The organism is Pseudonocardia lutea (assembly GCF_042658055.1).
Taxonomy (GTDB): Bacteria; Actinomycetota; Actinomycetes; order Mycobacteriales; family Pseudonocardiaceae; genus Pseudonocardia; species Pseudonocardia lutea.
In genome coordinates this window covers 1-43,181 of record NZ_JBHSQK010000030.1, presented here as the reverse complement: position 1 = coordinate 43,181, position 43,181 = coordinate 1, and the positions used below count along the sequence as shown (strand labels likewise).

The window sequence follows — 43,181 nt, the reverse complement described above, 5'->3', positions numbered from 1 at the left end:
CGCTGCGGGCGCTGCGGGCGGGCGCGCCGCGGGTGCGGCGGCCCGGGCCGGCGCCGACGGCGTGGCGGGTCGCGTCGCGGTGGTGACCGACTCGACCGCCGACCTGCCGTCCGCCCTGGCCGGCGGGGTCCGCGTCGTCCCGCTGGAGGTGCGCCTCGGCGACCGGGTGGTGCGCGACGGCGTCGACATCGGGCCCGGCGAGCTCAGCGCGGCGATCGCCGACCGCCGGCTCGACGTCCAGACCTCGCGGCCCACGCCCGAGGCGTTCGCCGAGACCTACCGGGAGCTGCTCGCCGCGGGGGCGTCCGCGGTGGTGTCCGTGCACCTGTCGCGCGAGCTCTCGGGGACCTGGGAGGCGGCCCGCCTCGCGGCCGCGCAGGTCGACCCGGACCGGGTCCGGGTCGTCGACTCCCGGGCGATGGGCATGGGCCTGGGGTTCGCGGTCCTCGCCGCCGACCGCGCCGCCGCGGAGGGCGCGGATCCCGCGGAGGTCGAGGCCGCCGCGGCGGCCGTGGCCAGGCGCTGCCGCGTGATCTTCTGCGTCGACAGCCTCGACCGGCTCCGGCGCGGCGGCCGGATCGGCGCGGCTGCGGCGGTGCTGGGGACGGTCCTGGCCGTCAAGCCGCTCCTGCACCTGGTCGACGGGCGGATCACCGCACTGGAGAAGGTGCGCACCTCGGCCCGCGCGACCCAGCGGCTGGTGGAACACGCGATCACCGCCGCCGGCGACGAGGCCGACCTCGCGGTGCACCACCTCGGCGTTCCCGAGCGGGCGGACGAGCTGGCGGACCGCCTCGCCGAACGGCTCCCCGGGTCACCCCGCCCGGTGGTCTCCGAGATCAGCGCGGTCATCGGCGCCCACGTGGGTAACGGGGCGCTGGGGGTCGTGGTCGTGCCGCGGGGGTAGCGGCGCCCCGGGACCGCGGGGCGGCGCCCTCGCTCGGCTCCCCGGTGTCCGAGCGAGGCCGCGCAGCAGGAGGAGCACCGGCGACCCTCGACCCCGACGGAGCCCCCGCTCATCCTGCCCGGCAGCACCGACGGATCCGGTCGATGTCGGCCGCGGCGGGCCGCGCTGTCCCCACCCCGGCCCGTCCGTCCACAGGCGACGTGCTCGTCCGGGACGCGGGCGTCGGCGGCCCTAGCGTCGCGGGGGTGGCACGGAGCTCCCCTCACACCCGGTCCGCGGCGCGGCTGTCCGCGCTGCTCGGGACACCCGTGGGCCGCCCGTACCACGCGGGCGGGGCGACGGACGACGGGATCCCCGCCGCCCGCCCGCCGGCCGCGATCGGCGCCCGCACACCGCTCCCGACGGTCTTCCGGCCGGCGGTGCCGCCGGGCACGAGGGGCCTCGTCGACGATCCGCCGACGCTCCCCCTACCCGTACCCGCGCGTGCCGCCCGGACCGAGCGGCCGCACCCGAGCGACGCCCCCGGCAACCCGCACTTCGCCGCCGTGCTCGCCGAGAGCGAACCGTGCGCCGCGGACGACCACTCCGCACCCGCCGACGAGCAGCCCGACGAGCAGCCACCCGGCCGCACGCCGGGCACCCGTCCGAGCCGACTCACCCGGGTCGCCGCGCGGTGGGTCCCGGCGGCCTGGCGGGGCGCCCGGCTCGATCCCGGTCGTGCCGGTGCGCTCGCCCTGGTCCTGGTCGCCGCGGTGGCCGCCGTCGTTGCGGCCGTCGGCGTCTGGAGTGCCCGCCCCCGCGCGGAGCAGGTGCCGCCGGTGCTGCCCACGGTCGCGCTGCACGGCGCAGCCGAACCGGGCGCCCCCACCAGCACCGCGGCGGCGCCACCCGCCGCTCACGCCGACCTCGTCGTCAGCGTCTCCGGAAAGGTGCGCGAGCCCGGACTGGTCCGTGTCCCGGACGGCTCCCGCGTCGCCGACGTCCTCGACGCCGCCGGCGGCGCCCTGCCCGGGACCGACCTCGCCGGCCTCAACCTGGCGCGCCGCGTGGCCGACGGGGAGCAGGTGGCGGTCGGCGTCCCGTCCGCGGCCGACGCCGGCGGTGCACCGTCCGGGCCCGCCCCGGCGGGAGGCGGGTCCGGCGGCGCAGCCCCGGGCGGGAAGGTCGACCTCAACCGGGCGACGCTCGAGCAGCTCGACGGGCTCCCCGGCGTCGGCCCCGTCACGGCCCAGCGCATCCTCGACTGGCGCACCCGCAACGGCCGGTTCGCGCGGGTCGACCAGCTCCGCGAGGTGGAGGGCATCGGCGAGCGCCGCTTCACCCAGCTCCGGGAGCTGGTGACGGTATGAGGACGCGCGAGGACCGCCGCGCGATCGCCGAGGAACCCCGGGCCCGGCCGGATCTGCGCCTGGTCCCCGCGGCCCTCGCCGCCTGGGCGGCCGTGCTCTGCGCGGTGCTCGGCGGCCCGCTCGCGGCCCTCGCCGCGTGCACCCTCGCCCTCGTCACCCTGGTCGCCACCGGGCGCCGCCGGCGAGCCGGCCGCGCCCGGTTGGCGCTGCTGGCCGCGTCGGGGTGCGCCCTGGCGGTGGGCCTGCCGGCCGGGCTCCATGCCCTCCAGATCCACGACCATCCGCTGCGGGCCGCCGCCGAGCACGGATCGGCCGCGGTCCTGCGCGTCACGCTGACGGACGATCCACGGCCCCTGCGCGGCCCCGCCTACGGCACGGACTTCGGGGCCGACCGGATGCTGGTCGAGGCCGAGCTGGAGACCGCGACGGTCGGCGCGGGGGAGTGGCGGTCCGGCGGCCGCGTGGTGCTGCTGGCACCGGCGGAGGGCTGGAGCGGGCTGCTCCCCGGGCAGTCGGCCACCGCCGAGGGCCTGCTGCTGCCGGCCCAGCGCGCCGACCTCACCCTCGCGGTCCTCCGGACACGCGGTGCCCCGGCCGCGGTCACCGCGCCGCCCTGGTGGCAGACCGCCGCCGGGGCGCTGCGGGAGGGCCTGCGGCGGGCGACCGACGTGCTGCCGGAGGCCCCCGCGGGGCTGCTGCCCGGCCTCGCGGTCGGCGACACCCGCGGGCAGACGGGCGAGGTGGAGGAGGACTTCCGGGCCGCCGGGCTCACGCACCTCACCGCGGTCTCCGGCGCGAACCTCGCCATCGTGGGCGGCGCCGTGCTCGGCCTCCTCCGCCTGGTCCGCGCGGACCCGCGCCTCTCCGCGGTGCTGGCCGGGGCCGCCGTCGTCGGGTTCGTGGTGCTCGCCCGGCCGTCGCCCAGCGTCGTGCGGGCCGCGGTGATGGGCGGGATCGTGCTGCTGGCGCTCGCCCTCGGCCGAGGTCGTTCGGCGGTGCCGGCCGTGGCGGCGGCGGTGCTGGTGCTGCTCGTGGTCGACCCGGCGCTCGCGGTCGACGTCGGCTTCGCCCTGTCCGTCCTCGCGACCGCCGCACTCGTGCTGGTGGCACCCGGCTGGGCGGCCGCGCTGCAGCGGCGCGGCGTGCCGCAGGGTGCCGCCGAGATGCTCGCGGTGCCGGCGGCGGCCTGCGTGGCGACCGCTCCGGTGATCGCCGGGCTCAGCGGGGGGTTGAGCCTGGTCACGGTCCTGGCGAACCTGCTGGTGGTGCCGGCGGTCGCCCCGGCCACGGTCCTCGGGGTGCTCGCCGCCCTGGTCTCACCGCTCTCGCCCGCCGCCGCGACCGCGTGCGCGTGGCTCGCCGGTCCCGCCGTCGCGTGGCTCGTCCTGGTGGCCGATCGCGCCGCCGCGGTCCCCGGCGCCGTGCTGCCCTGGCCCGCCGGGGTGCGCGGGGCGCTGCTCCTCACGGGTGTGCTCCTCGTGCTGGTGGTGCTGGTCCGCTTCCGCCGCTCCCGGCTCGTCGTCCTGGCCGTCGTGATCGGGTTGGCGCTGGTCCTGGTGCCGACCCGGGTGATCCGGCCCGGCTGGCCGCCTCCGGACTGGGTCGTGGTCGCCTGCGACGTCGGTCAGGGCGACGCCCTGGTCCTGGCCACCGGCGTGCCGGGGCAGGCGGTCCTCGTCGACGCGGGCCCGGACGACGGGCCGACGGACGCCTGCCTGCGGCGCCTCGGCGTCGACGCGCTGGCGCTCGTCGTCGTCACCCACCTGCACGCCGACCACATGGGCGGGCTGGCGGGAGCGCTGCGAGGCCGGGCGGCGGGCGGGGTCGCGCTGGGTCCGGCCCAGGAGCCGGCCGGCGCGCTGCACCGGATCGCACGGCAGGCCGGGGAGGCCGGTGCGCCCGTGCTGGAACTGACCGCGGGCCGGCGCCTCACCTGGCCCGCCCTCACGCTCGACGTCCTGGCCCCCGCCCGGGCGCCGGAGTACGTCGACGGGGAGGACGGCACGGCCGTCAACAACACGTCGGTCGTGCTCCGCGCGACCACCCCGGCAGGGCGGATCCTGCTGACCGGCGACGTCGAGCTCGACGCCCAGGCCGAGCTCCTGCACGGCGGCGCGGACCTGCGGGCGGAGGTGCTCAAGGTGCCGCACCACGGCTCCCGCGCCACGAGCCCGGAGTTCCTGCGGGCCGTCGCGCCGCGGGTCGCGCTGGTCAGCGTGGGCGCGGGCAACTCCTACCGGCACCCGAACCCGGGGCTGCTCGACCTGCTGACGGCGTCGGGGGCCGTCGTGCGGCGCACGGACCTCTCCGGCGACGTGGCCTTCACCCGTGCCGACGAGCTGGTCGCGCGCGGGGACCCGCTCCCGGCCCCGCGCCGCTCCCGGGCGGGCCGCCGTGCGCGTCGCCGGGTCCCGAGGACGACGGCGGGCCCGGAGGAACACGTCCCCCGGGCCCGGCCTTCGTCGTGGCGCGCCGGCTCAGCGCCCCTCGAGCGCCTCGCGGACGGCCTTGCTGGTCGCCGGCACCGTCGCGGTCGGACGGGCGTGGGCGGACACGGCGTCGAGCGTCTTGAGGCCGTCGCCGGTGATCAGCAGGACGGTCTCGGCGTCCGGGTCGATCCTGCCGGCCTCGATCAGCTTCTTCGCGGTCGCGACGGTGACACCGCCCGCGGTCTCGGCGAACACGCCCTCGGTGCGGGCGAGCAGCCGGATGCCCTCGACGACCTCCTCGTCCGTGACGTGCCCGACGGCGCCACCGGTGCGGCGCACGGAGTCGAGGACGTACGGGCCGTCGGCCGGGTTGCCGATCGCCAGCGAGCGGGCGATGGTGTCCGGCCGGACGGGCTGGATGACGTCGTGGCCCTGCTCGAAGGCCGAGGCGACGGGCGAGCAGCCGGTCGCCTGGGCGCCGAAGATCGTGTAGGGCTTCTCCTCGACCAGGCCGAGCCGGACGAACTCGCCGAACCCCTTGTCGACCTTGGTGAGCTGCGAGCCGGAGGCGACGGGGACGACGATCTGGTCGGGCAGGCGCCAGCCGAGCTGCTCGGCGACCTCGTAGCCCAGGGTCTTGGAGCCCTCGGCGTAGTAGGGGCGGACGTTCACGTTCACGAACGCCCACTCCTCGTGCTCCGCGGCGAGCTCGGTGGCGAGCCGGTTCACGTCGTCGTAGTTGCCGTCGACGGCGAGGAGGGTGCCGCCGTAGACCGCCGTCGTGGTGATCTTGGCCTGCTCCAGCGAGGAGGGGATCAGCACGACCGAGTCCCAGCCGGCCCGGGCGGCCGCCGCGGCCACGGCGTTGGCCAGGTTGCCGGTGGAGGGGCAGCAGAGCACGGAGAAGCCCAGCTCACGGGCCGCGGCCAGGGCGACGGCGACGACCCGGTCCTTGAAGGAGTGCGTGGGGTTGCCGGTGTCGTCCTTCACCCACAGCTTGCGGAGCCCGAGCTCCGCGGCGAGCCGGTCCGCCTGGATGAGCCGGGTGAAGCCGGGCTCGGTGTTCGGGAAGGCCTGCACGTTCGCCGGGACCGGGAGGAGGTCCTTGTAGCGCCAGATCGACTTGGGGCCGGCCTCGATGGACTCCCGCGTGACCTTCGGGAAGTCGTAGGCGATCTCGAGCGGGCCGAAGCACTGCGGACACGCGAACTCCGCGGCGAGCGGCGTCCGGTGGCCGCACTCGCGACAGGAGAGCGCAACGGCGGAGCCGAGGTCGAAGGTGGTGCCGGCAGGCGTGTCTGCAGTGAGAGTCATCAGATCTCCTCATCTGTCCCGCTGGCGCGGGCCGGAATTGGCACCTGGTCCGTCGACGTGCAGGCACCGCGGGGTGCACTGCGCGGATCGTCGTTCGACGCCGGTTGCCGGGGCTTCGTCGGGCCGTTCCCTCTGCCCCTCTGGATGAGCCATATGCGGTTGTGCCGTGCCGGCCCCGTGCGCGGAGCGAGCGCGACGCCCGGATCGATCCGGACGCCCTGCACGGTACGGCACGCGGGGCGCCCGGATCCAGCCGGCCGTCGGATGTGGGAGGCGTGTCACGGATCGTCGGTGTCGTGCGCGACGATGGCGCCCGGGCCCGGGCCGCCCGGGCCCCGGTGCACCACGACCCCGCGCGCCGCCCCCCGCGACGCGTGCGAGAGGAGTTCGGCCCATGCCGGCCACGAAGCCGCCCGCCCCCGTGCAGCTCGTCGTGGGCGAGGAGGAGCTGCTGGTCGAGCGCGCCGTGAGCGAGATCCTCCGCGCCGCCCGCGCGGTCGACCCCGAGACCGACATCCGCCGGTTCCGCCCCGCCGAGCTCACCCCCGGCGAGCTGGTCGGGCACCTGAGCCCCTCGCTGTTCGCGGAGGGCCGGATCGTGGTGATCCAGGGGGCGCACGAGGCGGGCAAGGACCTCGCCGCGGCGATCCTGGCGTACGCGGCGGAGCCGGCCGACGGCATCGTGCTGGTCGCCGTGCACGCGGGCGGGGCCCGCGGCAAGCAGCTGGCGGACGACCTGCGCAGGGCCGGCGCGGCCGTGACCAAGTGCGACCGGCTCACCCGTCCCGAGGAGCGCGCCGAGTTCGTGCGGGCCGAGGTGCGGCGGGCCGGCGGCACGATCACCGCCGAGGCCGTGAGCGTGCTGCTCGAGGCGGTCGGCTCGGACCTGCGGGAACTGGCGTCGGCCACGAACCAGTTGGTCTCCGACACCGGCGGGCAGGTCGACGGCCAGGCCGTGCGCCGGTACCACCGCGGCCGCGCCGAGTCGTCGGGCTTCGCGGTGGCGGACAAGGCCGTCGCCGGGGACCGGGCGGGCGCGCTGGAGGCGTTGCGCTGGGCGCTGGTGCTGGGCGTCGCGCCGGTGCTGGTCGCCGACGCCCTGGCCGACGCGGTGCGCACGCTGGCCAAGGTCGGCGCGGCCGGTCGCGGCGACCCGAACCGCCTGGCGGGCAGCCTCGGCATGCCGCCCTGGAAGATCCGCAAGGCGCAGGGGCAGGTGCGGGCGTGGCGGCCCGCCGGCCTCGCGACGGCGATCGCGGCGACCGCGCAGGTCAACGCGGACGTCAAGGGAGCGGCCGCGGACCCCGCCTACGCCCTGGAACGCGCCGTCCTCGCGGTCGTCGAAGCCCGCGGCACCGGCTGACTCGCCGCGGCCGACCCCGACGCCGCCCGAGAACGCGTCGACGGCCCTGCCCCACGGGAAAGGGCAGCGCCGTCGACGGGAGCGCTCGACCGGGTCCGGTGGACGCCGGGAGCACGCGGGCGCGCCGGGCGCGCCCGCGGGATCAGGCGCCGATCTTGGCGACGCGCCGGGCGAGGGCCGACTTGCGGTTCGCGGCCTGGTTCTTGTGGATCACGCCCTTGCCGGCGGCCTTGTCCAGGGCGCGGGCGGCGGCGCGCTGCAGCTCGACGGCCTTCTCGGTCTCGCCGGCCTCGGCGGCCTCGCGGAACTTGCGGATCGCGGTCTTGACCGACGACTTGACCGACTTGTTGCGCTGACGGCGCTTCTCGTTGGTCTTGACCCGCTTGATCTGGGACTTGATGTTCGCCACGCTGGTGTGCCTCGAGTCTTCCTGGTGCTGGTACGTATCGGGGGGCTCAGGCGACCCCGACCGGTTCTCCACCGATGCGAGCGAGCACGCCGAGCACTCGGTCGTCCATGCTACAACCCGGCGCGGACGGCCCTGCACGGGCCCGCGCTCCGCGGGCCACGGAACCGGGATCGCACGGCGCGCGCCCCCACGACCGCCCCAAGACCGCCTCCACGCCGGTCCGGCGACCACGGCCCGCACGCCGCGAACGCGGCCACCCCGCGTGACCGTCTCGTAACGCGGACGTAGCACCGTCCCGTTGGCCCCGGCCAGGGGAAACGGTCAAGATGACCCCGTGAGCCGCGCAGTGGACCGCAGACCCGCAGGAGAGCCGGCACAGGACGACGGGGCCGCGACCACCGGCCCGACCAGCCACGCAGCCACCGGTGCGGCCACCCGGACGACCACCGACGCGAGGACCGACACGGCCGCCGCCACGGCCGCCAGGAACCGGACCGGCGCCACCAGGGCGTCCGGCACCAACGGGTCGGCCATCCCCGCCGCCACGGGCCGTGCCCGCGGCTCGGCCCTGTTCGACGGCTATCTGGAGCCCGGCCGTCCCAACCCGGACGCGTTCGACGAGATGTTCAACGCCGACGGCAGCGTCCGCGCGCCCTACCGGCACCTGCACGACGCGATCGCCCCCACCGCCGCCGCGGACCTGGCCGCCCGCGCGGAGGCGCTCGACCGGGCCTACATGGACCAGGGCATCACGTTCAGCCTGTCCGGCAAGGAACGCCCGTTCCCGCTGGACATCGTGCCGCGGGTGATCGGCGCGAGCGAGTGGAGCCGGCTGCAGCGCGGGATCGTGCAGCGGGTGAAGGCGCTGGAGGCCTTCCTCGCGGACGTCTACAACGACGCGCAGATCGTCCGCGACGGCGTGCTGCCGCGCCGGCTGATCACCAGCTGCGAGCACTTCAAGCGTGCGGCGCACCTGCTCAACCCGCCCAACGGCGTGCGCATCCACGTCGCCGGCATCGACCTGGTCCGCGACCAGGAGGGCACGTTCCGGGTGCTGGAGGACAACCTCCGCAACCCCTCCGGGGTCTCGTACGTGATGGAGAACCGCCGCACCATGGCGCGGGTCTTCCCCGACCTGTTCACCCGCCAGCGGGTGCGTGCGGTGGCCGACTACTCGACCCACCTGCTCCACGCCCTGCGCGCGGCCGCGGCGCCCAACGTCGCCGACCCGACGGTCGTCGTGCTGACCCCGGGCGTCTACAACTCCGCCTACTTCGAGCACTCGCTGCTGGCCCGGCAGATGGGCGTCGAGCTCGTCGAGGGCCGGGACCTGTTCTGCCGCGACAACGTCGTCTACATGCGCACGACCGAGGGCGAGCAGCAGGTCGACGTCGTGTACCGCCGGATCGACGACGACTTCCTCGACCCCCTGCAGTTCACGCCGACGAGCGTGCTGGGCGTCGCGGGGATCATGAACGCCGCCCGCGCGGGCAACGTCGTGATCGCCAACGCGGTGGGCAACGGGGTGGGCGACGACAAGCTCGTCTACACCTACGTCCCGCAGATGATCAAGTACTACCTCGACGAGAAGCCGGTCATCCCGAACGTCGCGACCTTCCGCTGCTGGCTGGACGAGGAGCGCGGGCACGTCCTCGACCGGCTCGACGAGCTGGTGCTCAAGCCGGTCGAGGGCTCGGGCGGGTACGGCATCCTGTTCGGCCCGGACGCCACGGCCAAGGAGCTGCAGAAGGCGCGCAGGGCGATCCGCGACGACCCGCGCGGCTGGATCGCCCAGCCCGTCGTCCAGCTGTCCACCGTGCCGACCAAGGTCGACGACCGGCTCGTGCCCCGGCACGTCGACCTGCGGCCCTTCGCGGTCAACGACGGCGAGGAGGTCTTCGTGCTGCCCGGCGGCCTGACCCGGGTGGCCCTGCCGAAGGGCAGCCTGGTGGTCAACTCCAGCCAGGGCGGCGGCTCGAAGGACACCTGGGTGCTGGCGGCGAGCCGGTCGAGCGAGGCCGAGCGGGAGCTGGGGGAGCGGGGGATCGCCGCCACGGCGCCCACCCGCGGCCCGGCCACCGAGCAGGGGCCCGAACCGGGCCTCGACCAGCAGCAACAGCAGCAGCAACAGCAGCAGCAACAACAACAGCAGCAACAACAGGGCCGGCAGGTGCAGGAGCTCGGCGGGATGCGCCGGGAACAGGTGCCGGGGCGGACGGAGGGACGGGGCTGATGCTCGCCCGCAACGCCGAGTCGCTCTACTGGATCGGCCGCTACGTCGAGCGCGCCGACGACACCGCGCGGATCCTCGACGTCTCGGTCCACCAGCTGCTCGAGGACGCCACGCTCGACGTCGACGTGGTCGCCCGCCGGCTGCTCGGCGTGATGGGCGTCGACCCCGGCACGGACGAGCCGCTCGACGCCTTCTCCCTCACCGAGGTCCTCGGCTACGCCACCGACGTCCCCGGCTCCATCGTCTCCTCGATCTCCAGCGCCCGGGAGAACGCCCGCGGCGCGCGCGAGGTCGTGTCGTCGGAGATGTTCGAGTGCCTCAACGCCACCTGGAACGCGCTGCCCGAGCGGCAGCGGTACGCACGCTGGGTGGGGCCGCACGCCTTCTTCAGCTACATCGAGGACCGGGCGGCGATGTTCTCCGGGCTCGCCGCCTCGACGATGAGCCGGGACGACTCGTGGCGCTTCTACCTGCTCGGCCGCTCGGTGGAGCGGGTCGACATGGTGGTGCGGCTGCTGCTCTCCCGGGTCTCGGACCGGATGAGCTCGCCGGGCTGGCTGTCCGTACTGCGCTCGGCCGGCGCGCAGGACACGTACCTGCGCACCTACCGCGGCGCCGTGGACGCGGTGCGGGTGGCGCAGTTCATGCTGATGGACCGGCTGTTCCCGCGGTCGGTCTTCTCCTCGCTGCGTGAGGCGGAGACCTGCCTGCAGCAGCTGGACCAGCAGCCGACGGCCCGGGTCGGCGCCAAGGCCGAGGCGCTGCGGCTGCTCGGCCGGGCGCGCAGCGAGCTGGAGTTCCTCCGCCCCGAGGAGCTGATCGACGACCTGCCCGCCCAGCTGCTCTCCCTGCAGGAGACGATCCAGAAGGTCGGCGAGGCCGTCTCGCTGCAGTTCTTCCACGCCGCCCCCTGGGTCGCGTGGACCGCGCCGGAGGTGGTCTGACGATGGGCTGGCGCATCCGCGTGGTGCACGAGACGGGCTACAAGTACAGCTCGCCGGTGCACGAGACCTACAACGAGGTGCGGCTGACCCCGCGCAGCGACACCCACCAGAACGTGATCGTCAGCCGCGTCGAGACGGTGCCCGCGACCCGCGCGTACCGCTACGAGGACTACTGGGGCACCCAGGTCACCGCGTTCGACCTGCACGCGCCGCACACGGAGCTGGTGGTCACCGGCACCTCGGTGGTGGAGACCGGGGACGAGGCCGCGCCGGTCCGCGGGGCGAGCTGGGAGGACCTGGCGTCGGAGGCCGTCCGCGACCGGTACACCGAGATGCTCGAGTTCACCGAGTACGTCGGGCGCGACGCCGAGCTGGCCGGGATCGCGAAGGGGCTCAAGCGCGGCAGGGACCCGGTCGACGCCGTGCTCGCCGCCTGCGGGAAGGTCCGCGACGCCATGACCTACCAGGCCGGGACGACGGGCGTGCACACCTCGGCCACCGAGGCCTGGCAGGCGGGCAAGGGGGTCTGTCAGGACTACGCGCACCTCACCCTGGTCCTGTTGCGCGAGATGGGGATCCCGGCCCGGTACGTGTCGGGGTACCTGCTGCCGCGGCAGGAGGTCGCGGTGGGCGAGACGGTGTCCGGGCAGTCGCACGCGTGGATCGAGGCCCGCACCGGCGGCTGGTGGGGCTTCGACCCGACCAACGGCATCCCGATCGGGCACCGGCACGTGTGGGTCGCCGTCGGCCGCGACTACGCCGACGTCTCCCCGCTCAAGGGCATCTACTCCGGCGGGTCCGCCGAGACGCTCGACGTCTCGGTGCACATGACCCGTCTGGCCTGAGACGCACGACCGGCACTCTCGCTCCCCGGAGAGCAGCGAGAGTGCCGGTCGCCGTGGGCTCAGGCGGCCGCGGCGGCCTGCTCGACCTGCTTCTTCCCGCCCACGAGCAGCGAGATCGGCACGGCGACCGTCGCGATCACGGCGGCGCAGAGGAAGGCCGCCCGCGCGCCGGGGACGTCGGCCGCCACGCCCGGGGTGGCCGCGAACACGACCATGAGCGTGACGAACAGCGCCGTGCCGGCGGCGCCCGCGACCTGCTGCAGCGTCGCGAGGATCGCGCTGCCGTGCGAGTCGAGCTCGCCGGGCAGGCGGCCCAGCGCGTCCGTCATGAGCGGGGTGAACATGAAGGACAGCCCGATCACCAGCAGGACGTGCAGCCCGATCAGCATCCCGACCGGGGTCCCGGCACCGATCGTCGTGAAGCCCCACAGCGACAGCGCCAGCACCGCGGTGCCGGGGATGACGAGCGGGCGGGCGCCGAGGCGGTCGTAGAGCCGGCCGACGAACGGGCCGAGCAGACCCATCACCAGGCCGCCGGGCAGCACCGCGAGCCCGGTGACGAACGCCGAGACCTGCAGCACGTCCTGCAGGTACAGCGGCAGCAGGATCAGCACGCCGAACAGCGCCATCATGCCGAGCACGACCAGCACCAGGGACACCACGAACGGCCGGAAGCCGAGCGGGCGCAGGTCGAGCAGGGCGCGCCCCTCGCGCTGCAGCCGCCGCTGCCGGACCACGAAGACGGCGAGCGCGACCAGACCGATCAGCGTGGGCGCCCACGGCGGCAGCAGCGCCTCGCCGCGCGCGGACTCGCCGATGCTGGACAGCCCGAACACCAGCCCGCCGAAGGCCAGCGCCGACAGCACCACCGACGGCCAGTCCAGCGGGATGTCGCGGGTCTCGCCGGTCAGCCGCAGCCAGGTCGCGCCCGCGCCCAGCGCGAGCAGCGCGATCGGCAGGATCACGAGGAACATCCAGCGCCAGCCCAGGGTGGACAGGATCAGGCCGGAGATCGTCGGGCCGATCGCGGGGGCGACGGCGATGACCACCGTGATCGTGCCCATGGTCGCGCCGCGGCGCTCGGCCGGGACGAGCCGGATCACCGTCGTCATCAGCAACGGCACCATCACCGCGGTGCCGAGCGCCTGCACGACGCGCCCGGTCATCAGCACGGCGAAGCCCGGCGCGAGCGCCGAGATCAGCGTGCCCAGGCTGAACAGCGACATCGACACGAGGTAGACCGTGCGCGGGGTGAGCCGCTGCAGCAGGAAACCGGTGATCGGGATGACCACCGACATCGTGAGCAGGAAGCCGGAGGTCAGCCACTGGGCCGTGCCGACACTGATGTCGAGGTCGGTGACCAGGACGGGGAGCGCGACGCTCATGATCGTCTCGTTGAGGATCATGACGAAGGCGGAGCCGACCAGCAGCCAGACGACCGTCGACGCCGACCGGGGCGCCTCGACGGGACTGGGGGGTGCGTCGGGCGCGGTCATGCGGGGGTTCTCCGATCGGGGGACTCGTACGCGGATCTCACGTACGGACAGACGCTATCCGGACGCGAAGGTCATCGGCCACGCGTTTCCCGGTCCGCGAACGGTCACACGTCCGACGGCTCGGAACCGTCGGCGGCTGCTCGTAGGGTGCCCGCATGACCGTCGTCCTGGTGCACGGCAACCCCGAGACCCCCGCGGTGTGGGACCTGCTCGTCCCGCACCTGGCCCGCGGCCCCGTCGTCCGGCTCGCGCCGCCCGGGTTCGGCGCGCCCGTGCCCCCGGGGTTCGGCGGGACCGTGCTCGAGTACCGGGACTGGCTCGTCGGCGAGCTGGAGCGGATCGTCGCCGAGGAGGGCCCGGTCGATCTCGTGGGACACGACTGGGGCGGCGGGCACGTCGTGAACGTGGCGACGGCCCGGCCGGACCTGCTGCGCAGCTGGGTGTCGGACGTCGTCGGCATCTTCGACCGGGACTACGTGTGGCACGAGCTGGCGCAGGCGTGGCAGCAGCCGGGCGTCGGCGAGGAGGCGGTGGCGCGGATGCTGGCCGCCGGCCCGGTCGCGAACGCGGAACGGCTGACCGGGCTCGGCATGGACGCGCGGGTGGCCGAGCGGATCACCGCGGCGTTCGACGAGACGATGGCCGACTCGATCCTGCGGCTCTACCGGTCGGCGGCGCAACCGGTCATGGCGGAGCTGGGCGCGGACCTGGAGGAGGCCGCCGCACGTCCCGGGCTCGCGCTGATGCCGAGCGAGGACCACATGGTCGGCACGGAGGAGCAGCGGCACCGGGCCGCCGCCCGCGCCGGCGCGCGCGTCGAGGTGCTCGAGGGACTCGGGCACTGGTGGATGGCGCAGGACCCCGAGCGCGGCGCGGCCGTGCTCGACCGGTTCTGGGCGGCGGTGTGAGCCCGAGCGCCTACCCCGGCAGCAGGGCGAGCGCCGCGTCGAGCACCTCGGGGACCTCCACCCCGGCCAGCACCGTGGCGTCGTGCCCGCAGGTCCGGCCGAGGTAGGGGTCGCCGCAGACCGCGCAGCGGCTCTCCCAGTCGACGACGACCCGGTGCCGGGCGCGGAACAGCGGGCTGACGTCGACGAGGTTGGCCCGGGTGAACACGCCGACGGTCGGGGTGCCGACCGCCTCCGCGATGTGCCGCGGTCCCGAGTCGTTGCCCACCAGCAGGTCCGCCCGCTCGGCCACGCCCACCAGCCCGTTGAGGTCGAGCGCCCCGACGAGGTCGAGGACCGGCGCGTCGCCCAGTCCCGCCCGGACCCGCTCGGCGAGCTCCAGGTCGCCCTTCCCGCCGACGACCGCGACGCAGGCGCCGCGCCGTTCGGCCAGCGCCCGGCCGACCTGCCCGAGCCGCTCGGGCGGCCACTGCCTGCTGACGTCCGTGGCGCCCGGGTGCAGCACCACGAGCGGGCCGTGCCGCGGCGGGAGGGCGGCGTCGGCCGCGGCGCGGTCGGCGTCCGTCACGGTGAGCCGGGGCCGGAGCGTGACCGGGCGCGCCCCCACGAGGTCGACGACCTCGTGCCAGCGCATCACGTCGTGCTGGAAGGACGTCCACGGGATCGTCCGGGTCAGGGCCGGCGCGTCCGCCGCGCGGCTGCCCGCGGTCACCCGGGCGCCGAAGCGCAGCAGGAGCGGGTTGGCGTTGGCGCCCCCGCCGTGCAGCTGGACGGCGAGGTCGAGCTCCCGCGCCCGCATCGCGGCACAGAACTCCTCGACGACCTCGGGCGGGTCGTCCGGCGGCCCGCCGACCTCGCCGCGGACCCCGGACACCCGCGGCGCCTCCAGCACCTCGTCGACGGGGAAGGGGCGACCGTGCAGCAGCGTGGCGACGGGCGGCGAGGTCACCAGCGTGATCGAGGCGTCCGGGTAGGCGGCGCGCAGGGCCGCGAGCGCGGGCTGGGCGACGAGGGAGTCGCCGAGGCCGTTGGCGCGGAGCACGGCGATCCGCCGCACCCCGGGGAGCAGACCATGATCGGGCACGGGGGAGGGATGCCCGCTGGAGCCCCCCACACACACCTCGCCCGCTCCCCGGCCGGGTGGCCGGGTCCCCGCTCCCGCACCGGCGAGCGTGCTGCGGGCTGTCGCCGGCGGCCCTGGGCTCCTACCGTGAACAGGTGCGCAGCGACGACGTGCGAACCGCGGCCGCCGCCTGCACCGGCCTGCTCGGCGGGGCGCTCGGGCGGGACTGGTCGGCGCGGGCGGGCACGCTGGACATGAGCGTGTCCGAGGTCGTCGCCCACGTCGCCCACGTCCTGCACGTGCACGAAGGCGCCGGCGTGCACGGCCGCGACGAGGGTGGCCGGCGGCCGGTCCGCGTGCACCCGCAGCTCGACGGCGTCGACCTCGGCCGGGCCGCCCGCCAGGTCGACCGCGTAGCCCCGTCCGGCGCCGGGCGGTGCCGGACGGGCCGATCAGGGCGAGCGCGGGCGCGCCGGTCAGGGCGTGAGCGCCGACTCCGCCGCGCGGTCCACCCGGCGGTGGTAGCGCTCGCCGGCCTTGCCGCCGACGACCGCACCGATCAGCGCGACGACGGCGGCGATGAGCAGCGCGATCACGCCGGACAGGGTCAGCGACTCGCCGGAGATCGCGACGCCGGGCACCCGCAGCGCGGCGAACAGGCTGTCCGTGGTGCCGGTGACCGCCGTGGCGATCGACACCGCGAGCGTGACGACCAGGCCCACGGCCCAGACCGCGACGCCGTTGCGGGCGCCGTCGAACCGGGCGAGCCGGCCCGCCACGTACCCACCGGCGTAGTAGGCCAGCAGCATCACCACGACGGCGACGATCCCGCCGGTGATGCCGAGCATCCGCGGGTCCTGGCCGGGTCCGCCGCCCAGGTCCGGGGAGACCCCGGCGAGCCGGACGACCAGCGAGGCGAGCGCCCCGAGCAGCACCGTGAGCCCGACGGCGACGAGCCAGCCGAAGAAGGCCGACCCGACCTTGAGCCCGCCGAACCGCTCGTGCTGGTACTCGTGCGCGGCCGTCAGCGCGCCACGGCTGGAGTAGTGCCGGGCGAGGTCGGCGTCGGGTTCGCGGCGCGCGGGCGCGCTGCGCAGGGTCCGCCGGTCGATCGGGACGGTCACCCCGCGGTCGTCCGGGGCCGCCCCGGACAGGGGCACGGTGCGGGCGCTGCCGAGCCGCGGCTGCACGACGCCCCACGGCGTGCCGTCCGGCCCGTCGACGACGTCCGTGAGCTTCCCGACCGTGTTCCCCGACCGCCCGCGAACGGTGCTGCCGACCCATTCGTGGGGCCCGGCGTGAGCCTGCGGGAACGCCCGCGTCGTGGGGTCGGCGGTGGGATCCGGTCCCGGGCCGGTCGGGGACGGGGCGACGGGGCTGCCCGGCGAGGACGGGGTACCGCTGCTCACGGAGTCCATGGCGGGCGGATACCCGACGGTGGCCCGCCTCACACGTGAGCGGGGCTGCGCGGGCGGTGCACGCGACGTGGGACGATGAACACGACCCCCGTACCGGAATGGATGTCTGAGTGACGACGTACGCCGACCGCACGTTCACCCCGCCGGAGCGCATCCGGAACTTCTGCATCATCGCGCACATCGACCACGGCAAGTCGACGTTGGCCGACCGGATGCTGCAGATCACGGGCGTGGTCGACGAGCGCGCCATGCGCGCCCAGTACCTCGACCGCATGGACATCGAACGCGAGCGCGGGATCACGATCAAGGCGCAGAACGTCCGGCTGCCGTGGACGGTGGACGGCGAGGACCACGTCCTGCACCTGATCGACACCCCGGGGCACGTCGACTTCACCTACGAGGTCTCGCGCGCGCTGGAGGCCTGCGAGGGCGCGATCCTGCTGGTCGACGCCGCGCAGGGGATCGAGGCGCAGACGCTGGCGAACCTCTACCTGGCGCTCGACAAGGACCTCACGATCATCCCGGTCCTCAACAAGATCGACCTGCCGGCGGCGGACCCGGACCGCTACGCCGCGGAGATCGCGCACATCATCGGCTGCGACCCCGGCGACGTGCTGCGGGTCAGCGCCAAGACCGGCCTGGGCGTCGAGGCACTGCTCGACGAGGTCGTGAAGCAGGTGCCGGCGCCGCAGGGCGACGCGGACGCCCCGGCCCGCGCGATGATCTTCGACTCGGTGTACGACACCTACCGCGGCGTCGTCACCTACATCCGGGTCGTCGACGGCAGGATCGTCCCGCGCGAGCGGATCAGGATGATGTCCACCGGCGCCACCCACGAGCTGCTCGAGGTCGGCATCGTGTCGCCCGAGCCGAAGCCGAGCGAGGGCCTCGGCGTCGGTGAGGTGGGGTACCTCATCACGGGTGTGAAGGACGTCCGGCAGTCGAAGGTCGGCGACACCGTCACGAGCCAGCGCCACGGCGCCGCCGAGCCGCTCACCGGCTACCGCGAGCCGCGCCCGATGGTCTACTCGGGCCTCTACCCCGTGGACGGCTCGCAGTACCCGGACCTGCGCGAGGCGCTGGACAAGCTCCAGCTCAACGACGCCGCGCTGACCTACGAGCCGGAGACCTCGGCGGCGCTGGGCTTCGGCTTCCGCTGCGGCTTCCTCGGCCTGCTGCACCTGGAGATCACCCGGGACCGGCTCGAGCGCGAGTACGACCTCGACCTCATCTCCACCGCGCCCAACGTGGTCTACCGGGTGCTGAGGGACGACGGCACGGAGATGACCGTGACGAACCCGTCGGACTGGCCCACGGGCAGGGTCGCCGAGATCCACGAGCCGATCGTCAAGGTCACGATCCTGGCGCCGTCGGAGTTCATCGGCGCGATCATGGAGCTGTGCCAGAGCCGGCGCGGCCAGCTCGGCGGGATGGACTACCTGTCCGAGACGCGCGTCGAGCTGCGGTACACCATGCCGCTCGCGGAGATCATCTTCGACTTCTTCGACGCGCTGAAGTCCCGCACCCGCGGCTACGCCTCGCTGGACTACGAGGAGGCCGGCGAGCAGCAGTCCGACCTGGTGAAGGTGGACATCCTGCTGCAGGGCGAGCCGGTCGACGCCTTCTCCGCGATCGTGCACAAGGACGCGGCGTACTCCTACGGCACCACGATGGCCGCGAAGCTGCGCGAGCTGATCCCACGCCAGCAGTTCGAGGTGCCGATCCAGGCCGCGGTCGGGTCGCGCATCATCGCCCGCGAGACCATCCGCGCGATCCGCAAGGACGTCCTCGCCAAGTGCTACGGCGGTGACATCAGCCGCAAGCGCAAGCTGCTGGAGAAGCAGAAGGAGGGCAAGAAGCGCATGAAGACCATCGGTCGGGTCGACGTGCCGCAGGAGGCCTTCGTGGCGGCGCTGTCCACCGAGTCGAGCGCGGACAAGGCCAAGAAGTAGCCGCCGGACGGGTCGCCGAGCGGGCCGTTCGGCGGACCGGGGGGACGCGGTCGGGCGACCGGTGTCTCCAAGGGGCCGGCATCGCTGCGCGAGCCGGGTACGGGGGCGAGGGAGCCGGGGAGCTCGGGAGTCGCTGGGGGAGCTCTACTCGGGGTCGGGGTTCGCCAGGTCCTCGAGGAGGCGGGCGAGCTGGACGCGTTCCGGGGTCCGCACCGCGCCGAGTGCCGTGCCCACCCGACGCTCGATGCTCCCGCAGACGCGCTCGACGACCTCCCGGCCGCCCGCGGCGAGATGCACCAGCACCCGTCTCCGGTCCACCGGGTCGTTCTGCCGGTAGGCCAGGCCGTCGGCGACCAGACGGTCGACGACGCGGGTGGCGGTGGGGGCCGGGAGCGCGGTGTGCGAGGCGATCTCGCCCATGCTGCGGCCTCCGCCGCGGGCGAGCATCAGCAGGACCCGCCAGCCGTCGCGGCTGACACCGTGCGCCGAGGTGGCCGGGGTGAGCGACGCCGCGACGGCGCGCTCGACCCGGTCGAGGAGCTCGACGAGACCGGGGACGCGCGGCGCCGGGACGGTCATGGTGCGACCGTGCCCCGGCGCCGTGGGACTAAGTGGCTCAGGCACGATGACCGACTGTACTTGCTGCGCGGCCCGATTGCCGCAGTTCGCGAGGAGAAGACCGCGACAGCAACGTTGCCGGTGTCAGTGCGTGAACACGATCTTGCCCGCTGTGTCCCCCTCCAGCATCGCGCGGAAGCCCTCCTCGGCCCGCTCGAGGGGCAGCTCGAGGCCGATCTCGGGGCTGATCCCGGCGTTGGCGACGAAGGTCAGCAGGTCCGCCAGCTCCTGCCGGGTCCCCATGGTGGAGCCGACGACGTTCAGCTGGAGGAAGAAGAGACGCTGCAGGTCGGCGCCCGGGTTGGGGCCGGAGGTGGACCCGCAGCAGACGATCGTCCCGCCCGGGCGCAACGCGCGCATGGAGTGCTTCCAGGTGGCCTCGCCGACCGACTCGAACACGGCGTCGACCTTGCCGGGCAGCTTCGCGCCGGACTCGAAGACCGCGTGCGCGCCCAGCTTCTCGGCGAGGTTGCGCTTGTCCTCCGTGCGACCGGTCACCCAGACCGTCATCCCGGCCGCGCGGCCGAGCTGGACCAGTGCGGTGGAGACGCCGCCGGACGCGCCCTGCACGAGCATCGTCTGGCCGGGCAGCAGCCCGGACTTGGTGAACAGCATCCGGTAGGCGGTCAGCCACGCGGTGCCCATGACCGCGGCCTGGCTCGGCGTGACGCCCTCGGGCTTGGGGACGGCGTTGCGCCTCGGGACCACGACGTGGTCGGCCATCGAACCCTGGTACTTCTCCGTGAGGAGCGTCCGCTTGGGGTCGAGCGTCTCGTCGCCGCTCCAGTCCGGGTCGCCGATGATCGAGTGCAGGACGACCTCGGTGCCGTCCTCGAGGGTGCCCGCGCCGTCGCAGCCCAGGATCATCGGGAACTGCTCGGGCTTGATGCCCACGCCCCGGAGCGTCCAGAGGTCGTGCATGTTGAGGCTGGCGGCGGTGACCCGGACCTTGACCCAGCCCTCGGGGACCTCGGGCTCGGGGCGCTCGCCGACGGTCAGCGAGTCGAGCGGGGCGTCGGCGTTGGGCTCAGCGGCGTAGACGGCGAACATGCCCAGAACCTAACCCGCCGGACCCGGCGCTACCGTGTGAACCGTGGCGAGGGCGATCGCGGACCGGTGGGACGCGCTGGAGCTGTGGTTGACGCAGCTCCCGTTCCCGCTGCAGGTCGGCCTGGCGATCGTGGTGGTGCTGCCGCTGTGCTGGGTCGTCGCCGGCCTGCTGGACCGGGCCGCCGGTGTGGTCACCGGCGCGCTCGCGCGGCGGAAGCGGCCCTGATCAGGGGGCCAGGTCCCGCCACTCCGGGATGGGGGTGTCGAGCCCGTCGACCCGGGAGCCGCCGCAGGCCCCCGCGAGCGCCGAGAGCACCTCGGAGCACCCCGCGTCGACGTGCAGGGCCGCCAGGGGATCGCCGCGGGTCTCGCCGCGGTTGACGATGACGACCGGCACGTCGTGCTTCGCGGCGTGCCTCACGAACCGCAGCCCGGACATGACGGTGAGCGAGGAGCCCGCGACCAGCAGGGCACCGCCGGCGGGCCGGAGCGCGTCGACCATCGCGTAGGCGCGGGCGACCCGCTCCTTCGGCACGTTCTCCCCGAAGAACACGACGTCCGGCTTCAGCGCGCCGCCGCACGTCGCACAGCCGACCAGCCGGAAGCCCTCGGTGCGCTCGAGCAGGACGTCGCCGTCGGGCGCGGTCTCGATCTCCGGGCCGACGGAGTCCGCGAACCCCGGGTTGGCCTGCTCGAACCGCTCCTGCAGCACGGCGCGCGAGCTGATCTCGCCGCAGGACAGGCACACGACGTCCGCGATCCGCCCGTGCAGGTCGATCAGCGCGCGGTTGCCGGCCTCGCCGTGCAGGCCGTCGACGTTCTGGGTGATCAGGCCCTGCAGCACCCCACGGCGTTCGAGATCGGCCAGCGCGAGGTGCCCCGGGTTCGGCACGGCCCGGCGCATCCGGGCCCAGCCGACGTGGCTGCGCGCCCAGTACCGGCGCTGGGCCGCGGGGCCCGACACGAACTCGCCGTAGGTCATCGGGCGGCGCAGGGGGGAGCCGGGGCCGCGGTAGTCCGGGATGCCGGAGTCGGTGGAGAGCCCCGCCCCGGTCAGCGCGACGAGCGGGCGCCCGGCGAGCAGGTCGAGCGCCTCGTCGACGGGCGCGGCCAGGGCGTTCTGCACGATCTCCAGCGTACGTGGCGCGAATGTCCAATGCCGCGCGCTCGGCGTCGGCGAGGCTCGGGGCATGAGCGAGCAGAGCCTGTTCTCCGACGCCGTCGACCTCGCCGTCGCCACGATCCGCGGCGCGGCCGTCGAGCGCTACGCCGACCCGACCCCCTGCACCGACTACACGGTGGCCGACCTGGTGAACCACCTCGCGTTCGGCTTCCTGCTGGCGCACCACGCGGCGACCCGCGAGCCGTGGCCCGAGGCGTGGGGCGCCGAGGACCGGGCGCCGTTCCTGCGCGACCTGCCGGAGCGCGAGTGGGCCGCCGCCGCCGGGAAGGAGGGCGCCGCGGCCGCCGCCGCGTGGGCGGACCCGCAGGTGTGGGAGGGGGAGTCGCACCTGGGCGGCGGCCCGATGCCCGCCGCCGTGATCGGCGCGATGATGACCGGCGAGTTCGTGGTGCACGCGTGGGACCTCGCCGTGGCGACCGGGCAGCCGTTCACCGTGGCGCCGGCGCTGGGCGAGGCCGCGCTGGAGGCGATGACCGGCATGGCCGGGATGGGCCGCGAGGCCGGGTGGATCGGCGCGGAGGTGCCCGTCGACGCCGGGGCGCCCGCGTTCGAGCGCGCTCTCGGCGTGAGCGGGCGGGACCCGGCACGGCTGCCCGTCAGCCGGGGGTGACCCAGCTGGGCCTGCGCTTCTCGCCGAAGGCGCGGATGCCCTCCTGGCCCTCCTCGCCGGCGAAGTAGTCGGCGGACAGGGCGTTCATCTCGGCGAGGTCGTCGGAGATGGAGGTGGGGCGTTCGCGGTGCAGCAGGTCCTTGACGCCGGCGAGGGCGCCGGGCGCGCCGAGCCGGAGCATGTCGACGTAGCGGGTGACCTCGGCGTCGACCCGGTCGGCGGGCACCGCCCGGTTGAGCAGCCCGATGGCGGCGGCACGGGCGGCGTCGAACGTCTCCCCGGTGAGGAAGAGCTCGTGCGCGGCGCGGGGGAGCAGCCGGGGGAGCACGGTCACGGAGATGACCGCGGGGACGACGCCGAGGCGGACCTCGGTGAAGGCGAAGGTGGCCGTGTCGGCGGCGACGGCGATGTCGCAGGCCGCGACCAGGCCGACGCCGCCGGCGCGGGCGGGGCCGGTGAGCCGGGCGACGACGGGTTTGGGCGAGGTCCAGATGGTCTCGAGGATGCGCGGGACCTCGTTGATGCCCTGCTTCTCGGCGCTCTGCCCCGTGGACTCCTTGAGGTCCATGCCGGCGCAGAACACCGTGCCGGTGTGGGTCAGCACGATCACCCGCGCCGCGTCGTCCGCGATCGCCGCGTCGAGGTGCCCGACGAGCTCGCGGCGCAGCTGCGCGGACAGCGCGTTGCGGTTGGCGGGGGAGTCGAGGGTGATCGTCGCGACGCCCTCGGTGGTGTCACGGTGCACGAGTTCGCTCACGCCCGGACCCTACCCAGCGCGTCCTCCGCGGGGGCGCGCCTCAGGCGTCGGCGGTGCCGTGGGCCGCGAGCCAGTCCCGCGCCCGCTTCGGCGAGGCTCGGGACAGCCAGGCGTCCTGCACGATCTCGGCGAGCTCGTCGCGCCCGATCTCGTGCAGGCGGGAGGCCCGGACCAGCACCGACGGGTGCCCGTCGAAGTGCGGGGTGGTGAAGAAGGGCGAGTCGGGGTCCTGGACCAGCGCGGTCTTGTCCTCGTCGCCACCGACCCAGAACACGATCACGTCGTCGTAGCGCCGGCCGGTGTCGGGGTCGACGGCGTCGGGCCGGGGCGTGCGGAAGAAGACGAACGACTTGCCGCCCACCTGGTACACCGCGTTGCCGGCGGTGCCGTCCACCCGCGTGACGTGCGGCATCCCCGCGGCCAGCTCGTGGACGTCGGCCACCCGCGCCGGACGGTCCGGTGCCTCCTCCGTCGTCTCCCGGGTGGCCTCCCCCACGGGCCGGATGCTGTCAGACCGCGAACAGCTGGTCCAGGTCCGCGAAGGCCTTGAACTCCAGGGCGTTGCCGGCCGGGTCGAGGAAGAACATCGTGTGCTGCTCACCCGGCTCGCCGGCGAACCGGACGTACGGCTCGATCACGAACTCCACGCCCGCCGCCCGCACCCGCTCGGCCAGCGCCGTGAACTCCGGGACCGGCAGGACCACGCCGAAGTGCGGCACCGGGACCTCGTGCCCGTCGACCGGGTTGCGGCCGGCCACCCCGCGGTGCCCGGGGACCAGGTGCGTGACGACCTGGTGGCCGTGCACGTCCCAGTCCGTCCAGGCCTCGGACGAGCGGCCGCGCGGGAACCCGAGGACCTCGCCGTAGAAGCGGCGGGCCGCGTCGAGGTCGTCGACCGGGATCGCCAGGTGGAAGGGCGGCCTGGTCGTCGCCGTGCCGCTCACGCGACGGGCCGTTCGAAGGTGACCAGCAGGCCCTCGACCCCGCCCGGGCCGATGCGCCCCTTGACGTCCGCGCTCGTGATCGTCTTCAGCTGCCAGCCGTCGTCGGCCTCGTTGTTGAGCAGCTTCTGCAGCTTGTCCGCGGACAGCTTGCCCCCGATCATCCCCTCGCGGAGCTGGACCACCTTGTACTCGAATCGCCGTGCCATGCGTCCGAGCATGCCAGCGCCCGGGTTCGGCCGGAGGATTCACGAACGTTCGACACACGGCCATGATGGAGCGCGGCAGCCGCCGACGACGCCGGCGCCGTCCTGGCGCAGGTGCTCCCGTTCTGAGGAAGGACGTTCCTGACCATGCCGTTGGACCCGCAGATCGAGGCCCTGCTCGCGCAGATGGCCGAGCAGGGCGCGCGGTCGCCCGAGAGCATGACCGTGGCCGAGAACCGCGCGATGATCGCGGACCTGGCCGGGCTCGCCGGGCCGCCCGCGGAGCTGGCCCGCGTCGAGGACACCGCCGCGCCGGGCCCCGAGGGCGACATCCCCGTGCGCCTCTACGTCCCCCCGGGCGACGGACCGCTGCCGGTGCTCGTCTACTACCACGGCGGCGGCTGGGTGATCGGGAACATCGAGAGCCACGACGCCGTCTGCCGCGCGCTGGCCGCCCGGGCCGGGTGCCTGGTGGCGTCGGTCGACTACCGGCTCGCGCCGGAACACCGCTTCCCGGCCGCGGTCGACGACTCCTACGCCGCGCTGACCTGGGCCGCCGAGAAGATCGGCGACTTCGGCGGCGACCCGGCGCGGCTCGCGGTCGGCGGCGACAGCGCCGGGGGCAACCTCGCGGCCGTCGTGGCGCAGCTGGCGAAGAAGCAGGGCGGGCCGCCGATCGCCTTCCAGCTGCTGGTCTACCCGGCCACCGACCGGTTCGACGACAGCCCGTCGATGCGGGAGAACGCGCTCGGCCCGCTGCTGTCCCGGGCGTGGATCGAGTGGTTCCTCGGCTGCTACCTGAACTCGCCGGACGAGGGCCAGGACCCGCGGGTCTCGCCCGGGCGCGCCGAGGACCTGAGCGGCCTGCCGCCCGCGCTGGTGATCACCGCGGAGTTCGACCCGCTGCGCGACCAGGGCGCCGCCTACGTCGGGAAGCTGCGGGAGGCCGGCGTCGACGCGCAGCTGCTGCCGGTCGACGGCATGATCCACGGCTTCATCCAGATGTCCGGGGTGCTCGACAAGGCCCGCGAGACGCTCGACAAGGCGGGCGACGCCCTGCGCACCGCCCTCGCCTGACCCGGGCCGGGAACCCGGCCCGGGCCCGCGGCCCCGCCGTCGGCCGCCTGCTCAGCCGAAACGTCGGCGCAGGTAGTCGGCGGTGGGGGCGTCGGCGGGGAAGAAGGACTCCACCGCCACCTCCTCCAGGGTGATGTCCAGCGGCGCGCCCAGCACCGAGACCGTGGAGAAGAAGGTGAGCAGCCCGTCGGGGTGGCGCAGCCGCAGCGGCAGCACGACCCGGTTGCGCGGGTGGGCGTCCGGGTCGAGACCGAGGGTGCGGCAGTGCCCGACCAGCTCGCCGAGCAGCGCGCCGTGGGCGGGGTCGGCCGAGCGGTCGGCCTGCCGGCGGAGCCGCGAGACGAGGTGGGCGGCGTACTCGTCGAGGCCCTCGACGTACCGGGCCAGGCCCCGCGGGTGCAGGGCGAGCCGCAGCACGTTGGCCGGCGGCTCGAGCAGTCCCGGGTCCACCAGCTCGACGAACACCGTGACGGCCCGGTTGGCGTCGATCATGTCCCACTGCCCGTCCACGAGGACGGCGGGGAAGGGGTCGTGCGCGGCGAGCAGCCGGTTCAGCGAGCCGTGCACCTCGGCCATCTCGGACGAGTGCAGCGAGTGCTGCGAGTAGGCCGGCGCGAACCCCGCGGACACCAACAGCTCGTTGCGGGCGCGCAGCGGCAGGTCCAGCTCCTCGGACAGGTGCAGCACCATCTCCCGGCTCGGCCGCGAGCGCCCCGTCTCCAGGAAGGAGAGGTGCCGCGCCGACACGTCCGCCTTGTTCCCGAGGTCGAGCTGGGTGAGCCGGCGACGCTGCCGCCACTCCCGCAGCAGCCCGCCGAAGGCCGTCTCGACCGGGACCGTCACCGCTGTCATGCCCGGAACGATACGAAGCGGTGCGGCGCCGGGCGATGACCTCCGGGGTAATGGCGCGACCGCACGCCCGCGCGCGAGGGTCCCGGACATGGACTTGACCGAGCAGATGTACGCCGCCATGCCCTTCACGCAGGTCCTCGGTGCGACGGCGGTGACGGCCGACCGCGACGAGGTGCGGCTGCGGCTGGAGTGGACCCCCGAGCGCTGCACCAGTGGGGGACTCCTGCACGGCGGCGCCACCCTCGCGCTCGCCGACGCCGCCGGAGGGTGGGCGGGCTTCCTCAACCTGCCCGAAGGGTCCTCGGGGACCGCGACCACGTCGTCGTCGACCCATTTCCTGCGGCCGGTCACCGCGGGCGCGGTCGAGGCCGCCGCCCGGGTGCTGCACGCCGGCCGCACGGCGATCGTGGTCGTGGTCGACGTGACCGACGACCGCGGCCGGCTCACCGCGCGGGTGACCCAGTCGCAGGCGGTGCTGTAGTGGCGCGGGCCCGGGTGTCACGGCCGCCCAGGGTGGTACCGACGGGACCAGGCTCGCGCCGGGCGCCGCGGGCCCGGCGCGGCTAGCGTCGTAACCGGAGGACCATCCACCTGTGAGGAGAGCGCGTGAAACTCGGCCTGCACATCGCGGACTTCACCTACCCGAGCGGCCCCCAGGGCCTCGCCGACGACCTCACCCGGATCGCCGTCACGGCCGAGGAGGCCGGCATCGCACGGGTCAGCGTGATGGACCACGTCTGGCAGATCCGGCCCGTCGGGCCGATCGAGAACGACATGCTGGAGGCCTACACGACCCTGGGCTACCTGGCCGCGCGCACCGAGCGCGTCGAGCTGCTGGCCTGGGTCACGGCGGTCAGCTACCGGGACCCCGGCCTGCTCGCCAAGCTCGTCACGACCCTCGACGTGCTGTCGAAGGGGCGGGCGTGGCTCGGCATCGGCGCCGCGTGGAACGACGAGGAGGCCCGGGGCCTGGGTCTGTTCTTCCCGCCCACCGCCGAGCGGTTCGAGCGGCTGGAGGAGACGCTACGCATCTGCCTGCAGATGTGGAGCGACGACGAGGGCCCCTTCGAGGGCACGCACTACCGGCTCGAGCGGACGCTCAACGTGCCGCAGTCGCTGACCCGTCCGCACCCGCCGATCCTCATCGGCGGCGGGGGCGAGAAGAAGACCCTGCGCCTGGTCGCGCAGTACGCGAACGCCTGCAACCTCTTCGACGGGCCGGAGCTGTCGCACAAGCTCGACGTGTTGCGCCAGCGGTGCGACGAGGTCGGCCGGGACTACGACGAGATCGAGAAGACGGTCATGGGCCGCGGCTACGGGAGCGACCCGAAGGAGCTGGTGGAGCACCTGACGGGGCTCGCGAAGCTCGGGATCCAGGAGTACCACGGCCTCATGCCGGGCGTGTCGGAACTGGAGCCGCTGCGGGAGCTGGGCCGCGAGGTCGTCCCGGCGGTCGCGGACCTGTAGACCGCTTCCCGGGCCGGGCGCGAGCCTCCACACTGTCCCGATGGCCGACGGGGACCGCGTCGCGTACGAGCGGCTCCGCGCCGCGCAGCTGAGCGCGGTGCGGGCCGCGCTCGAGGACCACGTGGCGCGGCTCGACTGGCCGCGCGAGCGGATCGAGCGGCACCGGACCGAAGGGCTCCGGGCGCTGCTCGGCTGGGCCCGGGAGCGCTCGCCCTTCCACGCGGACCGGATGGGCGACGTCGACCCGGCCACGGCGACCGTCGCCGACCTCGCCCGGCTGCCGGTGATGACCAAGCGGGAGGCCCAGGAGGAGTGGGACGCCGTCGTCACCGTCCCGGGGCTGGACCGGGCGGGCGCGGAGCGGGTGCTCGCCGAGCAGCGCTGGTTCTCCTACACCCCGGAGGGGCACCAGGTGTTCAGCTCCGGCGGCTCCAGCGGGGTCCGGGGCGTGTACGTGTGGGACTGGGAGCAGTACGTCACGCTCGCGTGCCTGGCGTGGCGCTGGCAGGTCCGCGCCGACCGTGCCGCCGGGATCGGCGGACCCGCGCGGCTGGCGGTGCTGTCGGCGGGCGCACCTCCGCACGCCAGCACGCCCTTGTTCGCGGTCGCCACGGATGCGGCGACGGAGACCGTGGTGATCCCGGCCGCGGCGCCGTTCGACGACGTGTGCAAGGCCGTGGCCGACACCGGCCCGACCGCCCTGGTGGGCTACGCATCGGTGATCGGCCGCCTGGCCCGGGCCACCCTCGCCGGGCGGCTCGACATCCGGCCGGCGCGGGTGAGCACCAACTCCGAGCCGCTGACGGAGGAGGACCGGGCCGCCATCGCCGCGGCGTGGGGCGCGCCCGTGCACAACCTCTGGGGCTCGACCGAGATCGGCGTCCAGGCCGTCGGGTGCGGGCAGGGCGACGGCCTGCACGTCTCGGCGGACGAGGTGATCCTCGAGCGGGTCGACGCGGAGGGGCGCCCGGTCGGGCCCGACGAGCCGGCCGAGCGCACGCTCGCGACCGGGCTCGCCGGCCGCACCTTCCCCTTCGTCCGCTACGACCTGGGCGACGAGGTCACGCTGCTGCCCGGGCCGTGCCCGTGCGGCAGCGCGATGCCGCGGGTCGCCGCCGTGGCCGGCCGGCGCGACGACGACTTCCGCTACGGCCCACGACTGGTCCCGGCGGCCGCGTTCCGGTACGTCCTGGGCACGGACCCGCTGATCTCGGAGTACCAGGTTCACCAGACCGCCGACGGGGCGGACGTCCTGGTGGTCGGCTCGCCGGACGTGCCCGCGGTGGGCGCGGCGCTCGTCGATGCCCTCCGCCCCTACGGCCTGCCCGACGCCACGATCACCGTCCGCGCCGTGGACCGCATCCCGCGCCACGCCTCGACCGGCAAGCTCTCCCGCTTCGTCCCGCTGAAGTAGCGCGCGCTGTGGAACCATGATGCGGTTCAGGACGCTCTCGAATCGCGGTGGGGAACCATGACGCGAGATTCGACGGCGTTCCGCGCATCGTGGTTCCGTACTGCGACGGTCAGGCAACCGCGTCGCGGCGCGCGACCTCCTGGCGGACCAGCGGGATGACCTCGCGGCCGAACTGCGTCGCGTCCTCGAGCAGGTCGTAGCCGCGGGCGGACAGGATCCGCACGCCCAGGTCGTAGTAGTCCATGAGCGCCGCGGCGACCGTCTCCGGCGTGCCCACCAGCGCCGTCGAGTTGCCCGCGCCGCCGGTGGCCGCGGCCGTCACCGTCCAGAGCGCACGGTCGTGCCGCTCGCCCTCGGCGGCGCTGGCCAGCAGCCGCTGCGAGCCGGCGTTCTCCGGGTCGGTCAGCTTGTGCCGCCGGGTGAGCTGCTTCCCGCCCGCCGTGCGCTCGCGGATCCGCGCCACCGTCGCGTGCGCCTTCTCCCAGGCCTCCTCCTCGGTCCGGCCGAGGATCGGGCGGAAGGCGACCTGGAAGGTCGGCGCCGGGCGACCGGCCTCCTTGGCGAGCTGGGTGATCGTCGCGATCTGCTCGGCGGTCCCCGCCAGCGGCTCGCCCCAGAGCGCGTAGATGTCCGCCTCCTCGGCGCCCACCTTGTAGGCGGCGGGGGAGGAGCCGCCGAAGGAGATCCGGGGCCGCGGCTTCTGCACGGGCTCGACGTCGAGGACGAAGTCGGAGAAGTCGTAGTGCTCGCCGTGGAAGTCCCACGGCTCCTTCTCGGTCCACGCCCGCTTGAGGATCCGGATCGCCTCGCGGGTGCGGTCGTAGCGGCGGTCCTTCGGCAGGACGTCGCCCTCGCGCTGCTGCTCGTGGTCGTTGCCGCCCGTGATGACGTGCAGGGTGAGCCGGCCGCCGGACATCGCGTCGAGCGTGGCGACGGTCTTCGCGGTGAAGGTCGGGTAGGAGACGTTGGGCCGGTGGGCGAGCAGCAGCTGCAGCCGCTCGGTGTGGTCGGCGATGTACGCCGCGGCCTGCGCCGGGTCGGGGCTGCCCGACGAGTACGCCGTGAGGACGCGGTCCCAGCCGCTCTCCTCGTGCGCCCGGGCCAGCGCGAGGGTGAACTCGGGGTCGAAGGCGGGGCCGGAGCGCGGACGGGTCTCGGTGCCGTCGTTCGTCGCTCCGATGCCGAGGAACTCCACGGGCATTTGGCGTGCTCCTTCGCGGACGGGAGTCGGCTCTCCCTCCGCACAAGGCCGCCGCGGCCCGGGGTGTTCCCCTCAGGCGGCCTCGGTACCGCCGGCGAGCCGCCGGGCCCGGCGCCGCAGGTCGGCGACGGAGGCCAGGTCCGCGTCCACGGCCCGGATCGCCCGGCCGGTGTCGCGCAGCTCGTCGACGCTGCGGCGCAGCGCCTCGAGCTGCTCCGTGGTCGCCTTCTCGCGGGCGGTCACCGCGGCGCCGGCCGCGCGGCGCAACGTCGTCTGGGCGGTCCGGGAGGCGTCGCGGAGCTGCTTGACCAGCACGATCTGGAACTCGTCGACCACGGCGCGGAAACCCGCACGGGCCTCCTGGCGGCGGCGGTCGAGGGAGCGTTTGCGCTCGGCCGCCAGCGCGGAGCCGCCGAGGGCGAGGGCGGCCGTCACGGCGCCCGTGACCAGGATCCACAGCGGCATCGCGACGTGGAAGACGCGCGTGAGCACGAGGGACATCATGATGCCGCCGTAGGAGGGCATGACGATCCTGGCCATCCGCGCGGGCACCGGCATCCGGCCGTTGCCGGACGACGGCGGGGGCGGCCCGAGGCCGTCGACGAGCGCGGCCGGGGTGACCATCGGCAGCGCGGGGACCTCGAGCGGGGTGTCGAGCTCGAGGTGCCGGCCGAGGCGGTCGGCGAGCGCGGCGACGGTGTCCCGGGCCTGGCCGCGGGCCCGATCGGCCTCCGCGACCAGGCGGGTTCGGAGCTGCTCGTCGAGCCGGTCGTGGTCCTTGCGCGGGTCGGACGCGGCCAGGGCGGCCTCGGTCTCGGCCAGCACGGCGCGGGAGGCGGTGCGGACGGCGAACTCGGCGTCGGAGGTGAGGGTGGCGAACCCGTCGGCGAGGAGCTGCGGCCACTCGCGGGCGAGGGCGCGCTCGTGCTCGGAGCGGGTGCGGGTGCGGGTGAACTCGGCGCGCAGCCGGTTGGCGCGGATGGGGTCGGCGAGGTCCGCGCGGCGGTAGCGCAGGTCGGCGCCCAGGGAGGCGAGGGCGCGGTCGGTCTCCTCGCCGGCCGTGCGGACGGCGGCGGCCTCGCGCTCGGTGTTGCGGGCCAGCCGGAGGGCCTCGCGGGCCCGGCGCAGGCGGCGGATCAGGTCCTCGCGGTCGTTGGCCTCGGCGCCCTCGAGGGTCTCGGACAGGAGCTCGGCGGCCTCGGCGGCGGGGCTGCGGGTGGGGGCGGTGATCGTCTCGGGCATCTCCGGCTCCTCGGGTGGTGGCGCAGGCACGGTGTCGTGCGAACGGCTCCGGCCGGCCCGCGGGACGGGCCGGCCGGGTCGGTTCAGGCGGCGTAGTAGTCGTCGTCGCAGCCGCCGTCGTCGGAGGTGTCGTCGACGGTCTCGGCCTCGTCGTCGTCGAAGCTGGCGGAGTCGAAGTCCTCGCCGCCGTCCTCGTCCTGCTCGTCGTACCCCTCGCCGTCCCAGGAGTCCTCGGAGTAGTCCTCGCTGTAGTCGTGGTCCTCGCTGTAGCTGCTCTGCCAGCCCATGGTGTTCTCCCCGTGTCGGGGAGGCCCCTCTGCGGGGCCTCCGGTGCCGAGAACTGTGCCGATGCGCGCGGCCCGCAACGACCGAGTCAACCCCCGCGCCCGCGTCGTCGTCCCCCGTTCCGGCACGGGGGCTGACCCCACCCCGGGTCGGGGGCGGGCCCGCGCGGGAATAGCTCCGGGGCCGCCGACGCTGCACTCGGCGAAGGACTTGGTCCGTGCCCGGGAGGACGATGAGCACCGCCATCGCGATCGTCGGAGCCGGTCCGCGCGGCGTGGGGATCCTCGAGCGGATCGCCGCCAGCGCGCCCGAGCTCCTCCGCGACACCCTGGACGTCCATCTGGTCGACCCGTACCCGGCCGGGGCCGGGCGGATCTGGCGCGACGCGCAGTCCCCGCTGCTCGCGATGAACTCGATGGCCTCGGACGTCACGATGTACACGGACGACTCGGTGGTCTGCGACGGCCCGATCATCCCCGGGCCGTCGTTCTGGGAGTGGGCGCAGGGTCTCTGCGAGGAGGACCTCGCCGACTGGCCGCCGGAGCTCGCCGCCGAGCTGCGCGCGGTCACCGCCTCGACCTTCCCGAGCCGCCGGCTGCAGAGCCGCTACCTCGCGTCCGTGCTGCGGGCGGTCGTCGCGGCCCTGCCCGACGACGTCCGGGTGCACGTGCACCCCGCCCGCGCCACCGGGCTGACCGAGCGGGCGGGCCGGCAGGTGCTGTCCGTCGAGGGGGAGCCCGCGCTGACGGTCGACACCGTCGTGCTCGCCTCGGGCCACCTCGACGCCACTCCCACCCCGGACGAGCAGGCCCTGCTCGAGGCCGCCACCGCCCGGGGGTTGCGCTACCTCCCGCCGGAGCAGACCACGGACTCGGACCTGTCGGTCGTCGAGCCGGGGGAGACGGTGATCGCGCGCGGGCTGGGGCTCGCGTTCGTCGACCTGATGGTCCTGCTGTTCGAGGGGCGCGGCGGCCGGTTCGAGGAGGGCCCGGACGGGCTGGCCTACGTGCCGTCCGGCCGGGAGCCGCGCCTGGTGGCCGGGTCGCCGCGCGGTGCCCCCTACCACTCGAAGACGCACTACCAGCTGCGCGCGGGCCGGCCCCCGGTGCCGCGGTTCCTCACCGCCGACGTCGTCGACGCGCTGCCCCGTCCGCTGGAGCTGCGCCGCGACCTCTGGCCGCTGATGGCCAAGGAGATCGCCTTCGGCTGGTACCACGAGCTGTTCCTCGGCCATCCCGAGCTCGTCGCGCTGCCGTGGGAGGAGTTCGAGCCGCGCTACGCCGCGCTCGACTGGGACTCCCCGGAGATGGTGGAGCTGCTCGCGGCGTCGGTGCCCGACCCGCTCGACCGGATCGACTTCGCCGCGCTCGACCGGCCCTTCGACGGGCTCGCCGCCGGGTCGCTGGAGGAGCTGCAGCCGCTGGTCCGGGCCCGCATCGCCGAGGACCTGCGCCAGCACACGGACGAGCGGCACACCCCGCACCTCGGGGCGTTCACGGCCATGCTCGCCGTCTACGGCGAGATCACGCGGGTGCAGGGCGCCGGGCTGCTCTCCGCCGCCTCGCGGGCCCGCGACCTCCCGTGGTGGCAGGGCTTCTTCAACTCGGTGGCGAGCGGTCCGCCCGGGTTCCGGGTGCGCCAGCTGCTCGCGCTGTCCGAGGCCGGGTTCGTGCAGTTCCTGGGCCCGGGCATGTGGGTCGACCTCGACGACGACGGGTTCCGCGCCGGCAGCACCACGCTCGCCGGGGCACCGCCGGTCCGCTCCACCGTCCTGGTCGACGCCCGGTTGCCCGATCCCAGCCTCGAGCGCACCGCGGACCCGCTGCTGGCCGCGCTGCGCGCCGCCGGCGAGGTGTCCGAGGAGGTCCTGCGGGACGAGACGGGCGCGGTGCTGCGGCGCACCGGGCTGATCCGGGTACGCCCGGCCGACGGGGCGCTGGTCGACGCCGCCGGCCACGCCCACCCGCAGCGCTTCGCCGTCGGCCCGCACACCACGGTCAAGGTCGCGGGCGCCTTCACCCGGCCCGGGATGAACGCGCAGAGCCTGCGCTACAACGACGCCGTCGCCCGCGCCGTCCTGCTGTCCCTGCCGGGCGCGGACAGCGCCGCCGCCTGACCCCGAACAGGCTGATCCCGAACGGACGAACGGCGCTCCTGCTCGTACCTCGTGAGCGGGAGTGCCGTTCGTGACGACGGACCCGGGGGCCGGACTGCCACAGCCGAAGTGAGCGAGTGGCGCTGTCGCTCGTGCCTGACTGAGCGAGAGCGCGTTCGCTCACTCGTCGTCGGGGAGCGGGCGCGGGGTGGCGTCGGAGGGGATCCGGTCGGTCGACCCGCCGGCCGCCGCGCCGGCCAGCTCGCGGCCCTCGCGGCCCTCGGGGGCCTCGGGGGTTTCGGGGGCCTCGGTGGCTTCGGTGGCGGGCTGCGCGGTGGCGGCGCGGGTGCGGCGCAGCCGCCGGATCGCGACCGCGACCGCGGCGACCCACGCCGCCACGATCAGCACGTAGGCCGCGACGAGCACCGGACCGGCGACGTCGAGCGCGTTCAGGATCGTGCGGGCGTTGGTGAAGACGATGATGCCGCCGACCGCGGTGCCCAGCACCGGCGCGGGGATCTTCGTGACCAGCCAGGCCGCGATGGGCGCCGCGACCAGCCCGCCGAGCAGCAGACCGCCGATGGTCCACGGGTCGAGGACGGCGCTGCCGAGCCCGAGCAGGAACCCGATGCTGGCGAACAGCGCGACCAGGAACTCCGAGGTGTCCACGGAGCCGATCACGGTGCGCGGCGCGGTCTTGCCGGCGGTCAGCAGCGCGGGGGTCGCGACGGGACCCCATCCGCCGCCACCCGTGGCGTCGACGAACCCGGCCACGAGACCCAGGGGCGAGAGGAACTTCGAGCGGTGCGGCGAGCGACGGGCCGTCGCCTCACGGGGCGGGCGGACCGAGAAGCGCAGCAGGATGTAGACGCCCAACGCCAGCAGGATGCCGGCCATGATCGGCGCGGCGTCCTCGGTCGACAGCGCCGACAGCACCGTGGCGCCGAGGAAGGCACCGATCGCGCCGGGCACGCCGAGGCGGAGCACGAGCTTCCAGTCCACGTTGCCGAAGCGCCAGTGCGAGGCGCCGGCGGCGAGCGTGGTGCCGACCTCGGCGAGGTGCACGGAGGCGCTCGCGGCCGCGGGGTTCACGCCGGCGATCAGCAGCAGCGACGAGGAGGTGACGCCGTAGGCCATGCCGAGGGCGCCGTCCACGAGCTGGGCGCCGAGGCCGACCAGGGCGAAGACGATCAGAGTGCGCATTACGGGGATTTCTCTCGCGGTGGGAGGCGCGCGCGGGCACGGCGGAGCGGGCCGGAGCGCGGCGCGGTCGAGCAGGGAGCGGCGACGAGGGTCAGCGACAGAACTCGTCGAAGGCGTGGCCGCGACGCGACGGCCAGAACAGCTCCAGGTCCGAGACCCGGAGGGGCCGCACGGCGAAGGCGCCCGAGGGGGCCGGGCGCAGGTCGTCGGCGGGCATGACCCCATCGTGCGAGCGCGGGGCGGCAGGAACAACCTGGCGTCCGTGATGCGGGACCGGCCGCAAATGTCCGGACGAAAGCGCAGGTCGGGTGGGTTGCCGGGCTGACGTGCGGGAACGGTCGGCACGGGCCGGGCGTGGTGATCGTTCGTGCTGTTCGGCGTGGCCAGCCTCTCAGACCTTTGCCCCGCCCTCTGTCCGCTCCGCGTCCCGCGAACGGGCGGGGGGACCGGACATTCCGGGGCCGTGCGCCGGCCGGCGGCGCTGCGGCGCCCGGCTCAGGCCGCGGCGGGGAGCAGGGCCGCGGCGGCGTGGTAGCGGGCCAGGACGACGTCGGCGATCGCGGGGTGCGCGCCGAGCGCCTCGGCGACGGGGGCGCCCCCGGCCTGGTCGTGCACCCGGTCGAGCAGGCGGCCGGGGGCCAGGAACCACGAGGCCACGGCGATCCGCCGGGCGCCGCGTTCCCGCAGCTCCGCGACGGCGTCGGCGACGCGGGGGGAGGCGGTGGCGAAGGCGGCGACGGCCCGCGGCCAGCGCGCCGCCAGCCGGTGCACGACGGCGTTGGCCGCCTGGTTCGACGAACCCGTCCCGGCGAGCACGACCCCCAGGCCCGGATCGCCGGGTGCGTGCCCGAGCACCGCGAGCCGGGCGGCGGCGACGTCGAGCAGGGCGGGGTCCGGCCCGAGGACCTCGGCGATCCGGACCTCCCGGGCACCGGACTCCTCGATCACGGCCGGGATGTCGACGCGCGCGTGGTAGGCCGAGCCGAGCAGCAGCGGCACCACGACGGCGGGCCGGTCCAGGCCGGCCAGCACCTCCCCGAACCCGGGCTCGTCGAAGTCGAGGAACGCGGGGCGGACGTCGAGCCCCGGCGCGCGCGAGCGCACGACGTCGACGAGCGCCCGCACCGTCGCCGAGGACCGCGGGTCCCGGCTGCCGTGCGCGACGGCGACGAGGACGGGTGCGGGCACGCGGGTCACTCGGCGGGGCTGAGCGCCAGCGGCGTGCCGACGAGGCCGGCGGCGAGCGTGTTGCCCGTCGGCGGGTCGATCAGCAGGAAGCTGCCGGTGGCGCGGATGTCGGCGTAGTCGTCGACGGGCAGCGGGTCCGCGGTGCGCAGGGTGGCCCGACCGATGTCGTTGAGCTCCAGCGTGGCGGCCTCGACCTCGGTCAGCGTGTCCGTGTCGATCTTCGACTCGGGCGCGCCGACGATCACCTGCGTGGTGCGGGTGCCGTGCTTGAGGAGCAGCCGGGCGTTGGCACGCAACGGCTTCTCGTTCAGCCAGCAGAGCGTGGCGTCGATCTCCGACGTCACGGCCGGCTGCGCGTCGGCGGCGACGAGCATGTCCCCGCGGGAGATGTCGATGTCGTCGGCCAGCCGGATCGTGACCGAGCGCCCGGCGGCGGCCCGGTCGAGCGGCCCGTCGGCGGTGTCGACGTGCGTCACGGTCGTCTCGCGGCCCTCGGGGAGGACCACGACCCGGTCACCGGGGGCGACCGTGCCCGCCGCGATCTGGCCGGCGTAGCCCCGGTAGTCGTGCAGCTCCCCCCAGCGCGCAGCGTCAGCGGAGCGCGCATCGGCACTGCGGGGCCGGATCACGTACTGCACCGGCATCCGGAAGGGCTTCGCCACCTCCGGCCCGACGACGGGGACGGACTCGAGGTGCCCGAGCAGCGTCGGCCCGTCGTACCAGGGCGTGTGCGCGGAGCGCTCGACCACGTTGTCCCCGACCAGCGCGGAGACCGGGATGGTCTGGACGGCGTCGTCGGCGAACCCCAGCGAGCGCGCCAGCCCGGTGAACTCCTTCTCGATCGCCCGCAGCGTCTCCTCGTCGTACGCGACCAGGTCGATCTTGTTGATCGCCAGGACGAGCCGCGGGACCCGCAGCATCGCGAGCACCGCCGCGTGCCGGCGGGTCTGCTCGACGATCCCGTTGCGGGCGTCGACGAGCAGTACGGCGAGCTCCGCGGTGGACGCCCCGGTCACGGTGTTGCGCGTGTACTGGACGTGCCCCGGGGTGTCCGCGAGCACGAACTCCCGGGTCGGGGTGCCGAAGTACCGGTACGCGACGTCGATCGTGATGCCCTGCTCGCGCTCGGCGCGCAGGCCGTCGACCAGCAGGGACAGGTCCGGTGTGGCCAGTCCCTTGTCGACGGACGCGCGCTGCACGGCCTCGATCTGGTCCGCGAGCACCGACTTGGTGTCGTAGAGCAGCCGTCCGACCAGGGTGGACTTGCCGTCGTCCACCGAGCCCGCGGTCGCGAACCGGAGAAGGTCCCTGTGAGATCCGGTAGAGCCCATGATCAGAAGTACCCCTCGCGCTTGCGGTCCTCCATGGCGGCCTCGGAGAGGCGGTCGTCGGCGCGGGTGGCGCCGCGCTCGGTCAGCCGGGAGGCGGTGACCTCGGCGATGATCTCGTCGAGGGTGGTCGCGGTGGACTCGACGGCGCCGGTGCACGAGCCGTCGCCCACGGTGCGGTAGCGCACGGACTTCTTCTCGAGGCTCTCGGCGCCGCGCGGGCCGCCCCACGGGCCCTCGGCCAGCCACATCCCGTCGCGCCGGAAGACCTCGCGCTCGTGCGCGTAGTAGATGCTGGGCAGCTCGATCTGCTCGCGCTGGATGTAGCGCCACACGTCGAGCTCGGTCCAGTTGGAGATCGGGAACACCCGGACGTGCTCGCCGGGGGCGTGCCGGCCGTTGTAGAGGTTCCACAGCTCGGGCCGCTGCTTGCGCGGGTCCCAGCGGCCGAACGCGTCCCGGAGCGACATGATCCGTTCCTTGGCGCGGGCGCGCTCCTCGTCCCGGCGCCCGCCGCCGAACACGGCGTCGAACCGGTGCTCGACGATCGCGTCGAGCAGCGGCTGGGTCTGCAGCGGGTTGCGGGTGCCGTCCGCGCGCTCGACCAGCCGCCCGTCGTCGATGTAGTCCTGGACCTTCGCGACCTCGAGCCGCAGGCCCAGGCGCTCGACGATCGTGTCCCGGAAGTCGATGACCTCGTCGAAGTTGTGCCCGGTGTCGACGTGCAGCAACGGGAAGGGCACCGGCGCCGGCGCGAACGCCTTGACCGCGAGGTGCACCAGCAGGGTGGAGTCCTTGCCGCCGGAGAACAGGATCACGGGGCGGTCGAACTCGCCCGCGACCTCGCGGAAGATGTGGATGGACTCGGCCTCGAGCGCGTCGAGCGCGTCCAGGCCGGTCGACAGAGCCTTCTTCTCCAGTGTCGTCATGAGACGTGCAGCCCGCATTCGATCTTCGACGTGCCCGCCCAGCGGCCGCTGCGCGGGTCGGCCCCGGGGAGGGGCTTGGCGGTGCAGGGGGCGCAGCCGATGCTCGGGTACCCGGCCCCGACCAGGGGGTTCACCAGGATCCCGTGGTCGGCGACGTACTTCTCCATCTGCTCGTCGCTCCACGCCGCGATCGGGTTGATCTTGACCAGCCCGAACTTCTCGTCGTAGGTGACCAGGGGGGTGTTCGCGCGGGTCGGCGCCTCGACGCGGCGGACGCCGGTGACCCAGGCGTCGTAGCGCGCCAGGGTGTCCTGCAGGGGCGTGACCTTCCGCAGCGCGCAGCACCGGTTGGGGTCGCGGGCGAAGAGGTCCTTGCCCTCGGTGGCGTCCTGCTCCGCGACGGTCTGCGCCGGGGCGGCGTTGACCATCCGCACGTCGTAGACCTGCTCGACCGCGTCCCGCGTGCCGATCGTCTCGGCGAAGTGGTAGCCGGTCTCCAGGAAGAGGATCTCCACGCCCGGCCTGGCCTTCGCGGCCAGGTCGACGAGCACGGCGTCCTGCATGTTCGAGGCGACGATCAGGCGGTCGCCGAAGGTCGCGGCGGCCCACGCGAGCACCTGCTCGGCGGTGGCCTCCGGCCCCAGCTGCGCGGCGCCCTGCTCGGCGAGGGCCCGCAGGTCGGTCTCGGTCGCGACACTCATGACTCGGCTCCAGACGTCTGGGGGACCCCGATGCCGACGAACGTCACGACGAAGGTGCGCAGGCAGGACGCGCACCACCACGCGGCACCGGGCACCCTCTCCGAACGCTCGGCGGGGGAGAGGTCTTCCTCCCCGCAGTACGGGCAGTGGTAGGGGACGACCCGGGAGGTCACTTGAGGTCCCCCTCGTCCGCCCGCAGCACCCACTGCGCGAAGCGCTCGCCCTGCTCGCGCTGCGCGACGTACTTGCGCACGACGCGCTCGACGTACTCGCCGAGCTCGGCGCTGGTCACCTTCAGCCCGCGCAGCTTGCGCCCGAAGCCGGAGTCGAGGCCGAGCCCGCCGCCCAGGTGCACCTGGAAGCCCTCGACCTGGTTGCCCTCGGCGTCGCGCACGATCATGCCCTTGAGGCCGATGTCGGCGACCTGGGTGCGCGCGCACGAGTTCGGGCAGCCGTTGAGGTGGATCGAGACCGGGGTGTCGATGTCGCCCTGGACGTCGGCGAGCCGCTCCTCCAGGTCCGCGACGAGCCGGATCGCCCGCTCCTTGGTCTCGACGATCGCGAGCTTGCAGAACTCGATGCCGGTGCACGCCATCGTGGCGCGGCGCCACGGCGAGGGGTTGGCCTGCAGGCCCAGCTCCTCGGCCTCGGCGACGAAGGACTCGACGGCGGCGTCGGGCACGTCGAGCACGACGACCTTCTGCTGCGGGGTGAGCCGGACGCGGCGCGAGCCCGCGGTCTCGGCCGCCTTGGCCAGCGCGACCAGGACGTCGCCCGACACGCGGCCCGACGCCGGGGCGAGCCCGACGTAGTTGGCGCCGTCCTTCTGCTTGTGCACGCCCACGTGGTCGACCGGGCGCTCGGGGATCACGGGCGCCGGCCCGTCGATCAGCTTCCGGCCCAGGTACTCCTCCTCGAGCACGCGGCGGAACTCCTCCGCGCCCCAGTCGGAGATCAGGAACTTGAGCCGGGCGCGGTTGCGCAGCCGCCGGTAGCCGTAGTCCCGGAAGACCGACACGACGCCGGCCCAGACGTCCGGGATCTCGTCGAGCGGCACCCAGGCGCCGAGCCGCTGCGCGAGCTTCGGGTTGGTGGAGAGGCCGCCGCCGACCCACAGGTCGAAGCCGGGGCCGTGCTCGGGGTGCTCGACGCCGACGAACGAGACGTCGTTGACCTCGTGCGCGACGTCCTGCTGCCAGGAGATCGCCGTCTTGAACTTGCGGGGCAGGTTCGAGAACTCCTTGGACCCGATGTGGCGGTCCAGGATCGTGCGGATCGCGGGCTCCGGGTCGACCGGGTCGGTCGCGGGGATCCCCGCGACGGGCGAGCCGAGGATGACGCGCGGGGTGTCGCCGCACGCCTCCGTGGTCAGCAGGCCGACGCCCTCGATCTTCTCCCAGATCGCCGGCACGTCCTCGACCTGGATCCAGTGGTACTGGATGTTCTGCCGGTCGGTGATGTCCGCGGTGTTGCGCGCGTACTGCTGGCTGACCTCGCCCAGGACCCGCAGCTGCTCGGTGGTGAGGGCACCGCCGTCGCACCGGATCCGCAGCATGAAGTAGCGGTCGTCGAGCTCCTCGGGCTCCAGGGCGGCGGTGCGGCCGCCCTCGATCCCCGGCTTTCGCTGGGTGTAGAGGCCCCACCAGCGGAACCGGCCGCGCAGGTCGGAGGGGTCGATCGAGTCGAAGCCCCGCTTGGCGTAGATGGTCTCGATCCGCGCGCGGACGTTGAGCCCGTCGTCGTCGCGCTTGTTGCGCTCGTTCGGGTTCAGCGGCTCGCGGTGACCGAGCTTCCACTGGCCTTCGCCGCGCTTGCGCTTGGCAGGGGTGTCCGTGGGCGCGGAAGTGGGCATGGTGGTGGGAGCTCCTGGGCTCGGTGGCGGCTCCGGGCATGCCGGGACGTTCGGGAGATCGGCGGGGCCGGAGCCTGGGTCTGACGGGGTCGAGGGCGCGGCGCGGCGCTACCGTCGACAGAGCGCGCTGTTCACCCGGTGCAGGTCCACGTGGCGTCGGGCCACGAGGCGCAGAGTCAGCGCAGTCACGTCCACCAGGGTGCCACGCTGTCCGGACGAAAGGCCACCGCGCGACCGGATGCTGGGAGGGGATTCACAGGGATCCGGATCACCCCCGGCCCCGTCCGTTGCCGTTGCCGTTGCCGTTCCCGTTCCCGTTGCGGTTCCCGTTGCCCCGGTCGCCGCCGTCCTCGTCCTCGTCGTCCTCGCCGTCGGAGCGGCGGTCCTCGGTGTCCTCGTCCTCGTCGTCGTCCCGGAGGACGACGCGCGGGCCGCGGGTGGGCGCGGGCGGCGCCGGGGCGGGGGTGGCCTGCTCGAGCGCGGCCCCCGCGGCGGTGGCCAGGTGCGGGACGGCCTGGACGCTCGGCTCGACCGGTGCGGCGGGTGCGGCAGGTGCGGGTGCCGGCACGACGACGGCGGGGGCGGGAGGGACGACGGGCTCGGAGCCGGACAGCAGGCTCGTGCCGAGCACGACGAGCCCGCCCGCGGCGGCCACCCCGCCGGCGACCGTGGTCGTCAGGCGGCGCCGTGGCCGGGCCGGGGCCGCGGAGCGGTGCCGCGTGGGCAGCGGCGCGGGGAGCGGCGCGGTGGCCGGGCGGACCGCGATCGCGCCGAGCCGCTCCCCGACCTCGGCGGCGCTCGGCCGGGCCGTGGGCTCGTCCGTCGTCATCGCGATCAGCAGCGTCCGCAGCGGGGGGTCGAGGTGCGGCGGCACGTCGGGGCGGCGGTGGATGCGCGCGACCGCCGACTCGAGCGCGGCGCCCGCGTACTCGCGCCGGCCGGTGAGCGCCTCCAGCAGGACCAGGCCGAGGGCGTAGACGTCCGCGGGCGGGCCGACCTCGCGGCCCTTGACCTGCTCGGGGGCCATGTAGGCCGGGGTCCCGACGGCGAGCCCCGTCGTCGTGACGCGGGTGGCGTCGAGCAGCCGCGCGACGCCGAGGTCCGCGAGGTAGGCGCGGCCGGTGCGGTCGAGCAGCACGTTGGCGGGCTTCACGTCACGGTGCACCACGCCGAGCGCGTGCAGGTGCGCGAGGGCGCCGGCGATCACGGTGCCGACCGCGATCACGCGCTCCGCCGGCACCGGGCCGAGCTCGACCAGGTCGGCGACCGACCCGCCGTCGACCAGCTGCATGACGACGTAGCCGCGGGCGTCCGCGCGGTTGCCGTCGACGCCGCTGTCGAGCACCTCGACCAGCGCCGGATGGTGCGGCACCTCGTCGAGCCCGCGGACACCGAGGCGGCGCACGTCGATCCCGGGGTGGAGCACCTTGACCGCGACCGCGCGCCCGGTGTGCAGGTCCGTCGCCCGGTGGACGTGCGCGGTCCCGCCCACGCCGATCAGCTCGTCGAGCCGGTACCGCCCGCCGAGCCGGTCCGCCACCGTGTCCGTCCCGGTGTCCATGCCGTGTGGGACCTCCTCCGCCGCCGTCGCGGCGCCGGCCGCGCGGTGCGCTCTTGGTACCCCATCCGGGTCGGTGCGCTCCCCACGCGCCCGCCGGGAAGATCGGCGGCGGCCGAACGGCGGAGACGATCTCTCAGGAACCCGCCCCGTCCGTGTCGCGTCGGTGCGCGGGGGTCGCGCGCCGGCGCCCGCGGCGGAATGATCCACCTGGTTCGACGACGCCCGGGAACGGGCACCCGGGCGCCGGCGCCGGCGGAAGGAGGGTGATGGCTCCGCGGCACGGACGCGCAGACGGGCGGATCCCCGCCGGGGAGCTGCTGCGTCGCGAACGCCGATCCCGGCAGCCGGGGCGACGCGGGTTGCTGGCGGCGCTCGCGGCCGTCGGGGTGCTCGGCGTGGGCGGGGCGGCGACCTGGGCCGCGGTCACGACGGGTGAGCCGGGGGAGGGGTCGCCGACCGCGCTGCCCACGCTCTCCTCCGCGCCCTCCGCCTCGTCGGAACCCTCCGCCGGTCCGACCCCGGGTGGACCCGAGCCGGAGGTCGACGGGCCGACGGTGCCCGAGGGGTCGGCCGGGGCGGGGTCGGGAGCGGACGGAACCGGCGGGACCGGGTCCGGGTCGGCCGGTTCCGGTGGTTCGGCGGGCTCAGGGGGCCCCGGTGGGTCGCCGGGCTCCGCGGGTTCTGGCGAATCCGGCGGGAGGGCCGGGTCCGGCGCGGGAGCGGGCTCGGGGTCCGGAGGGGCGTCCTCCGGCTCGGGCGGACCCGGCGTGATCGCTCCGGGCGGCGCCGGC

39 protein-coding genes, 1 pseudogene and 1 riboswitch are annotated in these 43,181 nt (G+C 74.9%); of the genes and pseudogenes, 16 read left to right on the top strand and 24 right to left on the bottom strand.

The window, feature by feature from the left end:
* The first annotated feature begins 61 nt into the window (after positions 1-61).
* The 3 genes and pseudogenes from ACFQH9_RS13530 to ACFQH9_RS13520 all read left to right on the top strand — a co-directional run.
* On the top strand, positions 62-907 hold the full coding sequence (locus tag ACFQH9_RS13530) for a DegV family protein (RefSeq protein WP_379566385.1): 846 nt from the start codon (positions 62-64) through the stop codon (positions 905-907).
* Positions 908-1,152: 245 nt separating this feature from the next.
* On the top strand, positions 1,153-2,256 hold the full coding sequence (locus ACFQH9_RS13525; RefSeq protein ID WP_379566383.1) for a ComEA family DNA-binding protein: 1,104 nt from the start codon (positions 1,153-1,155) through the stop codon (positions 2,254-2,256).
* Positions 2,253-4,412: pseudogene (locus tag ACFQH9_RS13520) on the top strand (ComEC/Rec2 family competence protein); the annotation flags it as partial. The gene ACFQH9_RS13525 and the pseudogene ACFQH9_RS13520, both read left to right, overlap by 4 nt.
* 321 nt (positions 4,413-4,733) lie before the next feature.
* Here ACFQH9_RS13520 and thrC read toward each other — a convergent pair.
* Positions 4,734-5,999 (bottom strand): threonine synthase, encoded by a 1,266-nt coding sequence (gene thrC, locus ACFQH9_RS13515; protein ID WP_379566382.1) that lies wholly within the window; start codon positions 5,997-5,999, stop codon positions 4,734-4,736.
* Positions 6,000-6,005: 6 nt separating this feature from the next.
* Positions 6,006-6,150: riboswitch (SAM riboswitch) on the bottom strand.
* A gap of 243 nt (positions 6,151-6,393) precedes the next feature.
* On the opposite strand from thrC, the gene holA reads away from it, so the two are divergent.
* Positions 6,394-7,362, top strand: a complete 969-nt coding sequence (gene holA / locus ACFQH9_RS13510; protein ID WP_379566381.1) for a DNA polymerase III subunit delta — start codon at positions 6,394-6,396, stop codon at positions 7,360-7,362.
* 142 nt (positions 7,363-7,504) lie between these two features.
* Here holA and rpsT read toward each other — a convergent pair whose 3' ends face one another.
* A complete protein-coding gene (gene rpsT / locus ACFQH9_RS13505) occupies positions 7,505-7,771 on the bottom strand; it encodes a 30S ribosomal protein S20 (protein ID WP_379566379.1) in 267 nt (88 codons plus the stop codon).
* A 532-nt stretch (positions 7,772-8,303) separates the two neighbouring features.
* On the opposite strand from rpsT, the gene ACFQH9_RS13500 reads away from it, so the two are divergent.
* From ACFQH9_RS13500 to ACFQH9_RS13490, 3 genes are read left to right on the top strand one after another with little or no spacing between them, the layout of a single operon-like run.
* Positions 8,304-10,004: a circularly permuted type 2 ATP-grasp protein gene (locus ACFQH9_RS13500; RefSeq protein WP_379566384.1), complete on the top strand. Its 1,701-nt coding sequence runs from the start codon at positions 8,304-8,306 to the stop codon at positions 10,002-10,004.
* Positions 10,004-10,948 (top strand): alpha-E domain-containing protein, encoded by a 945-nt coding sequence (locus tag ACFQH9_RS13495; protein ID WP_379566378.1) that lies wholly within the window; start codon positions 10,004-10,006, stop codon positions 10,946-10,948. The genes ACFQH9_RS13500 and ACFQH9_RS13495 overlap by 1 nt, the downstream gene beginning before the upstream one ends.
* A 2-nt stretch (positions 10,949-10,950) precedes the next feature.
* Positions 10,951-11,793: a transglutaminase family protein gene (locus tag ACFQH9_RS13490; protein ID WP_379566377.1), complete on the top strand. Its 843-nt coding sequence runs from the start codon at positions 10,951-10,953 to the stop codon at positions 11,791-11,793.
* Positions 11,794-11,852: 59 nt separating this feature from the next.
* Here the strand turns inward: ACFQH9_RS13490 and ACFQH9_RS13485 are convergent, their stop codons facing one another.
* Positions 11,853-13,289 (bottom strand): MDR family MFS transporter, encoded by a 1,437-nt coding sequence (locus tag ACFQH9_RS13485; protein ID WP_379566376.1) that lies wholly within the window; start codon positions 13,287-13,289, stop codon positions 11,853-11,855.
* A 155-nt stretch (positions 13,290-13,444) separates the two neighbouring features.
* Here ACFQH9_RS13485 and ACFQH9_RS13480 point away from each other — a divergent pair, with 155 nt between their 5' ends.
* Positions 13,445-14,197: an alpha/beta fold hydrolase gene (locus ACFQH9_RS13480; protein WP_379566375.1), complete on the top strand. Its 753-nt coding sequence runs from the start codon at positions 13,445-13,447 to the stop codon at positions 14,195-14,197.
* A gap of 10 nt (positions 14,198-14,207) precedes the next feature.
* Here ACFQH9_RS13480 and ACFQH9_RS13475 read toward each other — a convergent pair whose 3' ends face one another.
* Positions 14,208-15,281 (bottom strand): glycosyltransferase family 9 protein, encoded by a 1,074-nt coding sequence (locus ACFQH9_RS13475; protein WP_379566374.1) that lies wholly within the window; start codon positions 15,279-15,281, stop codon positions 14,208-14,210.
* Between the two features lie 455 nt (positions 15,282-15,736).
* Complete coding sequence (locus ACFQH9_RS13470) at positions 15,737-16,678, bottom strand: YrzE family protein (protein WP_379566373.1); 942 nt, start codon at positions 16,676-16,678, stop codon at positions 15,737-15,739.
* A gap of 110 nt (positions 16,679-16,788) precedes the next feature.
* Here ACFQH9_RS13470 and lepA point away from each other — a divergent pair, with 110 nt between their 5' ends.
* Positions 16,789-18,630, top strand: coding sequence for a translation elongation factor 4 (gene lepA / locus ACFQH9_RS13465; protein WP_379566372.1), 1,842 nt, complete (start codon positions 16,789-16,791; stop codon positions 18,628-18,630).
* Between the two features lie 144 nt (positions 18,631-18,774).
* On the opposite strand, the gene ACFQH9_RS13460 is transcribed toward lepA, so the two are convergent.
* Both ACFQH9_RS13460 and ACFQH9_RS13455 read right to left on the bottom strand, forming a co-directional pair.
* Entirely contained in the window at positions 18,775-19,209 is a 435-nt protein-coding gene (locus ACFQH9_RS13460; protein WP_379566371.1) for a MarR family winged helix-turn-helix transcriptional regulator, read from the bottom strand.
* Between the two features lie 123 nt (positions 19,210-19,332).
* On the bottom strand, positions 19,333-20,298 hold the full coding sequence (locus ACFQH9_RS13455; protein WP_379566370.1) for a zinc-binding dehydrogenase: 966 nt from the start codon (positions 20,296-20,298) through the stop codon (positions 19,333-19,335).
* Positions 20,299-20,341: 43 nt separating this feature from the next.
* Here ACFQH9_RS13455 and ACFQH9_RS13450 point away from each other — a divergent pair, with 43 nt between their 5' ends.
* Entirely contained in the window at positions 20,342-20,524 is a 183-nt protein-coding gene (locus ACFQH9_RS13450) for a hypothetical protein (protein ID WP_379566369.1), read from the top strand.
* Here ACFQH9_RS13450 and ACFQH9_RS13445 read toward each other — a convergent pair whose 3' ends face one another.
* Positions 20,525-21,490, bottom strand: coding sequence for an NAD-dependent protein deacetylase (locus ACFQH9_RS13445; RefSeq protein WP_379566368.1), 966 nt, complete (start codon positions 21,488-21,490; stop codon positions 20,525-20,527).
* Between ACFQH9_RS13445 and ACFQH9_RS13440 the strand changes: the two genes are divergently transcribed.
* Positions 21,489-22,091, top strand: coding sequence for a TIGR03086 family metal-binding protein (locus tag ACFQH9_RS13440; RefSeq protein ID WP_379566367.1), 603 nt, complete (start codon positions 21,489-21,491; stop codon positions 22,089-22,091). The genes ACFQH9_RS13445 and ACFQH9_RS13440 overlap by 2 nt on opposite strands.
* Here the strand turns inward: ACFQH9_RS13440 and ACFQH9_RS13435 are convergent.
* From ACFQH9_RS13435 to ACFQH9_RS13420, 4 genes are read right to left on the bottom strand one after another with little or no spacing between them, the layout of a single operon-like run.
* On the bottom strand, positions 22,078-22,848 hold the full coding sequence (locus ACFQH9_RS13435) for an enoyl-CoA hydratase-related protein (RefSeq protein ID WP_379566366.1): 771 nt from the start codon (positions 22,846-22,848) through the stop codon (positions 22,078-22,080). The genes ACFQH9_RS13440 and ACFQH9_RS13435 overlap by 14 nt on opposite strands.
* A gap of 40 nt (positions 22,849-22,888) precedes the next feature.
* Entirely contained in the window at positions 22,889-23,344 is a 456-nt protein-coding gene (locus tag ACFQH9_RS13430; protein ID WP_379566364.1) for an MmcQ/YjbR family DNA-binding protein, read from the bottom strand.
* A gap of 13 nt (positions 23,345-23,357) precedes the next feature.
* On the bottom strand, positions 23,358-23,792 hold the full coding sequence (locus ACFQH9_RS13425) for a VOC family protein (protein WP_379566363.1): 435 nt from the start codon (positions 23,790-23,792) through the stop codon (positions 23,358-23,360).
* Complete coding sequence (locus tag ACFQH9_RS13420) at positions 23,789-23,998, bottom strand: DUF4177 domain-containing protein (RefSeq protein ID WP_379566362.1); 210 nt, start codon at positions 23,996-23,998, stop codon at positions 23,789-23,791. Before ACFQH9_RS13420 ends, ACFQH9_RS13425 begins: the two co-directional genes overlap by 4 nt.
* A gap of 144 nt (positions 23,999-24,142) precedes the next feature.
* Between ACFQH9_RS13420 and ACFQH9_RS13415 the strand changes: the two genes are divergently transcribed.
* A complete protein-coding gene (locus ACFQH9_RS13415; RefSeq protein ID WP_379566360.1) occupies positions 24,143-25,072 on the top strand; it encodes an alpha/beta hydrolase in 930 nt (309 codons plus the stop codon).
* Between the two features lie 51 nt (positions 25,073-25,123).
* Here ACFQH9_RS13415 and ACFQH9_RS13410 read toward each other — a convergent pair whose 3' ends face one another.
* Positions 25,124-25,924, bottom strand: a complete 801-nt coding sequence (locus tag ACFQH9_RS13410) for a helix-turn-helix domain-containing protein (RefSeq protein ID WP_379566359.1) — start codon at positions 25,922-25,924, stop codon at positions 25,124-25,126.
* 88 nt (positions 25,925-26,012) lie between these two features.
* Between ACFQH9_RS13410 and ACFQH9_RS13405 the strand changes: the two genes are divergently transcribed.
* The 3 genes from ACFQH9_RS13405 to ACFQH9_RS13395 all read left to right on the top strand — a co-directional run bounded on the left by ACFQH9_RS13405 (position 26,013) and on the right by ACFQH9_RS13395 (position 28,805).
* The gene (locus ACFQH9_RS13405; RefSeq protein WP_379566358.1) at positions 26,013-26,405 is read left to right on the top strand and encodes a PaaI family thioesterase; all 393 of its coding nucleotides are present in this window, start codon (positions 26,013-26,015) and stop codon (positions 26,403-26,405) included.
* Positions 26,406-26,530: 125 nt separating this feature from the next.
* Positions 26,531-27,391 carry an LLM class F420-dependent oxidoreductase gene (locus tag ACFQH9_RS13400; RefSeq protein ID WP_379566357.1) on the top strand — a complete coding sequence of 287 codons (861 nt, stop codon included), beginning with the start codon at positions 26,531-26,533 and terminating at the stop codon, positions 27,389-27,391.
* A gap of 40 nt (positions 27,392-27,431) precedes the next feature.
* Positions 27,432-28,805, top strand: coding sequence for a phenylacetate--CoA ligase family protein (locus ACFQH9_RS13395; protein WP_379566356.1), 1,374 nt, complete (start codon positions 27,432-27,434; stop codon positions 28,803-28,805).
* A gap of 109 nt (positions 28,806-28,914) precedes the next feature.
* Here the strand turns inward: ACFQH9_RS13395 and ACFQH9_RS13390 are convergent, their stop codons facing one another.
* From ACFQH9_RS13390 to ACFQH9_RS13380, 3 genes are all read right to left on the bottom strand, one after another.
* Positions 28,915-30,006 (bottom strand): LLM class flavin-dependent oxidoreductase, encoded by a 1,092-nt coding sequence (locus tag ACFQH9_RS13390; RefSeq protein WP_379566355.1) that lies wholly within the window; start codon positions 30,004-30,006, stop codon positions 28,915-28,917.
* 72 nt (positions 30,007-30,078) lie between these two features.
* Positions 30,079-31,248, bottom strand: a complete 1,170-nt coding sequence (locus ACFQH9_RS13385; protein WP_379566354.1) for a hypothetical protein — start codon at positions 31,246-31,248, stop codon at positions 30,079-30,081.
* Positions 31,249-31,331: 83 nt separating this feature from the next.
* Complete coding sequence (locus ACFQH9_RS13380; RefSeq protein WP_379566353.1) at positions 31,332-31,535, bottom strand: hypothetical protein; 204 nt, start codon at positions 31,533-31,535, stop codon at positions 31,332-31,334.
* Positions 31,536-31,765: 230 nt separating this feature from the next.
* Here ACFQH9_RS13380 and ACFQH9_RS13375 point away from each other — a divergent pair, with 230 nt between their 5' ends.
* On the top strand, positions 31,766-33,649 hold the full coding sequence (locus ACFQH9_RS13375; protein ID WP_379566352.1) for an FAD/NAD(P)-binding protein: 1,884 nt from the start codon (positions 31,766-31,768) through the stop codon (positions 33,647-33,649).
* A 159-nt stretch (positions 33,650-33,808) separates the two neighbouring features.
* On the opposite strand, the gene ACFQH9_RS13370 is transcribed toward ACFQH9_RS13375, so the two are convergent.
* The 8 genes from ACFQH9_RS13370 to ACFQH9_RS13335 all read right to left on the bottom strand — a co-directional run bounded on the left by ACFQH9_RS13370 (position 33,809) and on the right by ACFQH9_RS13335 (position 42,390).
* Positions 33,809-34,831 carry a sulfite exporter TauE/SafE family protein gene (locus ACFQH9_RS13370; protein WP_379566351.1) on the bottom strand — a complete coding sequence of 341 codons (1,023 nt, stop codon included), beginning with the start codon at positions 34,829-34,831 and terminating at the stop codon, positions 33,809-33,811.
* 91 nt (positions 34,832-34,922) lie between these two features.
* Positions 34,923-35,048 (bottom strand): hypothetical protein, encoded by a 126-nt coding sequence (locus ACFQH9_RS13365; RefSeq protein WP_379566350.1) that lies wholly within the window; start codon positions 35,046-35,048, stop codon positions 34,923-34,925.
* 278 nt (positions 35,049-35,326) lie between these two features.
* Entirely contained in the window at positions 35,327-36,019 is a 693-nt protein-coding gene (locus tag ACFQH9_RS13360; protein ID WP_379566349.1) for a sirohydrochlorin chelatase, read from the bottom strand.
* Between the two features lie 5 nt (positions 36,020-36,024).
* Positions 36,025-37,350 (bottom strand): sulfate adenylyltransferase subunit 1, encoded by a 1,326-nt coding sequence (locus ACFQH9_RS13355; RefSeq protein ID WP_379566348.1) that lies wholly within the window; start codon positions 37,348-37,350, stop codon positions 36,025-36,027.
* Positions 37,351-37,352: 2 nt separating this feature from the next.
* Positions 37,353-38,276, bottom strand: a complete 924-nt coding sequence (gene cysD, locus ACFQH9_RS13350) for a sulfate adenylyltransferase subunit CysD (protein WP_379566347.1) — start codon at positions 38,274-38,276, stop codon at positions 37,353-37,355.
* Positions 38,273-38,977: a phosphoadenylyl-sulfate reductase gene (locus tag ACFQH9_RS13345; RefSeq protein ID WP_379566346.1), complete on the bottom strand. Its 705-nt coding sequence runs from the start codon at positions 38,975-38,977 to the stop codon at positions 38,273-38,275. Before ACFQH9_RS13345 ends, cysD begins: the two co-directional genes overlap by 4 nt.
* A gap of 169 nt (positions 38,978-39,146) precedes the next feature.
* Positions 39,147-40,829 carry a nitrite/sulfite reductase gene (locus ACFQH9_RS13340; RefSeq protein ID WP_379566345.1) on the bottom strand — a complete coding sequence of 561 codons (1,683 nt, stop codon included), beginning with the start codon at positions 40,827-40,829 and terminating at the stop codon, positions 39,147-39,149.
* A gap of 268 nt (positions 40,830-41,097) precedes the next feature.
* Positions 41,098-42,390 carry a serine/threonine-protein kinase gene (locus ACFQH9_RS13335; protein WP_379566344.1) on the bottom strand — a complete coding sequence of 431 codons (1,293 nt, stop codon included), beginning with the start codon at positions 42,388-42,390 and terminating at the stop codon, positions 41,098-41,100.
* Between the last annotated feature and the right edge of the window lie 791 nt (positions 42,391-43,181).

Coding starts and splice junctions, on each gene's coding strand:
- thrC (WP_379566382.1), bottom strand. CDS start 5,999: ATGACTCTCACTGCAGACACGCCTGCCGGCACCACCTTCGACCTCGGC.
- holA (WP_379566381.1), top strand. CDS start 6,394: ATGCCGGCCACGAAGCCGCCCGCCCCCGTGCAGCTCGTCGTGGGCGAG.
- ACFQH9_RS13495 (WP_379566378.1), top strand. CDS start 10,004: ATGCTCGCCCGCAACGCCGAGTCGCTCTACTGGATCGGCCGCTACGTC.
- ACFQH9_RS13490 (WP_379566377.1), top strand. CDS start 10,951: ATGGGCTGGCGCATCCGCGTGGTGCACGAGACGGGCTACAAGTACAGC.
- ACFQH9_RS13485 (WP_379566376.1), bottom strand. CDS start 13,289: ATGACCGCGCCCGACGCACCCCCCAGTCCCGTCGAGGCGCCCCGGTCG.
- ACFQH9_RS13480 (WP_379566375.1), top strand. CDS start 13,445: ATGACCGTCGTCCTGGTGCACGGCAACCCCGAGACCCCCGCGGTGTGG.
- ACFQH9_RS13470 (WP_379566373.1), bottom strand. CDS start 16,678: ATGGACTCCGTGAGCAGCGGTACCCCGTCCTCGCCGGGCAGCCCCGTC.
- ACFQH9_RS13460 (WP_379566371.1), bottom strand. CDS start 19,209: ATGACCGTCCCGGCGCCGCGCGTCCCCGGTCTCGTCGAGCTCCTCGAC.
- ACFQH9_RS13455 (WP_379566370.1), bottom strand. CDS start 20,298: ATGTTCGCCGTCTACGCCGCTGAGCCCAACGCCGACGCCCCGCTCGAC.
- ACFQH9_RS13440 (WP_379566367.1), top strand. CDS start 21,489: ATGAGCGAGCAGAGCCTGTTCTCCGACGCCGTCGACCTCGCCGTCGCC.
- ACFQH9_RS13445 (WP_379566368.1), bottom strand. CDS start 21,490: ATGCCCCGAGCCTCGCCGACGCCGAGCGCGCGGCATTGGACATTCGCG.
- ACFQH9_RS13420 (WP_379566362.1), bottom strand. CDS start 23,998: ATGGCACGGCGATTCGAGTACAAGGTGGTCCAGCTCCGCGAGGGGATG.
- ACFQH9_RS13415 (WP_379566360.1), top strand. CDS start 24,143: ATGCCGTTGGACCCGCAGATCGAGGCCCTGCTCGCGCAGATGGCCGAG.
- ACFQH9_RS13410 (WP_379566359.1), bottom strand. CDS start 25,924: ATGACAGCGGTGACGGTCCCGGTCGAGACGGCCTTCGGCGGGCTGCTG.
- ACFQH9_RS13405 (WP_379566358.1), top strand. CDS start 26,013: ATGGACTTGACCGAGCAGATGTACGCCGCCATGCCCTTCACGCAGGTC.
- ACFQH9_RS13395 (WP_379566356.1), top strand. CDS start 27,432: ATGGCCGACGGGGACCGCGTCGCGTACGAGCGGCTCCGCGCCGCGCAG.
- ACFQH9_RS13390 (WP_379566355.1), bottom strand. CDS start 30,006: ATGCCCGTGGAGTTCCTCGGCATCGGAGCGACGAACGACGGCACCGAG.
- ACFQH9_RS13385 (WP_379566354.1), bottom strand. CDS start 31,248: ATGCCCGAGACGATCACCGCCCCCACCCGCAGCCCCGCCGCCGAGGCC.
- ACFQH9_RS13380 (WP_379566353.1), bottom strand. CDS start 31,535: ATGGGCTGGCAGAGCAGCTACAGCGAGGACCACGACTACAGCGAGGAC.
- ACFQH9_RS13375 (WP_379566352.1), top strand. CDS start 31,766: ATGAGCACCGCCATCGCGATCGTCGGAGCCGGTCCGCGCGGCGTGGGG.
- ACFQH9_RS13370 (WP_379566351.1), bottom strand. CDS start 34,831: ATGCGCACTCTGATCGTCTTCGCCCTGGTCGGCCTCGGCGCCCAGCTC.
- ACFQH9_RS13365 (WP_379566350.1), bottom strand. CDS start 35,048: ATGCCCGCCGACGACCTGCGCCCGGCCCCCTCGGGCGCCTTCGCCGTG.
- ACFQH9_RS13355 (WP_379566348.1), bottom strand. CDS start 37,350: ATGGGCTCTACCGGATCTCACAGGGACCTTCTCCGGTTCGCGACCGCG.
- cysD (WP_379566347.1), bottom strand. CDS start 38,276: ATGACGACACTGGAGAAGAAGGCTCTGTCGACCGGCCTGGACGCGCTC.
- ACFQH9_RS13345 (WP_379566346.1), bottom strand. CDS start 38,977: ATGAGTGTCGCGACCGAGACCGACCTGCGGGCCCTCGCCGAGCAGGGC.
- ACFQH9_RS13340 (WP_379566345.1), bottom strand. CDS start 40,829: ATGCCCACTTCCGCGCCCACGGACACCCCTGCCAAGCGCAAGCGCGGC.
- ACFQH9_RS13335 (WP_379566344.1), bottom strand. CDS start 42,390: ATGGACACCGGGACGGACACGGTGGCGGACCGGCTCGGCGGGCGGTAC.